Genomic DNA, 54118 nt, shown 5'->3' with positions numbered 1-54118 from the left:
ATCGGGAAGTTCCACGGGATGATCTGGGCGACCACGCCGAGCGGCTCGTGGAAGTGGTAGGCCACGGTGTCCGCGTCGACCTGCGAGATGCCGCCCTCCTGGGCGCGGATGGCGCCGGCGAAGTAGCGGAAGTGGTCGATCGCCAGCGGGATGTCGGCGGCCAGGGTCTCGCGGACCGGCTTGCCGTTCTCCCACGACTCGGCCACCGCGAGCTTCTCGAGGTTGGCTTCCATCCGGTCGGCGATCTTCAGCAGCACGGCGGCGCGCTCGGCGGGGGAGGTGCGACCCCACGCGGCGGCGGCGCCGGTGGCGGCGGCGACCGCGCGGTCGACGTCCTCGGCCGTGCCACGCGCGACCTCGGTGAAGGTCTTGCCGGTGACCGGCGTCGGGTTCTCGAAGTACTCGCCCTTCGCCGGCGGGACGTACTCGCCGCCGATGAAGTGGTCGTACCGCGGTTCGAACGCGACGACGCTGCCGGTTTCGCCCGGCGCGGCGTACTTCGTCATGAGCCTGCCTCCTGGATCGGTGTTCGGTGCGAACGGCTGCACCGGGCGCCAAGCTAGGGAAGGCGACGTTGCAGCGTCGTTGCAACGGTTGCCGAATGCGGCAGGCGCCCGGCATGCTTTCGGTGCCCGTTCCGTCGACGACGCCGGAGTGCTCAATGGACGCCGAAACCGTGACCGACGCCCCGACGGCGCTGCACCTGGCGTCGGACCCGCTGGCGCAGTTCGAAGTGCTCCAACAGGTTCGCGAAGCAACTCTGAGTGGTGACCGCGCGCAGTTTTCACCCCGTCCGGTGATTTCCGAGTCCTGGCAACGCTCACTCGCCGCGCACATCGATCCGGACGACTTCCGTCCGCCGATCGTCTACGCGCCGGACGAGGTGGCCGACGTCCGCGACGCCCACCCGTTGCACGCCGTTCTGCCGACCCTGCGTGAACTGCTGGGCAGCATCGCCGACGAGTCGCGGCACGTCATGATCGTCACCGACGCCGAGGGCACGATCCTGTGGCGGGAGGGGCCCGCCAACCTGTGCAGCCAGGCGGACCCGGTCGGGCTGTGCGAGGGGACCGGCTGGTCCGAGCGGGCGATCGGCACCAACGCGATGGGCACCGCGCTCGCCGTGGACGCCCCGGTGCAGATCTACTCGGCCGAGCACCTCGTGAAGACCTACCACGGCTGGACCTGCGCGGCCGCCCCGATCCACGACCCGGACACCGGCGACCTGCTCGGCGCGATCGACGTCAGCGGGCTGCTCGACACGCTGCACCCGGCGACGGTTTCGCTGGTCAACGCCACCGCGCAGCTCGCCGAGAGCCACCTGCGGCGGCGGATGGAGTGGCTGGACGGCCAGCTGCTGACGAAGAACATGCCGCACTTGGCGCGGCTGCGGGGCGAGCCGGGCGCGCTGCTCACCCCGACCGGGCGGGTGATCGCGGCCGACCGGCTCGGGCGGCTGCCGAAGCGGGTCGCGGTGGACGCCGACCGGGTGCTGCTCGACGACGGCAGGGAGGCGCACGTCGAGCCGCTGCCGGAGGGGTACCTGCTGCGGCTCCGGACGACCACGGCCACCCGGCGGCCGACGCTCGAACTGTCCTTCCTCGGCGACAACCCGGCCGCGGTGATGAACGGCCGCGCGCTGCCGCTGACCCTGCGGCGCGCGGAGATCCTCGCCCTGCTCGCGCTGCACCCCGCCGGGCTGACCGCCGAGCAGCTGGCGTTGCAGCTCTACGGCGACGACGGCAACCCGACGACCGTGCGGGCGGAGATCCACCGGTTGCGCGGGCAGCTCGGCGGTGACGTCATGCGGGCCAAGCCCTACCAGCTTCGTGCCGAGGTGGAGGCCGATTTCCTGCGTGCGCGGCGGGCGTTGAACACCGGTGACGTCGCCGCGGCCGTCGCGGCCTGCCCGGCGCCGTTGCTGAACCGGTCGGACGCGCCCGCGATCCGCGCCGAGCGGGAGCAGCTGGTCGCCGCGGTGCGCACCGCGGTGCTCGGCCACCCCGATCCGGACCTGCTGTGGACCTTCGCGCAGAGCGAGACCGGCCGGGACGACGTCGAGGTGTTCGAGCACCTCACCCGCCGCCTGCCCGCCGACGACCCCAGGCGGGCCGTGGCGTCGGCCCGCCTGGAGTGGCTACTCGGCGAGGACTAGCCGACGAACTTCTCCTCGGCGACCTGCCGCGCGTGCAGCACGTCGCCGATGAAGAAGTCGTACAGCAGCGCGCCGACGACGGCGCCGACGAGCGGGCCGGCGATCGGCACCCACAGGTAGGGGTCCATCGCGGTGTCGCCCCAGCCGGCGAAGAACGCGAACAGCCGCGGCCCGAAGTCGCGTGCCGGGTTGATCGCGTAGCCGGCGTTCGCGCCGTAGGACAGCCCGATCGCGGCGACCGTGAACCCGATCAGCAAAGGCCCCATCTTCGGGGAGATCGCCTTGTTGCGGGCGTCGATCAGGGCGAGCACCACCACGAGCAGCACCGCCGTGCCGACGACCTGGTCCAGCAGCGGGCCGAACCAGCTGGTGAAGTACGGCGCCGGGACGGTCGCGAAGATCGAGAACGTCGCCTCGCTCTTCGGCGTCCCGGCCGCGGTGTCGAACGCGCTGATCGCCGGGTGGTAGACGGCGTACACGAGCGCGGCGCCGGTGAACGCGCCGGCCAGTTGCGCGCCGCAGTAGCCGGGCACCTTGCGCCACGGGAACCGCCGCCGCACGGCCATCGCGAGCGTCACGGCGGGGTTGAGGTGCGCCCCGCTGACGCCGCCGGCCACGTAGACCGCGAAGGCCACGGCGAAGGCCCAGCCCCACACGATCAGCAGCCAGTCGCCGGTGCCCTGGAAGATCGTGGTGGCCCCGGCGGTGCGCCCGGAGCCGGGCAGGCCCGCGACGGCCATCGCCACGCAGGCGTCGCCGAGCGCGATGAGCAGGAACGTGCCGAAGAACTCGGCGAGCAGGTCGCCACGGCCGCCGGTCAACCGGCTCAGGCCGGGGGGCCGGCGCAGGGGTGCCACATCGGTCACTGGGTCCTCCTTGACGCAGTACGGATGCCGGACAGGTTGCGAAGCCGCAGGTTGCACCGACGTTGCGCCGCTGGGCCGGCCGCAGTTCGCTCGGGTGGCCGGCTCGCTGGGTGGTGGCCAACACGCTGGAGGGGCGGCCGCCCGCCGCACCTGCCGCAGCCTGCCGCGCCTGGTCGGGGGCGGACCGCCTGCCGCCCGGAGCGGCGAGCCCGCCGCCGGGAGGGATCGACACGGCCGCCGGTGCGGCTGTTGCCGCCTTCGGGGGGCGGCTCGCCGCCGGGTGGCCGGCTCCTCGCGGGCGCGGGGAACGCTGAGCCAGGGGTGGCCCGCTCGCCGGAGCGGCCACCGCCGCCTGGAGTGGGCGACTTGCCGCTCGGCGCGGCGATCGTCGCGTGGAGTGGGGGACTTGCCGGTCGGCGTGGCGATCGTCGCGTGGAGTGGGGGACTTGCCGGTCGGCGTGGCCATCGCCGCGTGGAGTGGGGGACTTGCCGCTCGGCGTGGCCATCGCCGCGTGGAGTGGGGGACTTGCCGCTCGGCGTGGTCATCGTCGCCTGGAGTGGGGGACTTGCCGCTCGGCGTGGCCATCGCCGCCTGAAGTGTCCGAGCCTCGCCGGTGCGCGGAACGCTGCGCTCGGTGCCGCCATTGCCGCCCGGGCCGGGCGGCTCGCCGCCCGCAGCGGCGAGCCCGCCGCCGAGAGGAGCCGCCACGGTGCCGGGTGGCGGGGTTCGGTTCCTCCGAGTGGGGTTCGCCGAGCCGAGTGGGGGTTCGCCGAGCCGGGTGGCCGCTCACCTCGGCCCGTGACGTGCAACGTTGATGCAACGTGACGCCGCTTACGGTCCGGCCCGTGACTACTCCGAGCCAGGTGGACCTCGACCCGGGCCGGGACTACCCGCTCGCGGCGCGGCGCCCCGAACTGCTGAAGACCCCGACCGGAAAACGCCTCGACGAGCTCACCATGGCGGCCGTGCTCGCCGGTGAGGTCGCGCCGGAGGACCTGCGCATCGCGCCGGAGACCCTGCGCCTGCAGGCCCAGATCGCCGAGCGCGTCGGCCGCCCGCAGCTCGCCCAGAACTTCCGCCGCGCGGCGGAGCTGACCGCGCTGCCCGACGAGCTGGTGCTGTCGATCTACAACTCGCTCCGGCCGCGCGCCTCCGCCAAGGCAAAGCTCGGCGAGATCGCCGACGAGCTGGAGTCCAAGTACTCCGCGACGCTGTGCGCGCAGCTCGTCCGCGAGGCCGCCGACGTCTACGAACGACGCGACATCCTGGCACGGGAGGACGGCCGATGACGGGCGCACGACGGTCGAAGCGGACCGAGGCTCTGGAGCAGCGGCCGGTCAACCTCGACGGGTTCGTCGAGGAGTGGCCCGAGGTCGGCATGGTCGCGATGGACAGCCCGTACGACCCGGAACCGGGCGTGCGCGTCGAGGACGGCGTGATCGTCGAGATGGACGGCAAGCCACGGGCCGAGTTCGACTTCCTCGACCAGTTCATCGCCGACCACGCGATCGACGTCGAGGCCACCGAGCACGCGATGGCCGTGCCCGCGGTGGAGATCGCGCACCTGCTGGTCGATCCGCGCGCCACCCGGCAGGACGTGCTCGCCCTGACCCGCGGGCTCACCCCGGCGAAGCTGCTCGAAGTCGTCAAGACCATGAACGTGGTCGAGATGATGATGGCGCTGCAGAAGATGCGCGCCCGCCGCACGCCGGCGAACCAGGCGCACGCGACCAGCGCGCGGGACAACCCGGTGCAGGTCGCCGCCGACGCCGCGGAAGCCTCGCTGCGCGGCTTCCGGGAGTTGGAGACCACGCTCGGCGTCGTCCGGTACGCGCCGCTCGTGGCGATCGCGCTGCAGGTCGGCGCCCAGGCCGGCACGCCGGGCGTGCTGACCCAGTGCGCGCTGGAGGAGGCCACCGAGCTGGAGCTGGGCATGCGCGGGATCACCGCGTACGCCGAGACGATCTCGGTGTACGGCACCGAGCCGGTGTTCTGCGACGGCGACGACACCCCGTGGTCCAAGGCGTTCCTCGCCTCGGCCTACGCCTCGCGCGGCATCAAGATGCGGTTCACCTCGGGCACCGGGTCGGAGGTGCAGATGGGCAACGCCGAGGGCAAGTCCATGCTGTACCTGGAGATCCGCTGCATCCTGGTGACCAAGGGCGCCGGGGTGCAGGGCCTGCAGAACGGCTCGATCAGCTGCATCGGCGTGCCCGGCGCGGTGCCGGCCGGGATCCGCGCGGTGCTCGCGGAGAACCTGATCGCGAGCATGGTCGACCTGGAGTGCGCCTCCGGCAACGACCAGTCGTTCTCGCACTCGGACATGCGCCGCGTCGCCCGGTTGCTGCCGCAGCTGCTGCCCGGCACCGACTTCGTCTGCTCGGGCTACTCGTCGACGCCGAACTACGACAACATGTTCGCGGGATCCAATGTGGACGCCGAGGACTACGACGACTGGAATGTGCTGCAGCGCGACCTCCAGGTCGACGGCGGCCTGCGGCACGTGCCGGAGGCGGAGATCCTCGCCGCCCGCAACCGCGCCGCCCGCGCGCTGCAGGGCGTCTTCGCCCAGCTGGACCTGCCGCCGATCACCGACAAGGAGGTCGAGGCGGTCACCTACGCGCACGGCAGCAAGGACCTGCCGCTGCGGGACGTGCTGGAGGACCTGAAGGCGGCGCAGTCGGTGATGGACCGCGGCGTGACCGGGGTGGACATCGTGAAGGCCCTGGACGGCGCCGGGTTCACCGACATGGCCGAGTCGCTGCTGGCGGTGTTGCGGCAGCGCGTGTCCGGGGACCTGCTGCACACGTCGGCCATCCTGACCCCCGAGCTGGAGACGTTGTCCGCGATCAACGACGTCAACGACTACGCCGGCCCGGGCAGCGGCTACCGGCCGACCGGGGCGCGCTGGGAAGAGATGAAGCGTCTGCGCCACGTGGTGAGCGCGCAGAACCCGGAGCAGGAAGTCGTCTGAGGAGGAGTGCCATGACGGACACCAGTGTGGGCAGCCGGCGCACGCTCACCCTCGACGAGCGCGGGCCGGCCGGGCCAGGCACGCGCAGCGACGAGGTGGTCATCGGGTTGTCGCCCGCGTTCGGCGACTTCTTCACCAAGACCATCGTGGACATCCCGCACGCCGAGGTGCTGCGCGAGCTGCTCGCCGGCATCGAGGAGCAGGGCGTGCACGCCCGGGTGATCCGGTTCCGCGGCGGCTCGGACCTCGCGGTGATCGCGCACGCGGCGGCGAAGCTGTCCGGGTCGGGCATCGCGGTCGGCGTGCTGTCCCGCGGGACCACCATGATCCACCAGAAGGACCTGGTACGACTGTCCAACCTGGAGCTGTTCCCGCAGGCGCCGCTGATGGACCTGGAGACCTTCCGCAAGGTCGGCCGCAACGCCGCCCGCTACGCGAAGGGCGAGTCACCGGAGCCGGTGCCCGCGCGCAACGACTTCATGGCCCGCCCGCGCTGGCAGGCGAAGGCGGCGCTGCTGCACATCAAGGAGACCGAGTTCGTGGTGCCCGGCGCCGGACCCGTCGAGCTGGACGTGCGGATCCAGCTGGCCGATGCGGGCTGATCGCCATGGCGCTCGTGGTTGGCGTCGACATCGGGAACTCGACCACGGAGGCCTGCGTCGCCGAGATCGGGCAAGGCGGGCGCGTGACGTACCTGTCCGGCGCGCTCACGCCGACGTCCGGGGTGAAGGGCACGACCGACAACGTGCCCGGGGTCGTCGAGGTCGTGCGGCGAGCCCTGTCGTCCGCCGGACGGCCGGTGCGTGAGCTGAGCGCGGTGCTGGTCAACGAGGCCACGCCGGTGATCAGCGGGCTGGCGATGGAGACGATCACCGAGACGATCGTGACCGAGTCGACGATGATCGGGCACAACCCGGACACGCCCGGCGGTGCGGGACTCGGCGTCGGCGAGACCGTCGCGTTCGGGTCGCTGCCGGACTGCGCACCGGGCTCGAAGGTGATCTGCGTGGTCGGGTCCGGAGTGGACTTCGAGGACGCGGCGGCGGGCATCAACAAGGCCGTCGCGCGTGGCGTCGAGGTCACCGGCGCGATCGTGCACGCAGACGACGCGACGTTGATCGCGAACCGGTTGTCCGCGCCGATCCCGGTGGTCGACGAGGTCACGCTGGTGGAGAAGGTGCCGCTCGGCATGTCTGCCGCGGTCGAGGTGGCCGAGCCGGGTCGGACGATCCGGACCCTGTCGAACTCCTACGGCATCGCGACCGTCTTCGACCTCGACGCCGAGCAGACGCGGATGATCGCGCCGGTCGCGCGGGCGCTGGTCGGCAACCGGTCCGCGGTCGTCGTGCGCACGCCGAGCGGGGACGTGACCGGCCGGCGCATCCCGGCCGGGAGCCTGACGTTGATCGGTGGACAGGCCAAGCGGTCCGTGGAGATCGACGCGGGCGCCGCGGAGATCATGGCGACGTTGCGGCGGGTCCGTCCGCTGACCGACGCCACCGGCGAGGCGGGCACGCACGTGGGCGGCATGCTCGCGCGGGTCCGCGACACGATGTCCGAGCTGACCGGCACCGCGGTCGGCGCGGTGCGGATCCAGGACGTGCTGGCCGTCGACACGTTCGTGCCGCAGGAGGTGACCGGCGCGCTGGCCGGGGAGTTCGCGCTGGAGAACGCCGTCGCGCTGGCCGCGATGGTGCGCACGAGCCGCGGCCCGATGCGGCTGCTCGCCGAGAAGTTGCGTGAGGCGCTGGGTGTCGAGGTGCTGATCGGCGGGGTCGAGGCCGACATGGCGGTGCTCGGCGCGCTGACCACGCCGGGCACCGGGCGGCCCGTCGCGATCCTCGACCTCGGCGGCGGGTCCACCGACGCCGCGGTGGCCGGGGACGGGGTGGTGTGCTCGGTGCACCTGGCCGGGGCAGGCGACCTGGTGACCAAGCTGATCGACTCCGAGCTCGGCCTGGACAACCGCGAGCTGGCCGAGGACATCAAGAAGTACCCGCTGGCCAAGGCCGAGAGCTTCTTCCACGTGCGGATGGAGGACGGCACCGCGCGGTTCTTCGACGAACCGCTGCCCGCGGAGGCGTTCGCGCGGGTGGTCGTGTTGTCCGACGCCGGGATGCGGCCGGTGCCGACGCGGCACAACCTGGAGAAGATCCGCCAGGTGCGGCGCTCGGCGAAGCACAAGGTGTTCGTGATCAACGCGTTGCGCGCGCTGGAGCAGGTCGCGCCGGGCGGCAACCTGCGGCAGATCGGGTTCGTCGTGGTGCTCGGCGGGTCCGCATTGGACTTCGAGATCCCGGACATGATCGCGGAAGCGGTGGCCGGGATGGGGATCGTGTGCGGCACGGGCAACGTGCGCGGCAGCGAGGGGCCGCGCAATGCGGTGGCGACCGGGCTGGTCGCGAGCCACGCGCTGGACGTTTCGCTGGAAACGGCGGGCTGATGCAGGGGCCGGCGGTGGTGGTGCGGTGCCTGGACGTGACTTCGCCTGCGCTGCGGGAGATCCGCGCCGGGATGGAGGAGGAGGGCGTGCCGCTGGTGGTCGAGGAGGTGTCCGAAGGGGACGCTGTTGATCTCGGTTATGCCGCTGCTCGGCTGTCCTCTTTGGATGTGGGGATCGGCGTCGCGGACGAGGTGTGCGTCCACCACGCCAAACGCCCGGCCGGTTCGCCCGCGCTGACCGGGCCGCTGTCCCGCGCGCGGGTGCTCGGACACAACGCGGCCCGCATGGTCGTCGGAATTCCGCTCAAGTGAAGGAGAAAACGTGGCACCACGTCTCGCACTGGCCGATGCCCAGCCGGTTCTCGAAGCCGCGCTGGCGAAGGCCGAGGAGATCGGGCAGCCGATGAACGTGGCCGTCGTCGACGACGGTGGGCACCTGATCGCGTTCGCCCGGCAGGACGGCGCGATCCTGGGCAGCATCGACATCGCGATCCGCAAGGCGCGCACGGCCGCGCTGCTGAAGATGACGACGGCTCAGCTGGGCGAGGCGGCGGCGCCCGGCGCGCCGTTGTACGGGATCGAGGTGACCAACGGCGGGCTGGTCATCTTCGGCGGCGGGATCCCGCTGGTGCGGGGCCGGGAGGTGGTCGGGGCCATCGGGGTCAGCGCGGGCTCGGTCGAGCAGGACACCGAGGTGGCCGAAGCGGGCGTGGCGGCCTTGCCGAAGCGGGGGCGCCGCTGACAGAGTCCGGGGCATGACGGTATGGCCGATCCTGCACTACGACGACACGTCGGCGGCGCTGCGGTTCCTCGTCGACGTCCTGGGGTTCACGGAGGAGGTCGCCGCCCGGGACGACGACGGTGACGTGGTGCACGCCGAGGTGAGCTGGCCCGGCGGCGGGCGGCTGGTGTTCGGCGGGACGAAACACGTGGAGAGCGTGCACGGGCGGATGCGCGCGGGCAGCAACGCGGTGTACGTCGTGACGGACGACGTGGCGGGCGTGTACGAGCGGGCGCGGGCGGCGGGTGCTTCGGTCCTGGAGCCGCCGCAGCACGCCCGGTTCGGTTCCGGGGCCGAGTCGCTGATCTGCACGATCGAGGATCCGGAGGGCAACCTCTGGACCTTCGGCACGTACCGGTGAGCCGGGAGATCCGCTCGCTGGAGGACGTGCTGCGGCTGCTGGACGGAATGGTGGTGCCGGGCGTCCGCGGCGGCGGGTGGGACGGTTTCCACGCGGACCGGGATGTGCCGTTCGGCGCGGACAAGCCGGACGAGAACCTGGTGGCCTGGATCGAGGGCGGCCTGATCGAGCCGGGGCGCGCGCTGGACGTGGGCTGCGGAGCGGGGCGCAATGCGCGGTACCTGGCCGCGCAGGGCTTCGAGGTCGATGCTGTCGACATATCGCCAACCGCGATCGAATGGGCGGCTGGGGAGCCCGGTGTGCGGTTCCACTGCGGGAACATCTTCGAGGTGACCCTCGCCGGTGCGTACGACCTGGTCTACGACTCCGGGTGCTTCCACCACCTGCCGCCGCACCGGCGGTTGAGCTACGTGGACATGCTGCGGCGGTCGCTGGCCCCTGGCGGCTATTTCGGGCTGGTCAGCTTCGGCGACGGCGGTGCCGAGTTGTCTGACTCGGAGGTGTACGAGCAGGGCAGCACGGGCGGCGGGCTGGCGTATTCGGCGGCGGACCTGCGCGAGATCTTCGCCGAGCTGGACGTGGTCGAGCAGCGGAACATGGCGGAGCAGCCGGAGGACTCGGAGCTGTTCGGGAAGTCCGGCCTGCGGACGGCGCTCTTCCGGGCCCGGGGGAGGCGGGCGCGGGAGGACCGCGCCACGGTGCTGCGCGGGCTGCTGACGATCTACGACCAGCGCCACGACCTGGTCGACGCGCTGTGGGAGGCGACGGACCCGCAGGCGGCGGTGCAGGAGGTGCTCGGCGTCAGCGAGCTACAGGCGCGGGCGATCCTGGACCTGCAGCTGCGCCGCCTGACGCCCCTGCAGCGGGACTTGCTGCGCGAGGAGCTGGAACAGCTGGAGGAGCCGCCGGAGTGAGCGGGCCCTCCCCTCGATCACCCGGCTACTCCGGCTTCGTGCCCAGCAAGTGATGCGCCTCCAGCGTGATCTGCATCTTCAGCCGCTCCTGGGGGTCGCCCAGGCGGGCTCCGAACAGCTCCGTCAGCTGCGCCACCCGGTACCGCACCGTTTGCGGGTGGATGTCCAGCAACCGGGCGATCTCCAGGGTGGCTCCGTTGCACTTGAGCCACGCCAGGAGCGTCTCGGCCAGCCGTAGCTGCTGCTTCGCCGTCAGGGACGCGAACGGGGCCAGCACCCGGGCCGACAACTCGTCCAGCAGGAAACGTTCCTGCAGCAACCACAGCGTCGTCAGGTGGTCCGCCGCATGCACCACCTGCGCGGCCGGGATCACGCCACCTCTCATCAGCTCCAGCGTGCGTCGCGCCCAGTGGAGGGACGTTGCGGCGTCCGAGAGCCGTACGCGGGGGCCCACGGCTGCCCGCCAGTGGGGCATCTCCGGCAGGTCCCGGGACGGGTCCGGCGTGATCAGGCACGGCTCGGCGCCTTCCAGGTCCAGCAACACGTCGTCGCCGAGGGTGGGGGCGAACTGCTCCTCCGTCAGCGGCTCCAGCGCGACCACGGTGACCCACTCGGGCAACGTCCACTGCGCTGCCTCCGCCATCGACGCCACCGCCGCGGGCGATGACGGTGGCGTCGCAAGGATCAGCTCCAGCAGCCGGCGCCGCCGCCGCTCCAGCGTGCCCGTCGCACGTGCCTGTGCCAGCGTGTAACCCTCCACCGAGTACGACGAAATCTCGTCCACGTAAGCGAAGATCGCTTCCGCGCTCACGCACAGCATCGGCACCGGCAACCGCATCGACTGGCCGAAGTTCGACACGTACCGCCAAGCCGCCTGGCCGCCAGCGCGGTACGCCGCCTGCAACGAGTTCAGGCTCCCGCCGTCGTGGTAGACGCGTTTGCCGACCTCGTGGAACAACTTGCCCCACCGGTCCGGTGTGGACCGCGTGTCCTCGATGCTGTCCAGGCAGCTCACCACCGCCTGTTCGATGGCCCGCACGATCACCTCGCCGAACTGCCCCTCCAGCGGCTTGGCGTACTCGGGCACCGCGTGCTGGATCTCGTCGAGGATCCTCGTCGCCAGCCGGTCCGCGTGCGGGCGGAACCGCCGGGCGAGCTCCGCGGGCAGCGAGAGCCACAGTCGCCGTGCCTGACCGGTCGCCATGTCCCGAATCAACGCACATCCACCCACACCACGCAACGCTCGCCCGCCGACACTGTCACGCCTGAACGCACCCGCCGCGGAAAATGTGTCACCGGCAAGCGAAAAACCTCGTCACCCCTGTTCCCGCGCGGACGCCGTTGTTAGCTTGGCGCTCCGGCCAGGTTGGGAGGAGGTGGATGGCAGGACTCGCGTCACGGTGCTTCCGGCACGCGCCCTGGGTGATCGCGTTGTGGTTGCTCGCCCTCGCCGGTCTCGTGCTCGCCGCGCAACACGCCGGTGCCGCGTACCGGGACACGGTCGCGTTGCCTGCCGCGGACAGCACCCGCGCCGCCGAGCTGTTGCCCAAGGGCGACATCGAACGCGTGGTCGTCACCGCCCCGGGCACGATCGACGCGGCCAGGGACCGGATCGAACCGCTGCTCCGCGATCTGTCTGATTTGGACCGCGTCGTCCAGGTAATTTCGCCCTACACCGCACCGGAACTGGTGTCGGCCGACCGGCGCACCGCGGTGATCCTCGTCAGCTTCGACGCCCCCGCCGACCAACTCGCTCCCGAACTGGCCCGCGAACTCATCGAAACCGTCCAAACGGATGGCCTGACCGTCGGCGTGTCGGGACAGCTCGCCGCGATGACGGTCGGCGCGCCCAACCTCGGCAACGCCGGCATCGGCCTGCTCGCGGCCGCGATCGTCCTGCTGATCACGTTCGGCTCGCTCAGCTGCGTGGTGCTGCCGGTGGTCACCGCGGCGGTGTCGGTCGGGTCCGCGCTGGCCGTGGTCGTGCTGCTGTCGCACGTGCTCACCGTGCCGAAGATCAGCACCGAGATCGCCGCGCTGCTCGGCCTCGGCGTCGGTGTGGACTACGCGTTGTTCGTGCTCACCCGCTACCGGCAGGGGCTGCGCGAAGGCCTGCCGCCGCGAGCGGCGCTGGAACGCGCGGCCGACACCTCGGGCCGCAGCGTGGTCTTCGCCGGGGTCACGGTGTGCGTGTCGCTGGCCGGGATGTTCACCGTCGGCATGGCGTTCCTGAACGGAATCGCCATCACCTCCGCGGTGTCGGTCGGCCTCACCATGCTCGCGGCGCTCACGCTGCTCCCGGCGTTGCTGCGGCTCACCGGCATGCGGAAGCTTCCCCGGCATTCCGCGCCCGGCCGCGGCTGGGCCGGGCTGGCGCGCTCGGTCACCCGTCGGCCCGCGCCCTACGCGATCGCCGCGGTGCTGGTCATCGCGGTGCTGGCCGCGCCCGCGCTGGGACTGCGGCTGGGCATGCCCGGCGCCGGGCACGATCCGCCCGGCAGCCCGACGAAGGTCGCCGACGCGCTGCTCGCCGAGGGTTTCGGCCCCGGCGCGAACGGCCAGCTGGTCCTCGTCCCCGAGCGGCCCGATCCGGTGGCGGCCGAAGCCCTCCGCGAGATCGTCGCCACCAGGGCGGACGTCGCGCCGGGGCCGGTCCTCACGGTCACGCCCCGCACCGGCCCGGACGACCCGGCCACCGCGGAACTCGTGGGATGGCTGCGGGAGGTCGCCGGCCCCGGCTGGCACGTCGGTGGCGCCGTCGCCGTGCAGACCGACTTCTCGGCCGCGGTGACCAGCCGGTTGCCGCTCTTCCTCGCCGCCGTCGTGGCGATCTCGGTGCTGCTGCTGGCACTGGTGTTCCGCAGCGTGCTGATCCCGCTGACGGCGGCGGTGATGAACCTGGTCACCGCGGGCGCGACGATCGGCGTCGTGGTGGCGGTGTTCGGCGGCCCGATCGAGCCGTACCTGCCGGTGTTCCTGTTCGCGGGCCTGTTCGGGCTGTCGATGGACTACGAGGTCTTCCTGATCTCCCGCATCCAGGAGGAGTGGCGCCGCACCGGCCACACCCGCACCGCGATCGTCGACGGGCTGGTCTCGACCGGGCGCACCATCACCGCGGCCGCGTTGATCATGGCGCTGGTGTTCGCGGCGTTCGCGTTCGTGGACAGCCGAGTCGTGCGTGAGGCGGGGGTCGGGCTCACCGTCGCGGTGCTGCTGGACGCGGTCGTGATCCGCTGCCTGCTCGTGCCCGCCGTCATGGTCCGGCTCGGCGCGGCGAACTGGTGGCCATCGCGCCGTCGTGAGCATCCGGCCGCGCCGATCCCTGACGCACGTGACAAAGCCGGGTGGATCCATTGAACGCCAAGGGTTTGATCGTTAGCGTCGGCCCGATGAAACACCGCGTGACCGCCGTCGTTCTCGCATTGCTGGGGACCGTCCTCCCGGGAGTGTCCACCGCCGCCGGGGGTTTCGGCACGCAGTTCCTGGACATCCACGCGGCCGACGGCGTCGCGCTAGGTGCGATGGTGATGGAGCCGTCGGCGCCCGGACCGCACCCGCTGGCCGTCCTCATCGGAGCGTGGGGTGGCGGCCGGACGCAGAACATCATCCCGGCGCGGGACCTGGCGAACCGCGGCTACGTCGTCGTTTCCTACGGCGCACGGGGTTTCGGCGAATCGACCGGCGAGGTCGAGGTGGCCGGGCCGGAGGACATCAGCGACGTCACGACGGTGATCGACTGGGCGCTGCGCAACACCGACGCGGATCCGTCCCGCATCGGCGTCGGCGGCGTCTCCTACGGCGCCGGGATCGCGTTGATCGCCTCCGGGTTCGACCCGCGGATCCGGGCCGTGGCCTCGCTGAGCGGATGGGCCGACCTGGTCGCCTCGCTGAGCACGAACGACACCCGGCACGGACTCGCCGGACTGGTGCTCTACCTGTCCGGCAAGGCGAACGGCACGCTCAGCGCGGAAGCCGACGCCATGCTCCGGACTTACCTGGAGCCGCGCATCTCCGACGCCGACTCGGCGGCCGTGATCGAGTGGTCCCGGTCCCGCTCGCCCGCGACGTACCTGGACCGCATCAACGCGAACCGGCCCGCGGTGCTGGCCATCCAGACGTGGAGCGAGACGATGTTCCCACCGGGTCAGATGGCTGAGTTCTACCAGCGCCTGACCGGGCCGAAGCGCGCCGAGTTCGTGCCCGGCGACCACGCGGCCGCCGAGTCCGGCGGCCTGCTCGGGCTGCCCAGCGACACGTGGACCTCGGTCTACCGCTGGTTCGACGCCCACGTGGCGGGCACCGACACCTCGATCGCAGGCGAACCGCCGGTCGTCACCCGCGCCCGGCCCGGCATGCAGCAACCGGCCTACCGGTCCACTTGGGACGAGTTCCTCGGTGAGCCGGAGCGCGCCTACCTTGGCGCAGACGCCCTGCAGGACCAGCCCGCCGCGTGGAGCCGCAATGTAGCGGCGGACCGCGACACCGTCGCCGACGGCGGCGTGCCGCTGGCGACCTACAGCCTGGAGGCGATGACCGGCAACCCGCCCAACATCTTCCTGCCCCAGGTCGACCCGGGCAGCGGAGCGGTGTGGAGTCAGGCGCCAAGGGGCGAACCGGTCGAGATCCGCGGCTCGATGCACGCGCACCTGACCGTGATCCCGCCCGCCGCGACCGGCACCGCGGTGGCCTACGTCTACGACGTCGACCCGTTCGGCATGGGCAGCCTGATCAGCTATCTGCCCTACAGCTGGAAGACCGCGACGCCGGGGCAGCCGCTGCCTGCCGACTTCATGTTCACCCCCACCGCCTACACCGTCGCCGCGGGACACCACCTCGCGCTCGTCATCGACTCCAAGGACCCGCTGTTCCTGGACTGGAACTCCGGCGGCGGACGGCTCGGTTTCGCCTCCACCACCGCCGATCCGGCCTGGCTCGACGTACCTGTGCAACCCGGGAGGGCATGAGTGACCACCACCATCCGCGAGGAGTTCACCGCGCTGCGCGCCGGCGGCCTCAACTGGGACGTCCTGCCGCTGCGCCTGTTCGCCAAGGGCAACGCGAAGTTCTGGAACCCGGCCGACATCGACTTCGGCCAGGACGCCAGGGACTGGGCGGCGCTGTCGGACGCGCAGCGGTTCGCCGCGACGATGCTGTGCGCGCAGTTCGCCGGCGGCGAGGAGGCCGTCACGCACGACATCCAGCCGTTCCTGTCCGCGATGGCCGCAGAAGGCCGGTTCGCCGACGAGATGTACCTGACCCAGTTCTGCTTCGAGGAGGCCAAGCACACGCAGGTCTTCCGGCTGTGGCTGGACGCCGTGGGAGTCACCGGGAACCTGCACGAGCACGTCGAGGACAACCCCGGCTACCGGGCCATCTTCTACGACGCGCTGCCCACGGCGCTGGAGCGTCTCAAGCACGATCCCAGCCCGGCCAACCAGGTCCGCGCCTCGGTGGTCTACAACCACGTGGTCGAGGGCGTGCTCGCGCTGACCGGGTACTTCGTGTGGAACCGGGCCTGCCGGGCGCACGGCATCCTGCCCGGGATGCAGGAGCTGATCCGCCGCATCGGCGACGACGAACGGCGGCACATGGCGTGGGGCACCTTCACCTGCCGACGCCACGTCGCGGCCGACGACGCGAACTGGCAGGTCGTGCAGGACGAGATGCAGGCGCTGCTGCCGCACGCCATCGCGCAGATCGAGTGGACCACGAAGAAGCTCGACGGCGACCCGTTCGACCTGCGGCTGGACGGGGTCATGGACTACGCCGCCGACCACGCGATGCGCCGCCTCAAGGCGATCGAGTCGGCGCGCGGGATGCCGGTGCACCAGATTGACCTGGACTACAGCCCGGAGCAGCTGGAAGAGGACTTCCACGACGAAGACGCGGCGCGGTGAGCGGCCGTGAACCCGGGCCGCACGCTGCTGGTCGTCGCGCTCGGCGCGTTCGTGACGACCCTGGACAACACGATCGTCGCCGCCGGGGTGCCCTCGATCGGGCACGACCTCTCGCTGGACCTCGCGACGTTGCAGTGGGTCAGCATCGGCTACATGCTGCCGTTCGCGGGCCTGCTGCTGGTCGCCGGGACGCTGGTCGACCGGTGGGGTCAGCGGGGGACGCTGGGCGGCGGTCTGGTCGCCTTCGGGCTGGGCGCGGTGGCCGGCGGCTTCGCGACCACCGGGGCGCTGCTGATCGCGGCACGCGTCGTGCAGGGCCTGGCCGCCGCGTTCCTCGTGCCCGCCCTGCTCAGCCTGCTGCGCACCAACCTGGACAGCAGGCAGCGGGCCATCGGCGCGACGCTGTGGACGGCGTGCCTGGCGGTGGCGCTCGCGCTCGGCCCGACGCTGGGCGGGCTGCTGTCCGAGTACCTCGGCTGGAGCTGGATCTTCTTCAGCAACGTGCCGTTCGTGCTGGTCATGCTCGTGTTGCTGCCTGCGACGGCGGGCACCGGGCGGGTGCGGGGCGCACGGCGGCCCGCACTCGGCGCGATGGTGCTGGTGACGGCCGGGCTCGTGCTGGTCGCGGCCGCGATGGTCGGGCTCGGCGACGACGCCCGGCTGTCCGAGGCGGCGCCGCTGCTCGGCGGGCTGGCCCTGATCGCCTGGTTTACGGTGCGGGAACGCCGTGCGCGGGAGCCGCTCGTGCCGCGCGATCTGGTGCGGGAGCGGGTGTTCACCGGGGCGCTGGCCGTGCAACTGCTGTGGGGACTCGGGGTGTCCGGGATCTTCTTCTTCACCCCGTTGCTGCACCAGGACTCGCTGGGCCTGAGCCCGGTGGGCGCGGGCTTGCCGCTGGTGCTGGTCGCGGTCGCCATCATGGCGGTGACCCCGGCGGTGCCGCGGATCATGGCGCTACTAGGTCCACACCGGACGGTGTGTGCCGGGTTGCTGGTGGTGGCGCTCGGTCTGCTCGCGGTGGCCGTGATCAACCACATCCCCGAGGTGCCGCCGCGGATACCCGGCCTGCTCCTGATCGGCGCCGGCTCGGCGCTGACCACACCGCTGACCTCGTACTCCCTGGAAATCATCGACGAACGGCACGCGGGCACCGCATCGGGACTGCTGACGGCGTCGCGTGAGCTGTCCAGCGCCATGGGCGTCGCGTTGATCGGCGCGGTGCTGACCGCCGTGCGCGCCGCCCGGCTGGACGAGGGCGCGCTGGGCGGGCCCGCGCTCGCCACCGGCTACACCGCCGGGCTCATCGTCGCGGCGGCACTGGAAATCGCCGGCGCGGTGCTCGCCCTGTGGGTGTTCCGCGCTCCCGCCCGCAAAGTTCTGCCCGTCGTGACAACGGAGTCGGCCGGATCCTCGTCCCGCGGTGAGTAAGCCGGACACGATCGATTGACATCCCATTCAGCCCGAAAATAACCTCCGGCGCACGGACTTTTCGGGCACGGAAATTTCCCGAGGGACTCGATGACTGAGAACTCTTCGTTCGCGACCATGCTCGGACACTGGTCCCGCGTGCAGGGCGGCGAAATCGCCGTGACGTTCCTGGACTACCGCGCCAGCGCCGACGGCAACGCGATTTCCCTGACCTGGCGCGAACTCGACGACCGCGTCAGCGCGGTGGCCGAGCGGGCCCGTGAGCTGGCCGGGCCGGGCGAGCGCGCGGCCGTGCTGGTGAACCAGTCCGCCGACTACGTGGTGGCATTCCTCGCGGCGATCCGCGCCGGCCTGGTCGCCGTCCCGCTGTTCGCGCCGTCCCTGCCCGGGCACGGCGACCGGCTCACCGCCGTGCTCGACGACTGCTCGCCCGCGCTCGTGCTGACCACCGACGACGAGCGCGACGACGTCAAGGGCCTGGTGACCGGACCGGAAATCCTGGTGGTGGACACTATTCCGGCCGAGCCGGGCACGCGGGAGTGGCCGGCGCCGGACCCGGACGACCTCGCCTACCTGCAGTACACCTCGGGTTCGACGCGCAGCCCCGCGGGCGTCATGTTGACGCACCGCAACGTGGTCACCAACGCACAGCAGGCGCTGCGGGCCTACGGCGCACGGCGCGGCGCCACGTCCACGGTGAGCTGGCTGCCGCTGTTCCACGACATGGGCCTGATCCTCGGCGCCGGCGCGCCCGTGGTCGGCGGCCTGACCTCGGTGCTGATGGACCCGCTGGCGTTCCTGGAGCGGCCCGAGCGGTGGCTGCGCGCGTTGTCGGCGAGCCCGGGCGCGATCAGCGCCGCGCCGAACTTCGCCTACGCCTACAGCGCGTCCCGGGTGTCCGAGCGGGAGAAGAGCTACCTGGAGCTGAGCCGGGTGGTGTCGCTGATCAACGGCAGCGAACCGGTCCTGCCCTCCACGATCGCGAAGTTCCAGGACGTGTTCGCCGAGTGCGGGCTGCGGCCCGAGGTGCACCGCGCGTCCTACGGCCTGGCGGAGGCGACCGTGCTGGTGTCGGTGACCGACGCCGGTGCGCCGTCGCGGCAGGTCACCTTCGACCGGGAACGCTTGGCGGCCGGCACCGCGACACCCGCCTCCGGCGGCGCCACCACGACCCTGGTGTCCTGCGGACGGCCGGTGGACCAGCGGATCCGGATCGTCGACCCGGACGGGGTCCCGGTCCCGGACGGCACGGTCGGCGAGATCTGGGTCAGCGGCCCGAACATCGGCCGGGGCTACTGGAACCGGCCGGATGCCACCTTCGGCCGCCGGGTGACCGGCGAGCCCGGCGACTGGCTGGCGACCGGCGACCTCGGGGTCCTGTTCGAGGGCGAGCTGTTCATGACCGGCCGGATGAAGGACCTGATCATCGTCGACGGGCGCAACCACTACCCGCAGGACGTCGAGCAGACCGTCGAGGCGCACCCGGTGGTCCGGCCGCACTCCGCCGCCGCCTTCTCGGTGCCGGGCGAGGACGGCGAGGCGGCGGTGGTCGTGCTGGAACGGGCCCGCGACACCGAGGCGGACTTCGGCGAGGTGGCGGCCTGGCTGCGGTCGGAGGTGTACGCGGTGCACGGCCTGCGGTTGCGGGACGTCGTGTTCACCGAACCCGGCGAGGTGCCGAGAACGTCGAGCGGCAAGATCAGCCGGGCGCTGACCCGGCAGCGCTACCTCGACGGCTCGCTCGACGCGCGGCGGCTCGCATGACCGGCCTGCGGGCGTGGCTGGTGGACCGGGTGGCCACCACGCTCGGGATTCCCGCCGCCGAGGTCGACCCGTCCAAGCCGTTGCAGGAGACCGGGTTGTCCTCCCGCGACGCGATGACGCTCACCGGCGACCTGGGCCGGTTCCTCGGCCGGTCGCTGCCCGCGACCCTGGTCTGGGAGCACCCGACGATCAACGACCTCGTCGCCGCACTGTCCGATGTGGAACGGGAGACGGCGGCGCGGTGGACCCCGGAGCCGGGCGAGCCGGTCGCCGTCGTCGGGATCGGGTGCCGCCTGCCCGGCGGGATCACCTCGCCCGGCGGGTTCTGGCGGTTCCTGGAGTCCGGCGGCGACGGGATCGGCGACCTGCCCGAAGGCCGCTGGGAGTCCTTCGCCGACGCCGCCGAGCTGGCCGCGCTGCCGCGCCGGGGCGGATTCCTCGACGACGCGCTGGGCTTCGACGCCGCCTTCTTCGGCGTCACCCCGCGCGAGGCCGAGGCGATGGACCCGCAGCAACGGCTGCTGCTCGAAGTCGCCTGGGAGGCGCTGGAGCACGCGGGCATTCCGCCGTCGTCGCTGCGCGGCACGCGCACCGGCGTGTTCGTCGGGTTGTCGGCCGCCGAGTACGGCTACCTGACGATGACCGACGTGTCCGCGATCGACGCGTGGTCCGGCACCGGCGCCGCCGCCAGCATCGCCGCGAACCGGCTGTCCTACCTGCTCGACCTGCGCGGCCCGAGCCTCACGATCGACACCGCGTGCTCGTCGTCGCTGGTCGCCGTCCACCAGGCGGTGCAGAGCCTGCAGCGCGGCGAGATCGGCACCGCGCTGGTCGGGGGCGTGAACCTGCTGCTGACCCCGGGGATCACGGCGAACTTCACCGAGGCCGGGGTGCTCGCCGCCGACGGGCGCTGCAAACCGTTCGACGCGCACGCCGACGGGATCGCTCGCGGCGAAGGTTGCGGGGTCGTGGTGCTGAAGCCGCTGCGTGCGGCGCGCCGCGACGGCGACCGGGTGCTGGCGGTGATCCGCGGCAGCGCGGTCAACTCCGACGGCCGCTCCAACGGCATCACCGCGCCCAACCCGGAGGCGCAGGCGGCGCTGCTGCGGGACGCCTACGCGGCGGCCGGGCTGGATCCGTCCGTTGTGGACTACGTCGAGGCGCATGGCACCGGGACGCTGCTCGGCGACCCGATCGAAGCCGGGGCGCTCAAGCGGGTGCTGGGCCGCGACGCGGACCGGCCGCTGCTCCTCGGTTCGGTGAAGAGCAACCTCGGCCACCTGGAGGGCGCGGCAGGCATCACCGGCCTCATCAAGACCGTGCTCGCGTTGTCCCGTCGGCAGGTGCCGCCGAGCCTGCACTACCGCGAGCCGAACCCGCACATCGACTTCGACGGCCTGCGGGTGGTCACCGAGCCGACGTCGTGGCCGCGGTACTCCGGCGTGGCCAGGGCGGGCGTGTCGGCGTTCGGGTTCGGCGGCACCAACGCGCACGTGGTGCTGGAGGAGTGGCCGGCGAACCCGCGGTTCGAGGACGACGACGAGCCGCACGTGTTCGCCGTGTCCGACCGGTCCGCCGACGGGCTGCGGGACCGGGCTGCCGAGCTGGCCCGCTGGGTCGAGACGTCCGACGTGCCGTTGAGCGCGATCGCTTCGACGCTGGCTCACCGTCGCGACAACCTGCCCGTGCGCGCCGCCGTTGTCGCCGCCGGCCGGGAGGAGCTGGCTGCCGCGCTGCGGGACGTGCAGCCGGGGCAGGGCAGGCTCGACGGGGTCGTCTTCGTGTTCTCCGGCTACGGCTCGCAGTGGACCGGCATGGGACGGCGGCTGCTGGAGACCGAGCCCGCGTTCGCCGCCGAGGTGGACCGGCTCGACCCGGTGTTCCGCGCCGAGGCCGGGTTCTCGCTGCGGGAGGTGCTGGCCGGCGAGCCGCCGGACCTCGCCGCGACGCAGCTGGCGTTGTTCGGGATGCAGGTCGCCCTCGCCGGGCTGTGGCGGGCGCACGGCGTGACTCCCGCCGCGGTGCTCGGGCAGTCCATGGGCGAGGTCGCGGCCGCCGTGGTCGCCGGGGCGCTGGACGTCGCCGACGGTCTGCGCGTGATGACGACGCGGGCGCGGCTGCTGGGGGAGATCGACTCGGCGGGCACGGGCGCGATGGCCGTGGTCGAGGCGTCGGCCGCGGAGATCGCCGGGTTCGCCGGGGTCGAGGTCGCGGTGTACGCGTCGGCGTCGCAGTGCACGGTCACCGGTGACGCCGAAGCGGTCGCGGCGCTGGTGTCGCATGTGGAGGGTCAGGGCCGGTTCGCGAAGCTGCTGCCGGTGAGCGGCGCGGGGCACTCGCCCGCGGTCGACGCGATCCTGGACCGCTTCCGCGCCGGGCTCGCGGTCGAGCCGGGCAGCCCGGAGGTGCCCTGCTACACCAGCGTCCTCGACGACCCGCGGGACAAGCCGCTGTTCGACGTGGACTACTGGGCGGCGAACCTGCGCCGCCCGGTGCGGTTCGCGCAGGCACTGGCCGCGGCGGTGGAGGACGGCCACGGCACGTTCGTCGAGATCGCCCCGCACCCGGTGGCCCTCGCGGCGGTCGAGCAGGCCGGGGCGACCGGGTTGCCGACGACGAACCGCAAGACCGACGAGCAGCTCGCGTTCCTGACCAGCCTCGCCCGCCTGCACGTGCTCGGCCACCCCGCCGTGTTGAGCACGCGCGAGCCGAAGCAACCGGTCGCCGACCTGCCCGGCGCGGTGTGGCGGCACGAGCGGTTCTTGGCTCACCGGCGCGCGCGGGCGGCCGGTCACCCGCTGCTGGGCACGCACGCCGAGGTGCCGGGCAGCAGTCAGCGCGTGTGGCGCGGGGAGATCGGCACGGACCGGCACCCGTGGCTCGCCGACCACGCGGCCTTCGGCACACCGATCTTCCCGGCGACCGGGTTCGTCGAGCTGGCGCTGTCCGCGGCCGGACCCCGCGTCACCGACGTCGAGCTGCGCCAGATCCTGCCGCTCGGCCCCGAGCAGGAGGTCACGACGTCGCTGGTGGACGGCGTGATCAGCGTGCACACCAAGCCGGGCGACTGGGTCTGCCACGCGACCGCCCGGGCCGGCGAGGCGGTGCCGCTGGAGCCGCTCGGCCCCGTCGACGGCGAACCGGTCGACCTCTACGCGGCGCTGGACGCGATGGGCATGAGCTACGGCCCGGCGTTCCGGCTGCTGCGCGACGTCACCGCGGTGGCGGGACGCGCGTCGGCGGCCGTCGACATGCCGAAACCGGCCGGGCACGTGCTGCACCCCGCCCTGGCCGACGCCTGCCTGCACGCCCTGGCCGCCGCGACCGGTCCGGCGCTGCGCGAGGCCGACGGGCTGTTCCTGCCGATGTCGATCGGCGCGGTCACGGTCGCCGGTGATCCGCGGTCCGGCGTGCGGGTCGACGCCGTCGTGGACTCGCTGTCCGGCGACGACCTGCGTGGCACGGTGCAGCTCGTCGCCGCCGACGGCGCGGTGCTGGCCGAGTTCCGCGACGTGCACGCCCGCCGGTTCCGCCGGTCCGCGTTGCCGGTCCCGTTGTCCGGCAAGCTGTTCGAGGCGTCCTGGACGCGGACCGGCTTGCCCGGCGCGGCCGAGGAGGACCGGACCTGGGTTCTGCTGCACCACGGCGAGCCTGGCCTGCGGTTCGGCGACGACCGCGTGGTCGTGGTCCCGCCGGACGACCCGCACGCCCTGCGTGCCGCGCTGGCGACCCGGCCGGACGGCGTGGTGTGGTTCGCCCGCGAGGCCGACGGCCCGGAGCTCGTGCACGAGGTGACGCGGGTGGTCGCGGAGCTGGCCGAATCACCTGCCCGGCTGTGGCTGGTGACCGGTTCGGCGGCCGCGGTCGACCCCGGCGAGGCGGGCCGCCCGGACCTGGCGTGCCTGCGGGCGCTGGTCCGGGTGCTCGCGTTCGAGCACCCCGAGCTGCACGCGAGCCTGGTCGACCTCGACCCGGAGTCGCTGGACCAGCTGCCCGCCGAGCTGCGCGCGGACGGCCCGGACGACGAAATCGCCTGGCGCCGCGGCGTCCGGCACACCCGGGAGCTGACCCGTCCGCGGCTCGGAACGGCCGAGCGGCCGGTGGTGCGCGACGGCGCCTACGTGATCACCGGCGGGCTCGGCGGGCTCGGCCTGGTCGCGGCGCGCTGGCTGGCCGAGCGGGGCGCGACGCGGATCGTCCTGTCGTCCCGGAGCGTGCGTGCGGTCGACGTGCCGAGCGCGGTGGTGGTGGCGGGGGACATCGCCGAACCCGGAGTCGCGGAGCGACTGGTCGAGGCCGCGACCAGCGGTGGGATGCCGCTGCGCGGTGTCCTGCACGCGGCCGGGGTGCTCGCCGACGGCGCGGCCGCGTCGCTGACCCCGGAGCAGCTGGCGACGGCGTGGCGGCCCAAGGCGACCGGCGCCTGGCGGCTGCACGAGGCCACGCTCGGCCACGACCTGGACTGGTGGCTGGTCTACTCCTCGGCGGCCGCGTTGTTCGGCTCGCCCGGCCAGACCGCTTACGCGACGGCCAACGCCTATGCCGACGCGCTCGTGGCCTGGCGCCGCGCCCACGGCCTGCCCGCCGCGACGATCAACTGGGGTGCGTGGGGCGAGGCGGGCGCGGTGGTCGGCACGACGAACCCGGTGCTCGAACCGCTCGGCACGGCCGAGGCGCTGGAAGCGCTGGAGGCGGTGTTGGCTCGCGACCGTGCCGCCACCGGCGTGGCCCGGCTCGACGCGGACGCCGTGCTCGAACTGTTCCCGCGGCTGGCCGACCGGCCGTTCTTCGACCTGCTCGTGCCGCGGCGCACGGCGGCCTCCGCGTGGCCGGGCATGGCCGCGCTGGAACCGGCGACCGCGCACGCGGCGATCGCCGATCACCTGACGTCGCTGGTCGCCGGGCTGATGGGCTTCGCGCCGGAGCAGGTCGACCGGCACGTGCCGCTCACCCAGCTCGGCCTGGACTCGCTGCTCGCCATGCGGGCGCGTGGCGCGGTCGAGCGGGACTTCGGCCTCCCGCTGCCGGTGCCGATGCTGCTGCGTGGCGCGAGCCTCGCGGAACTGGCGGCGCACCTCGCCGAGCAGGCCGGGTTCGACGCCGGTCCCGCTGCGGTCACCGAAGTCGTCGTGGGTCCGCGCGATCCCGCCGAGCGCTGGGTCGCCCGGCACTGGCACGACGTGCTCGGCCGGTTTTCCGGCGTGCACGAGGACTTCCCCGGCGATCCGGCCGAGCTGCGGGCGGCGATGTCGGCCGAACTCGCGGACCTGCCCGCGGACCTGTTCGACCGGCCGACGATCGCCGCGATGGCCGACTTGCTGCGCGACCGGATCGAGGGCTCCGGGCCGGTGCGCTGCCTGCGTTCAGGCGCCGGAACCCCGGTGTTCCTGTTCCACCCGGCCGGCGGTCCGGCGAGTGTCTACACGCGACTGGTGCGGGACCTGCCGGGTGGGTTCCCGGTGTACGGGTTCGAGCGGCTGGACGACCTGGACACCGTCGAGGCCAAGGCCGCCCGCTACCTGGAGATGATCCGCGAGATCCAGCCGCACGGGCCGTACCGGCTCGGCGGGTGGTCGTTCGGCGGCTGCCTCGCCTACGAGTGCGCGCGTCAGCTGGACGAGCCGGTGGAGCTGGTGTTCCTGATCGACACCATCCTCCCGCTGCCCGCCGACGCGCCGGCCGAGGACCTGCTGCTGGACCGGTTCGACCGGTTCGCCACGCACATCGAGCAGACCTACGGCGTCGCGCTGGACATCCCGCGCGACGAACTGGCCCGGCTCGGCGAGGGCGAGCAGATCGGGCTCGTGATGCGGCAGCTGGCGGAGAAGGTGCCCGGACTGGGCGAAGGCGTGCTGCACCACCAGTACACGTCCTATGTGGACGCCCGGGTCGCGGAGCGGTACGCGCCGGGCCGCTACCCCGGGCGGGTGGTGCTGTTCCGCGCGCAGGAGCCGCACCCGCTGACCACCGCGCTCGACCCGCGCTACCTGCGTGCCGACGAGGCGCTGGGCTGGGACGAGTTCTGCCCGGACCTGGAGATCGTGCGGGTGCCCGGCGACCACGTCTCGATGATCGACCCGCCGCACGTGTCCGTCATCGCGGCCGCGCTCGGCGACCGGATCACACGGAAGTGAGGACCGCAGTGGACGTCCCGTTCGCCCCGACGACCGCCTACCGGATCGCGGATCTGGCCGCCCGGCAGGACGACGCGGTGCGCATCGCCGAGAAGCGCGCGATCGACCGGCAGCACGCGAAGGGCAAGCTGACCGCACGCGAGCGCATCGACCTGCTCGTCGACGACGGGTCGTTCGTCGAGCTGGACCAGTTCGCGCGGCACCGCTGCACCGAGTTCGGCATGGACGGCAACCGCCCCTACGGCGACGGCGTGGTCACCGGCCACGCCACTGTGGACGGTCGTCCGGTGTGCCTGTTCTCGCAGGACTTCAGCGTGTTCGGTGGCAGCATGGGGGAGGTCTTCGGCGAGAAGGTCCTCAAGGTGATGGACCTGGCGATGTCGATCGGCTGCCCGGTCATCGGCATCAACGACTCCGGCGGCGCGCGCATCCAGGAAGGCGTGGTGTCGCTGGCTTACTACGCCGAGCTGGGGCGGCGCAACGCGCACGCGTCCGGGGTGATCCCGCAGATCTCCATGATCATGGGCCCGTGCGCGGGCGGCGCGGTGTACTCGCCCGCGATCACCGACTTCACCGTGATGGTCGAGGACACCTCGCACATGTTCGTCACCGGGCCGGACGTCGTGCACGCCGTGACCGGCGAGCGGGTCACCGCCCAGCAGCTCGGCGGCGCCGCGGTCAACAGCGAGATCTCCGGCAACGCCCACCACCGCGCGACCGACGAGCGGGACGCGATCGACTGGGTGCAGACCCTGCTCGGCTACCTGCCGCTGAACAACCTGGACGCCGCGCCGGAGTACGCGGACGAGACGTCCCGCGAGATCACCCCGGCGGACCTCGAACTGGACCGGATCGTCCCGGACTCGCTCAACCAGGCCTACGACATGACCGAGGTGATCCGGCGCCTGGTCGACGACGGCGAGTTCACCGAGATCCACGGAGCGTTCGCGCCCAACATGATCTGCGCATTCGGCCGCGTCCAGGGCCGCTCGGTCGGGATAGTGGCGAACCAGCCGCTCCGGCAGGCCGGGGTGATCGACATCGACGCCTCCGAGAAGGCCGCCCGGTTCGTGCGGTTCTGCGACGCGTTCGGCATCCCGATCCTCACCCTGGCCGACGTGCCCGGCTACCTGCCCGGCACCGAGCAGGAACGGCAGGGCATCATCCGGCGCGGTGCGAAGCTGATCTACGCCTACTCCGAGGCGACCGTGCCGAAGGTGACCGTGGTGACCCGCAAGGCCTACGGCGGCGGGTACGCGGTGATGGGTTCCAAGCACCTCGGGGCGGACGTCAACCTGGCCTGGCCCACCGCGGAGATCGCGGTGATGGGCGCCGAGGGCGCGGTCGAGGTGCTGCACCGGCACGAGCTCGCTCGGCTGTCCACAGAGGACCGGGTGGCGGCTGTCCGGCGGCTGACCGAGGAGTACCGCAAGCACCACGCGAGCCCGTACCTGGCCGCGGAGCGCGGATACGTGGACATGGTCGTGCCGCCGTCGCAGACCCGGCTCCAGGTGGCTCGCGCGCTGCGCACGCTCCGCACGAAACGGCAGACGCTGCCGGCGAAGAAGCACGGCAACATCCCGCTGTGAAACCACCCGAGGAGAACCGATGAGAACCGACCGGGCCGGGCGCCGCCGTCGCCGCTGGGCCTTGCTGGTGTTACCCGTCGTCGCCGTGATCACCGGTGCCGCCCTGGCCGCGCCGGTGTCGGCCGCCACGGTCAGCGCCGACGATGGAGCGAAAGTGGTCAAGGAGACCTGGATCGACGACCGCACGGTCGACCTGGAGATCGACTCGCCCGCGCTGGGCGAGACCGGCATGGTGCGGCTGATCGTGCCGGTGAAGTGGCGCGCCGAACCCGCCCGGACCTGGCCGACGTTGTGGCTGCTGCACGGGTGCTGCGAACCGGCGGATTACCAGTCCTGGGACCGGTTCACCGACGTGAAGGCGTTCACCGCGGACAAGGACGCGATCGTCGTCATGCCCTCCGACGGCGAGGCAGGCATGTACACGAGGTGGTGGAACTTCGGGCTGAAGTCCACACCGGACTGGGACCGGTTCCACACCGAGGAGGTCCGCCAGATCGTCGAGCGCGGCTACCGAGGCGGCACGAAACGCGCGGTGGCCGGGGTGTCCATCGGCGGCTACGGCGCGCTCGCGTACGCGTTCCTGCACAAGGGGATGTTCGGCGCGGCTGCCTCCTACAGCGGGATCCCCAACACGTTGTTCCCCGGCACACCCGAGGTGATCCAGGGCATCCTGATCCGCGCCGGGCACTACAACTTCTTCGACCTGTGGGGCGACGAGAAGGCGAGCTGGCCGATCTGGTGGTCCCGCAACCCGTACGACCACATCGACGACCTGCGCGGCACCGCGCTCTACATCTCGTGCGGCGACGGCCGGACCGGCCCGCTGGATCCGCCGGGGCAGTCCGATCCGCTGGAACCGGCGGCGCTGCTCACGTCCAAGAGCTTCACCGACAAGCTGAAGCGAATGGGCGTTCCGGCCACTGTGGACTACTACGGCGCAGGCACCCACAGCTGGCCGTACTGGGAACGGGCACTGCACAACTCGTGGCCGGTGCTCGCTCCGGCTCTTGGTCTGTGAAGGAGAAAATGTGAAGAACCGCAATTTCCGCCGACGGCTGCTGGCCGCGCTGGTGGGTTTCGTGCTGCTCGCGGGCGGTGCGGTGGCCATGTCGGCGCCGTCCGCGGTGGCGGCTCCAGTTCTGCCGGGCCCGTTCGACGATTCGTTCTACACCCCGCCGTCGCCGCTCCCGGCGGGCAACGCCGGTGACGTGATCCGCTGGCGGCCCGCGGTGCCGCTGATGAACGCGGCGAACGCGGACGCCTGGGAGGTCATGTACCTGTCGACGAACGCGCTGGGCGCGCGCAACGCGGTGACCGGCACGGTGCTGGTGCCGAAGGGCGTGGACCCGGCGAAGGCGCCGATCGTCGGGTTCGCCGTCGGGACGCAGGGCCCGGCGTTCAAGTGCACCCCGTCGAAGGCCATCGAGCGCGGCACGCTCTACGACCAGCCCGCCATCAACGACTCGCTGGCCAGCGGCTACGCGGTCGCGGTCACCGACTACGAGGGCTACTCGCCGAACACGGTGCCGACCTACATCACCGGGCAGTCCATGGGCCCCGCGGTGATCGACTCGGTGCGTGCGGCGCAGCGGCTTTCGCAGGCCGGGCTGTCCGACGACGCCAAGGTGATCTTCCAGGGCTACTCGCAGGGCGGCGGGGGCGCGCTGTGGGCGGCGGAGAAGCAGCCGGCGTACGCGCCGGAGATGAACCTGGTGGGCGTGGTGGCCGGCGGGGTGCCCGCGGACCTGACCGAGGTCGCGAAGGGCCTGGACGGCTACCTGGGCTTCGGCTTCCTGGCGTTCGCCGCGGTCGGCCTGGACACCGCGTACCCGGAGCTCGACCTGGACTCCTACCTCAACGACACGGGACGGCAGCAGATCGCCGAGGCCAAGCAGAACGCGTGCGTGGTGGAGCTGCTGACCAACTACGCGTTCAAGAAGATCTCCGACTACACGACGTCGAACCCGCTGGACACCCCGGCGTGGCAGGCGCGCCTGGCGGAGAACAAGCTCGGGGCGGCGCCGCCGCGGGTCCCGGTGTTCCAGTACCACGCCGCGACGGACGAGATCGTGAACACGCCCCAGGCGGACGCGCTGCACAAGCATTATTGCGCGGCGGGCGTGCCGGAGCAGTGGAACACCTATGTGTCCGACCACCTGAGCGGCATCTTCGCCGGCAACGCCGACGCCCACCGGTGGATCGTGGACCGGTTCGCCGGCAAGGAGGCCCCGACAAACTGCTGACGGCGGCTGGCGGTCCCTTGGCATCGAGGGGGCTGCTGCTGGCGGTCCTTGGCTTTGACTCCACAGGTTTGCTCCGCCAAAGGTGAGGGTTGGGCGGCCCGGCTTCCCACCGGACCGCCCAACCCTCACACACGTTGCCGCCCGGTGCCGCCGATGAAGGGCCCATTCATCCCCACACGACTGGCCTGGTCGCCCGGGCCGGTCGTCCGGCCTACTCGCCCGGCCTGGTCGCTCGGCCTGGTCGCTCGGCCTGGTCGCTCGGCCTGGTCGCTCGGCCTGGTCGCTCGGCCTGGTCGCTCGGCCCACTCGCAAGGCCTGGTCGCTCGCTCGGCCCGGTCGCTCGGCCCACTCGCAAGGCCTGGTCGCAAGGCCTGGTCGCAAGGCCTGGTCGCTCGGCCCACTCGCAAGGCCTGGTCGCTCGGCCTGGTCGCCCGGCCCACTCGCAAGGCCTGGTCGCTCGGCCTGGTCGCCCGGCCCACTCGCCCGGCCCGGTCGCCCCGCGGCGGGCTCCGCCGCGCGGATTTCACTCACCTCCCGGCCCGTGTCGCGCCGATGAACGGTCCATTCATCACTTCGCGACTGGTCCATTCACGCGGGCCAGATGACCCACCCCGGGTTGCGATTCCCCCGTCCCAGCCCTCGGCGGCGCGTGAACGGTCCATTCATCGCTTCGCGACTGGCCATTCGCGCGGCCCGGGCGCCCCGCCGCAGCCTGGCGCCCTGCCGCAGGCTCCGCCGCCCAGTCCGCACGCACCTCGCTGCCGGTGCCGCCGATGAACGGTCCATTCATCCCACATGACTGGTCCATTCGCGCGGCCCAGGCGACCCCACCTCGGGTTGAGATTCCCCGGCCCGACCCTCGGCTGCGCGTGAATGGTCCGTTCATCGCTTCGCGACTGGCCCACTCGCGCGGCGCAGGTGACTCGCCCTGGGTTCTGGCTCCCCGTCCCCGCCCTCGGCCGCGCGTGAACGGTCCGTTCATCGCTTCACGACTGACCCACTCGCGCGGCCCGGGCGCCCCGCCGCGGGCTCCACCGCCCAACCCCTCACGCACCTCACCGCTCGGTGCCGCCGATGAACGGGCCGTTCATCCCCATACGACTGGTCCACTCATCCAACCCAGGCACTCCGCCAGAGGACCCAACTACCTGTCCCAGCTGCCCGCCCTGCATGAAGGGTCCATTGATCGCCGCGCGACTGGCCCACTCGCGCCATCACGAAGTGTCCACCCGCGCAACCGCCGGGCATCTCAGCGCAACCGCTGGACATCTCAGCGCAACCGCCGGACATTTCAGCGCAGGTGCCGCTCGAAGAACCGTCCCGCGCTCTCCAGCTCGAAGCGCGGCACGTCGGCGTGCCGGCCGGGGTTGGCGTGCAGGCTCTTCTCCTCCGACGCGAACGCGTCGAACAGCGCCAGGCCCGCCTCGCGCGGGATGAGTTCGTCGTCCCACTGGAGCAGGAACTCGATCGGGATCCGCACCCGCCGCGCGGCCTCCACCAGCAGATCTCCGGCGAGCCCGAACACCGCCGCGGCTATCCGCCGGTCCGCGGCGGCCAACGGGATCCCGGTCGCACTGCCCATCGACACACCCCAGAACCCGACCGGCCCGACCCCCGGCAGCGCGTCCAGCACCCGCTGCCACTCGGGCACAGCCTGCGTCGCCCGGGAGACGTTGTCCCGCGCGATCTCGTCGAGAACCGGCTCGCCCGCCGCCATCCGCTGCCGGATCAGCGCTCGGATCCGCTCGTCCTGCTCGGTGCGTGGCCGGTCACCGTGCCCCGGCGCGTCAATGGCCACGACCGACAAACCGCAGGCCCGCACGAAGTGGTGGGCTCGTGCCACCATGCCCGGGGCCTTCTTGTGCTGCCCGCCGCCGTGTGCCAGGAGCACCAGCGGACCGCCGACGGCGCCGACCGGTGACCAGAACACACCGGTGACGTCGCCGAGCGAGAACGAACGTTCCGAGACGCCGTCAGCAGCCGTCTCCGAGATGAAGCGCATGAGTGATGCCTTTCGGGAGGAGAACCCAACCGGATACCGCGAAAATGGGTCTCACCTCCTCAGGCCGTCACGAACGCCGCGACGTTACCCATCCGCTCCCCTGTGATCAACATGGTTTTCCGGTTTTTCCAGAGCCCGTGTGCCAAGGTGGCCTCATGAAGGTGTTCGTCACCGGAGGCACCGGCGCGATCGGTGGGCACACTGTTCCCGCATTAGTCCGATCGGGTCACGAGGTCACCGCGTTGTCCCGGAGCGCAGAAAAGGACGCCGTGCTCGAACGGCAGGGCGCGAAGCCCGTGCGGGCGGACCTGTTCGACCGCGCGGCACTGGCGGAGGCGATGGCCGGGCAGGACGCCGTGATCAACCTGGCCACCGCGATCCCGCCGACGTCCAGGTTCCTGGTGCCGGGGGCGTGGCGGGCCAACGAGCGGATCCGGACAGTCGGCTCGGCGACGGTCGTGGACGCGGCGCTGGACGCCGGCGTCGGGCGGGTCGTGCAGGAGTCGGTCAGCATGTTGTACCGGGACCGGGGCGCCGAGTGGGTCGACGAGGACTCTCCGGTCGACCACTTCCCGATGACCCGCGGCAACTACGCGGCCGAAGCCAACGCGAACCGCTTCATCGCGGCCGGGGGCGCCGGGGTCGTGCTGCGGTTCGGCTGGTTCTACGGCCCCGGCGCGGCACACGCCGAGGAGATGCTGGCCGCGGCACGGCGGCACATCGGCATGATGCTGGGTCCGCCGGAGGGCTACCTCTCGCCGATCCACCTGGCCGACGCGGCCTCCGCGGTGGTCGAGGCGCTGGCGGCGCCGTCCGGCACGTACAACGTCGTGGACGACGAGCCGCTGACGAAGCGCGCGTTCACCGAGGCACTGGCACGCGCCGCCGGAGCACGGCTGTGGGTACGCGGCCCGGGCCGGGCGGCGCTGCTCCTCGGCGAGCGGCTGACCTCGCTGACTCGCTCACTGAGGGTGAGCAACGCCCGCTTCCGCACGGCGACCGGCTGGGCGCCGCGATACCCGAGCGCGCGGGAGGGCTGGCTCGCGACGGCTGCGGCGCTGTCCCGCTGAGGGCAAGGTGCCCTTCCGAGGGGAGGAGCGCGGCTTGGACTGCGCGATTGGATGCCGCGGTAGCCGAGTGCGCGGGAGGGCTCGCTCGCGACGGCTGCGGCGCCCCCTGCCTTGACGCTCACAAGAAGGGGTTCACAGGCCGGCGAGCCCCGGTCGGCGCGAATTTCACGCCGCCCGGGCCGCGCCGTCCTGGTGAGTGCGCCGGAAAGTCACCGCCGCCAAAACCCCCTCCTCGGGTGAGGCCGAACGGACGCCCGCCCCGGGCGGCCAGCCCTCGCGCCCCGGGCGCCAGGCACCCGGGCGGCCAGCCCTCACTCCCCGGGCGCCAGGCACGCCGCCCTGGGCGCCCGGCCCCACGCCCCGGGGGCGCCAGGCATCACCGCCCCGGGGCGCCAGGCATCACCGCCCGCGGCGCCAGGCATCACCGCCCCGGGCGGCCGGCCCGCCTCACGGCTCCGGTTCGTCGTGCCGGTGGTGCCGCCCGCTGGGCGACAGGTGGTGCCGCCACCGCGCCGGCCGGTCGGTCTCGTGCCGGTTGCCCGATCTCGAGCCGTTGCCCAGCACGTCCGAGGCGGCCACCCACCGCTGCGTGCCGTCTTCGTCGGTCATCGGCACGCGCAGGCCGTCCTCGCCTGCCCGGCACTCCCCGGACACGACACCCACGCGCACGGTCACCTTGTCCGGCCCGTCGTCGTCGCGGTCGAGGTACATCAGCCGTTCGCCGACCGGGAAGGCGTCCGCTTGCAGTTCGTGGTCGTGGGACGTCGTCGTCATCCGGTGCTCCCCTCGCATTGTCAATTCCAACAGCGGGTACCGCCGGGGTCCGGAGCGGATTCCTCGTCCGCCGTCTGCCTGCCTCCTGGCGACGGCGGAACCCGATGCTAACCGGCGATTGTCCGGAACACGACCCTTCGTCCCTCAGAAATCGTTCGGCCGCACCGGGTCGCGACCGTCGACGATGGCCCGCGCGAGGTCCGCGACCCGCTGGTTGTGGTCGCGCGCGTACCGCCGCAGGCCCTCGAACGCCGTGTCCACACCGATCTTGTGCCGTTCCGCCAGCATGCCCTTGGCCTGCTCGATCACGACCCGGCTGTCCAGCGCGGTCTGCAGGTGCCGCAACCGCACGCCGAGCTGGTGCAGATCCCGTTGGTGGGCCAGGCGAAGCGCGGCCGCGTGCGCCAGGCGCGGCCCAGCGGGGTGGGTATTTCCGCCGACATCGAACAGGCACAGCGCGCCGAAGACCTCACCGTCGGCGTCGATCGGCAACGTGTGTACCGAGGAGTAACCGGCTTCCTTGCAGGCCGGGGAAAACCGCGGCCACGGACCGTCGCCCGATGATCCACTGTGGAGGCATTCCGGGGCAGGCCCCTCGCCGAGTTCGAGCTGGAGGCGCACCAGATCACGCGCGGCCCCGGTGCCGGCGGCGATTTCCACCGGCTCGGCCGGGAACGACACCAGCACCCCGGCGTCGCGCGCGGGCACGAGGACGGTGGCGCGCTCGGCGAGGTCCTGCGCGAACCGGTGCACGTCGAAGCCCTCGGATTCGCGCGCCAGCAGTTCGAGCAGGGCGTCGATCAGTTCGGTGCGCATGGGCCGCCCTCCCGTGTCCGTGAGCCGTACCCGCGTCCGGCTTGCCGCGAACTGGGCTGATCGGGTGAACCACGATCCGTGCCCGATCGGCTCCCGCTCGTTCTTGACCAGCGTTTACGCCCCCATCACGGGCGATAGTGCTTGTGTGACGTGCATTACAGTTTTACCGTGTCGCATGACCACCGCGTTCGACACCGCCAGGGCGATCGGCGACGCCGTCCTGTACCGCCCGCGGACGCAGGACTGGCGGTTCGGGGTGCTGATGCCGCCGGCGTTCGCGTCACCGCAGGCCGGTGACTTCGCCGACTGCCGCGTGGAGTGCCTGCTGGAACCCCGCTCCCACGCCGTGCTGCACGTGCGGCTGCGGTTCCTCCAGGGGCAGGAGCGCGTCGTGCGCCAGGACGGCGCCGAGCACGTCAGCTGGGACGAGGCGGTCGAGCGCGAGGTCGACGCCGTGCTCCCGGTCGCGGAGCTGACCGCCCAGCGCACCTGCGTCCCGTTCGTCGTCGGCGGCGCCGAGCGGACCGAGGTTCTCGGCCCGGCGAGCAGGCTCGTCCGCCGGAGCTGGACGGTCACCGGCGAGCTGCGGCTGAGCGCCCAGGTGCTGGGCGGCCCCCACGGCGGGATCCGGTTGCGGGTCGACGTCGTCAACAACACCGAGTGGTACGAGCCGGACTCGCCGCGGGAAGTCGCGCTCCGGCACGCGATGCTGGCCGCGCACCTGGTGCTCGCGGTGAACGCGGGCCGGTTCGTGTCGCTGACCGAACCGCCGCCGTGGGCGCGGGCGGCCGCCGAGCAGTGCGAAAGCCACCGGCTGTGGCCGGTCCTGCTCGGCGACAACGACGCCGCGGTGCTGGCCGCGCCGGTCACCCTGTACGACCACCCGGTCGTCGTGCCGGAGAGCGAAGAACGCATCCAGTACGTGCGCCGCGGGCTCCCGGAGGACGTGTGGTGGGACCCCGGCGGGGTGTCGCCCGAAACCGACGAGGTGGTGGTCGCCGGAATCGCGGTGGCCGCCGGCAGCCGGGTGAGCCTCCGCGACGGCCGCACCGGCACCGTCCAAGCAGTACTGTCCGATGAGGACGGCAACCTGCACCTGGAGGTCAGGGTGGGCGACCGGTACCACTACACCACGCCGGACGAGGTCGAACCCCTGCGCGGGTGACCGGTCAGGGCGCCAGGTCGGCCGCGTTGTACTTGCAGGAGGCGTTCCACAGCAGGAACGAGTCCATCCCGTTGGCACGTGCGCCGTCCAGCTGCGCCCGGATCTGGTCCCGTCCGTAGTGGACGGACATGCTGAACGCCTGGATCCACGGGATGATCACGGTCTGCGTCCCGGCGGCCTTTTCGGCGAACGCCGCCAGTGAGCGCTGGGTGATCTCCAGCGGCTGCGACTCCGGGTCGGAGACCCCGTACTCGCCGGGACCCCAGTGCGACGGGTAGATCATCGGCGCGATGTAGTCGACCTTGCGCGCCATGGCGGTGATGTCCTGCCCGATCTGCGTCGGCCGGTTCACCGCGATCCCGAACACCGACGCGCCCAGGTACGCGCCCTCGGCCCGGACCGCGTTGCGGCTCTCCGTGAGGAAGTCCACGATCCCCTCCTCCGGCGTGCCTTCCAGGCCGGGGAACCGCAGCTGCTCGATCGGGCCTTCCGGCCGCCGCACGTAGTCGTAGAGGATGTCGTCGAACCCGGCCCGCGCGGCTTCCGTCGCGAGCGCGATGTTGTACTCCCGCACCTCGCGGTTGGCGAAGTTGGTGAACGCGTACTCGCCGTACCCGCTGGCCCACGGCTGCCCGTCGGCGCTCTGCACGACCCGGTCGCGCTTGCCGGACTCCCACGACGCCCTGGCCAGGATCGGGTCGCGGAACGCGACCAGCCTGCCGACGACGCGGATGCCCTCCTTGTGCAGCTGTTCGACGACCCCGCGCAGGTCGTAGTAGTTCTTCGCGGCGCCGATCTCCTTCGCCAGCGGGACCTGCGAGTTGTACCCGACCTCGCCGCTCTCGTCCTTGATGTCCAGCTGGACCGTGTCGATGAGCCCGTCCCGCGCCATCTGCAGCACCGGTTCCCGCAGCGCCGGGGCGGTCCACGCCACCGCGGTCATGTGCACCCCGCGCATCCCGGGGTGCCGCGCCCGCACCGGGACGCGCCCGGCCGCCCGGTTGCCCGCCGCGTCCTGCGCGCCGATCTCGATCTTCGCCGGGGGAGTCGGGATGGTCGCGGTGAAGTTGCCGAACTCGTTGACCTTCACCTCTTCGCCCTGGACCGTGACCTTTTCCGCGCCCTTCGCCGTGCCGCGCAGCGTCACCGGCTTGCGCGGGTCGCTGATCTCGATGGGCTGGAAGGTCAGCTCCGGGGCGGTGTTGTCGACGGTGAACGTGCGGGTCACCACAGCGTCCGGCAGCCCGGGGACCTCGTTCGGCAGCCGGGCGGCCAGCGTGTGCTCGCCGTCGCCGATCTTCAGCGGCGGCAGGACCAGCCGGCCGCCGTCACGTTTCGTGGTCAGCGGCTGGTCGTCGAGGGTGACCGCGACCCGGTCGAGGTCGCTGTCGCGTGCCGCCAGCACCCGGATGTCACGCAGCGACTCCGCGTTGGTGGTGACGTCGTCACCGAGGCCCTGGATGGCCAGCCCGAACGGGAGCGATTGCACCACCGCCGGGGTGACGGCGATGGCCATCGTGGCGATGATGGCCACGAGGACCAGAATCGAGTTCTGGGACCGCGTCTGGTGCCTGCCCATGTAACCCTCCCGCGCCGGTTGTGCCGAGCAGCGGGCACATTCCCCGGATCAACCGGGTCATTCGGGAATCCATCCCTTCAGGTTACACCCCGTTGCCTTCGTGCTACGCAGGGCGCACGTTGGAAGGCGTGACACCCAAGCTGGCTTCCCTCGTAGCGGTCCTGTTCCTGCTCACGGCGTGCACCACGGTCGTCGAAGGCCGGCCGCACGAGCAGCGCGACGACGGCCAGGAGTGGGCCGCGTTCGCGCCGCTGCGGTCCTCCGCCCCGGCGGTCCCGGCCGAACCGGCGTCGGTGCGCGCGAACGAGCTGGGGCGGGTGCCGGTGCTCATGTACCACCGGATCGTGCCGGAGACCGAATCGGTCTACGACCGCACGCCGGAGGACTTCCGGGCGGAGCTGGAACGGCTGGACCGCGAGGGCTACGTGCCCGTGTCGGCGGCCGACTTCACCGCGGGCCGCATCGACATCCCGGCTGGCAAGCACCCGGTGGTGCTGACCTTCGACGACGGCGACCCCAGCCAGTTCGCCCTCGGCCCGGACGGCAACCCGGTGCCCGGCACGGCGGTGGCGATCATGCTCGACTTCGCCCGCAGCCACCCGCAGTTCCGGCCGGTGGCCACGTTCTACGTCAACGCCGAGGCGTTCGGCGACCCCGGCGGCGCCCGGACGATCCCGTGGTTGCTGGCCAACGGTTTCGACGTCGGCAACCACACCAAGACGCACGCGAACCTGCGCGAGGCCGACGAGGAGACCGCGCAGGCCGAGATCGGCGAGCTGGACGCGCTGATCCGGCGCGCGGCACCGCAGGCCAACCCGACGACGATCGCGCTGCCGTTCGGCATCCACCCGCGGCCGAAGGAACTCGCCTTGCAGGGCAACGGTTACCGCTACCAGGGCGCGTTCCTGGTCGGCTCGAACCCGTCCGCGTCCCCGTTCACCGCCGACTTCGACCCGCTGAACATCCCGCGCATCCGCTCACAGGGCGCGACGGGCGAGGAGGCCGAATACGGTTCGGCGGTGTGGCTGGACAAGCTCGCGCAGAACGCGGAAAGCAGGTACACCTCGGACGGCGACCCGGCGCGGATCTCCTACCCGAAGTCCGACACCGACGAGGTGGCCGCCAAGTTCCGGGACAAGGTGAACCCGTACTAGAGCGTGTCCTGTAGGGGTTGCGACCTGCGATAGTTGATCATGACCGGGTGGGTCGTGGTGAACTGACCGCCAAGGCCTGGGCCCGGATCGAACCCCTGCTACCGCCGGTCGCGGGCCGGGGCCGGTACTGGCGCGCGATCACCGACAGGTGATCAACGCGATCCTATGGAAGCTGTGGACCGGGGCGCCGTGGCGGAACCTGCCCGAACGCTACGGGCCCTGGAAGACCGCCCACGAGAGGCTGCGAACCTGGACCGCGGACGGCACCTGGGAACGCATCCTCGACCACGTGGTCGTCAAAGACGACTCGGCCGGAAACGTGGAGTGGATGATCAGCGTGGACTCCAGCAACGTGCGGGCCCACCAGCACTCGGCTGGGGCCCGCAAAAAGGGGGATGCGCCACCGGATGGATCGAAGCCCTCGCCGTCGACGGGGAAGCCCTCGGCCGCTCCCGAGGCGGACTGGCCGGCAAGATCCACCTCGCCGTGGACGGGCGCGGTCTGCCCGTGTCGATCATCCTCACCGCCGGGCAGGCCGGGGACAGCCCGCACCTGCTGCCGCTGCTGGACCAGATCAACGTCGGCCGGGACGGACCGGGCCGGCCCCGCACCCACCCGGACCGAGTGATCGCCGACAACACCAGGTCCAGCATCGCCGCGCCGAGGGCGCGGCCGGTGGCCGCCCACCCGCGTTCGACTAGGCCATCTAGCCAACCGGAACGTCGTCGAGCGCTGCTTCAACCGGCTCGTGTTGTGGCTGCGTACAGACCTACAGAACCCGTACTACAGCGTGTCCGTCCACACCGGACGGACAAAGCCGGGCCGCTAGCGTCGCGCGAGGGCGGCGTTCGCCATCACGTGCTGCATCAGGATCACGAGCACCTGCTTGGTCGACTCGCGGTCCCGCGCGTCGCACAGCAGGATCGGCACCGTGTCGTCCAGTTCGAGCGCCGCGCGCACCTCCTCGGTGCCGTAGCGGTAGGCGTTGTCGAAGCAGTTGACGCCGACCACGAACGGCAGCCCGCGCCGCTCGAAGAAGTCCACGGCCGGGAAGCAACTTTCCAACCTGCGTGTGTCGGCGAGCACCACCGCGCCCAGCGCGCCCTGCGCGAGCTCGTCCCACATGAACCAGAACCGGTCCTGCCCCGGCGTGCCGAACAGGTACAGGATCAGCTCGGGGTTGATCGTGATGCGGCCGAAGTCCAGCGCCACGGTCGTGGTGGTCTTGCTCTCCACCCCGGTGAGGTCGTCGACCCCGGCCGAGGCCTGGGTGATCGATTCCTCCGTCCGCAACGGGGAGATCTCGCTCACCGAGCCGACCATGGTGGTCTTCCCGACCCCGAAGCCGCCTGCGATCAGCAGCTTCACCACGGTGGCGGAGACGTTCCGCCGGGGCTCAGAGCCTGCGAATGCCATCGAGAACCGCCTGAAGTACGTGTTGTTCCGGGGTGTCGGAGATGGGCTGGGACGTCCGGTAGATGACGTGGCCGCGCTCAATGAGGTCGGCGAGCAGCACCTTCACGATCGGCACCGGCAGGTCCAGGTGCGCCGCGACCTCGGCGACCGACAGCGGCCGCTGGCACAGGCGCACGATCCGGGCGTACTCCGGTGCCATGGTGGCCGCTTCGGCCAGTCCGGGCAGGGCGACCACGAGTGAGAGCAGCTGCAGGTCGATGTCCCCGGCGTGGGTGCGGCCGCCGGTGATCGTGTACGGCCGGGCGATCGGGCCCGCGGCGTCATCGAACCAGGTGTCGTCGTCCCGCCTGATCATCATGGCGTGCTTTGCTGCTCAACTCGTGGCGCCGCGCTCAGCGCCGCGCCGACCCGCTTGACCATCATGTTCATCGCGTAGGCGACGAGGCCCATGTCGACGTCGGCCGCGGTCAGCAGCGCGAGGCAGGCGCCGTGCCCGGCCGTGGTGACGAACAGGAACGCGTGGTCCATCTCCACGACGGTCTGGCGCACCGCGCCGCCGCCGAAGTGGCGCCCGGTGCCCTTGGCGAGGCTCTGGAACGCCGACGCCACCGCCGACAGGTGCTCGCCGTCCTCTTCGGACAGGTTGGTCGACCGGCCGATGAGCAGACCGTCGGCCGACAGCACAACCGCCCGGTCCGCTCCGACGACCTGCTGCAGGAGGTCGTCGAGGAGCCAGTCCAGCTCGTTGATTCCCGCGTTCGTCACGTGTGCTCTCCCAGAATGTCGGTGGTGCTCGGATCCTGTTCACGAGCGCGGCGGGTGCCCTGCTGGAACGCCGAAAGCCGGCTGCGGGCCTGCTCCGGGCTGTCCGAGGGCACGGTGCTGTGGTCGGTGGCGGCGCTGAAGGTGGTGGTCTCCTCGTCCTTCCTCAACTGCGGGGCCAGGTTCTGCTGCCGTCGCCGCCGCGGCAGCGGCGGGCGGTCCGGCGAGATCGGCCCCGCGTGCTGCGGTGGCCGGGATTGCGGTGGCCGCGTGTCGATCGGCACGCGGGTGTCCAGCGGCGGCCGCGAGTCCAGCGGCGCCCGCAACGGCACCTGCGGCCGCTGCGGCGGCGCCTGGTGCTGCTGCAGGGCGGAGTGCTGCGACGGCGCGGGCTGCTGCGGCGGGGCGGGCGGCGGTTCCGGCGGGGCGGCCGGAACGTTGGCGCGGAACAGGTCCACCCGCGCCGGCGGCTCCTCGCGGTGCCCGTTGGTGCCGGCCGGCTCGGGCGCGGTGTCGGCCTCCTCCGGCCAGCGGTGCGACGGCACGCTCTGCGCCGGGACCAGCGCCTCCTCGGGCTGCTGCCCGTCCTCCGGCTGCGGCACCGGAGCCAGCAGCTCGGACCGCACGAGCACGATCGCCCGCGTGCCACCGTAGGCCGATTCGCGCAGGGTCACCGAAATCCCGTGCCGGGACGCCAGCCGCGCGACCACGAACAAGCCGAGGCGCGGTTCGGCGGACAGCGCCATGACGCTGAAGTCCGGCGGTTCCCGCAGCATCGCGTTCAGTTCCTCGGCCTGCTCCGGCTCGATGCCCAGACCCTGGTCCTCGATCTCGATGACCACGCCCTTGCCGACGACGTCGCCGAACACCTCGACCCGCGAGTTCGGCGGCGAGAACGAGGTGGCGTTGTCGAGCAGCTCGGCGAGCAGGTGCACGAGGTCGGCGACGACCGGGCCGGCGACCGCGACGTTCGGCAGCTTGCCGACGGTGACGCGCGCGTAGTCCTCGGTCTCGCCGGTGGCGCCGCGGATCAGGTCGGCCAGCGCGACGGGGTTGCGCCACTGCCGTCCCGGCCGCTCGCCGCCGAGGATGATCAGGTTCTCCGCGTTGCGGCGGGCGCGGGTGGACAGGTGGTCCAGGCGGAACAGCATGTCCAGCTGGTCCGGGTCCTCCTGCTTGCGCTCGGCCTCGTCGAGCGCCTTGAGCTGCCGGTGCACCAGCACCTGGCTGCGGTGCGCGATGTTGAGGAAGACCTTCTTGGTGCCCTCACGGGTCTTGGCCTCGTCGACGGCGGCCGCGATGGCGGTCTGCTGCGCCTTGTTGAACGCGTCGGCGACCTGGCCGATCTCGTCGTCGCCGTGGTCCAGCAGCGCGACCTCGGTGTCGAGGTCGACGGCCTCGCCGGTGCGGACCCGCTCGACCAGCTGCGGCAGCTGCGTCTCGGCGGCCTCCAGGGTCTCCTCGCGGAGCCGGCCGAGGCGCTGGATCAGGCGGTTGGACAGGCGCCAGGCGAAGAAGAACACCGCGAAGGAGACGATCAGCGCGGCGGCGCCGGCGATGATCGACGTGACCAGCGTCCGGTCACCGCTTTCCAGGCCGACGTTCGTGGCGTTGGAGCTCTGCTCGATGTAGAGGCCCATCAGCGCGTTCCCGACCTGGGTCGCGGCGTCGCGCCACTGCGCCTCGGGCACCGGGAGCGAGTCCTGGTTGCCGCGGAGGAAAGCGTTTTCAACGATGCTCAGCGTGTCCCACGCAGGGCTCGCCAGCAGCGCCTCGTACTTGGCGCGCACCGACGGGATCATCTGCGGCGCGGCGACCTCCAGCTCGGCGTGATAGGCGCCGACCTGGCTGATGTAGGTGCGGAACTCCTCCTCGGACAGACCGCGCCCGGCGATGCCGGCGGCCGCCAGCGCGTCACCGCGGGACATCGCGTCGGCCGCGGTGAACAGCGGCATCGCGGTGACGCGGAGGAACGCGGTCTGCGCGTCCGGCGCTCCCTCGGCGACGCCGTTCAGACCGGTGGCGAACTCGTCGATGATGCGGTTGTAGAAGGCGTACGCCTCCAGCGGCGACGCCTGCCTGCTGTCGACGCGCTGGCGCAGCTCCGGCAGCTGGGCGAAGTTCGCGCTGGTCTTGGCGATGCTCTGGCGCACCGAGTCCGGCGCGTCGTCGACCATGTCCTGCAGCACGGTGGCCATCCGCGCGGCCGTGGTGTCCAGCTTCGCGCGGGCCTGGATCAGATCCGCGCCGGGCGCGCCGTTGCTCGCCAGCGTGCGCAGGGTCAGCACGCGCTCCGCGCGCACCGCGCCGAAGAAGAGGGCGCCGGGCTCGGCCGAGTCGTGGACCTTCGTCGCGAATTCGCGGGCGTTCACCGCCTGCACGACCAGGTAGCCCGCGAGCGCCACGCCAGCGAGCAGCAGGGCGACACTGGGCACGATCGCGATCGCGAGCACCCTCGACCGGATCGAAGCACGCCGCCTACGTGTTCCGAATACCTTTTTCAACGCTCTGAAGAGCCTTCCCGCAACTCGATGTGATGGCCTCGGCCCCCGGACCCGAGTTGACGCTGCGCACAGGAACCGCGGTGGGTTCTGCGACCGGGAGAGTGAACCAGCCCGGACAAGTATGAGTCAACTTCACGTTCCGTCCGCGCTCGCCGCCTCTCCGGTGAGGGGTCGGGGGCATTGTCAGCCGCGCGGATATTGTCGTCCCGCTATATGATCTCGTTACGTCCCGACCGACGGGCCGCGCAGATCCTTGGCGAGTCCGGGGAATGCCGAAGCGTTCCGCGGGTTCTATTCCGCTGGATGGTCTCGCCGGCTACTCCGGATGGTCGTAGCGGGCGCTGTCGCGCTTGTTCCTTCTGTGATCTCTCACACCTTTATCGATGAGGTACCGGGGTTCCGAACGCGATTCTAACTGTGGCGCAAGGGGTCCTGGCCACCTCGGCCGTCGCGGGTCCTTTTCGGAGGATGGCGCTGATCAGGTCGTCTCACGGTGGGTGCACGCGCCGATCACGTTTCGTGCGCCGGTAACCGTGACGAATCCGACATCACCCGGATCGCTGCGTGATCGGCCGCTTACGCGACCGGCAATTGGGCCGCGAATTGTTCTATAGGGTTTTCGCATGGTGACGGCGAAGGAGCTGGCCGACGCGGTGCGGGCCGGAACGGTGGACCCGGTGCGGGAGACCGAACGGGTGATCGCGGGCATCGAGGCCGCGGACCGGGTGGTGGGCGCGTTCCGCCGGGTGCGCGCGGACGAGGCGGTGGCGGAGGCCGGGGCGCTGCGCTCGCGCCCGGACCTGGCGGAGCTGCCGCTGGCCGGGGTGCCGGTCGCGGTCAAGGACGTCGCCGGGATCGCGGGCGAGACCGTGACGCGCGGGACCGCCACGGCCCGGCCGGCTGGTTCGGACCATTTGGTGGTGCGGCGGCTGCGGGAGGCCGGCGCGGTGGTCGTCGGGATCACGCGCGTGCCGGAGCTGTGCATCTGGCCGATGACCGACTCGCCCGAGGCCGTGACGCGCAACCCGTGGGCGCCGGAGTACACGGCGGGCGGTTCGTCGGGCGGCAGCGCGGCGGCGGTGGCGGCGGGACTGGTGCCGGTCGCGCACGGCACCGACGGGCTCGGCTCGATCCGGCTGCCCGCGGCGATGTGCGGGCTGGTGGGGATCAAGCCGGGGGCGGAAGTGCTGGCCGAGGAGGGCTGGTTCGGGATGTCCGCGCACGGCAGCCTGGCGACGACGGTGGCGGACGCGGCGTTGCTGTTGTCGGTGCTGGCGGGCCGGCCGGAGTTCGCCGAGGTGCGCGAGCCGGGTCGGCTGCGGATCGCGGTGTCGACCGAGGTGCCGCTGACGCGCGCGCCGGTGCCGCGCCCGCTGACGGCGGCGGTCGAGCGGGTGGCGGACCTGCTGGCGACCTCCGGGCATCGCGTGTCTCGCGCGCGGCCGCGGTACGGGGTGGAGCCGGTGGCCGGGATCCTGGAGCGGTGGTTCGCCGGCCCGGCCGAGCAGGCGTCCGAGGTGGACTTCGACGCGCTGCAGCCGCGGACGCAGCGGCACGTGCGGATCGGCCGCGCCGCGCGGCCGCTGGTGACACCTGGTACGGCCCGCCGCTGGACGGCGCGGGCGGCGGAGTTCTTCGCCGGGCAGGACGTGCTGATCACCCCGACGCTCGCGACGATGCCCCCGAAGGCGGCGGGCTGGCATGGGCGGTCGTGCCTGGCGAACGCGCTGCCGTCGGTGGCCCTGGCGGGCTTCACGGGCCTGTGGAACCTGGCCGGCTACCCGGCGATCTCCGTACCGGCGGGCCGCACGCCGAAGGGCCTGCCGATCGGGGTGCAGCTGGTGACCAGCCCCGGCGGCGAGGCGAGGCTGCTGGCGCTGGCCGCGCAGCTGGAGGAGCTGAACCCCTGGCCCCGGTTGCCCTAGCCGGGTGTTGATCGGGCGGGGCTGGGCGGCGCCCGTCGATCAACTGGAGTGGTGGGCGCGAGCCGATGACGGGACTGGCGGTCCGTGCAGCCGCCGCGCTGCCCGGGCAGCCGAGGTGCGGCGCCGCCTCCGGTGGGCTGGGGTGCGCGGGGCGGCTTCCCACGGGGGCTGGGACCGCCTCCGGCGGCTTTACTTCGTACTGGGCTGGGGTCGCCTACTTCTTAGTGGACTGCGGCCGCTTGGCGAGCGGCTTCGGCGGCTGCTGCCCTTCCGCCATGGCGGCCGGGCCGGCGAGAGCCGCGGGCGGCTTGCCCGTCACCGGGCGGGCACCGCCACCGGGCTTCGCGGCCGGTGCTGCCTTCGGCGGGTTGGGCTTGCCGCCTGCCGGAGCTTCACTGGCCGGGCCGCCCTGGCTGTTGGTGCCCGAGCCGCCCTGACCGCCCGCGGCCGGTCCCGCTGCCGGGCGTCCGGCCGCTGCGCCGCCGGGACCCGGCTTCGCCGCGCTCGCGGCTGCGCCACCAGCGCTCGGTCCACCAGCACTGGACCCACCGGCACTCGCTCCACCGGCACCGGGGCCACTGGCACCCGGCGTCGACGCGCCCGCGGCTGCGCCACCGGCACCCGGCCCACCGGCACTGGATCCACCGGCACTCGCGCCACCGGCACCCGGCCCACCGGCACTGGACCCACCAGCACCGGGCCCACCGGCACTCGCACCACCGGCACTCGCGCCACCGGCACCCGGCCCACCGGCACCCGGCCCACCAGCATTGGACCCGCCAGCACCGGGCCCACCAGCACTCGCGCCACCGGCACCCGGGCCACCGGCACTGGACCCACCAGCACCCGGCCCGCCAACCGGCTTCACCACCGCCGTCTGCACTGCCGCGGAGTTCACCGCCGGCTTCACCGTCGGCGGCTTCACCGCCGGCACCGTCTTCATGCCGTCGGCCGCATCATCCACCGGGCGGCTCATGTCCACCACGGACTCCTCCCGCAGCGGCTCCAGCGTCGACTGGCTGCGGGCCAGCACCTCGTCGGTCTTGCGGAGCCGCCCGGCGACCTCCGTGCTGATCCGCGTCAGGCGCTCCACCAGCTGCCGCGCCTCGCGTTCGCGCTTTTCCGCCCTTGCGGTCGCGTCCTCGACCATCGCGCGGGCCCTCGCGCTGGCCTCGTCGACCAGGCGCTTCGCCTCGGCGGTCGCCTCTGCGATGCGCCGCTCGGCCTGCTGCTTGCTCGCCGTCTGCTGGTCGGCGATGTGCTTCTCCAGCGCGGCCCGCTGCGACGCCATCGACTGCTCGAAGTCGTGCTGCACGGTGCGCCGCTTGCGCTCGGCCTCGATGTCCAGCTGCGTCCGCCGCCGCGTCGCCTCCGACGTCAGGCGCTCGACCTCCGCCTTCGTCGCCTCCAGCGCCCGCTTGTGCTCGGCCTGCAGCGCCTGCCCGTGCGTGTCCAGCTCCGCCAGCAGCTTCTGGTACCGCTCACGCAGCTTCCCGGACAGCTCGGTCGTCGCGCTCCAGTGCTCCTCCGCCGCGACCTGCGCGCGCGACGTGATCTCCTCGGCGCGCATCTCCGCCAGCTCCACGGTGCGCTGCATGCGCTCGTCGAGGTCCTCGACCCGCTCCGGCGGCCGCTTCAGCTCCTCGACCCGGTTGCGCAGCCGCGCGATCTCCCCGCGCGCGCCCTCCAGCTCGCGCGACAGGTTGGACACCTTGGCCATCGCGTTGTCGCGATCAGCCATCACCCGGCGCAGGTTCGCCTCGACGTGATCCAGGTACTGCAGCACCTGGCCGCGGTCGAAGCCGTGCCACACCTGGTTGTACTCACGCCGCAACGGGAGCAGGCTGTCGCGCTCAGAGACCATGCGAAAACCGTACCCGCGCACAGCGTGTTAACACGGTCAGGCCACGCCCGGTGTGTCACTCACCAGTGGAAACCCCTGGTCAGCTTGACGAGGGCGTTCGCCGCGCGGGACAGGTGCCGCTCGCCCTTCCCGATCCGCAGCTCACCGCTGCCGCCCGCGGCCGTCGAGTCGGGGAAGACGCGGTAACCCTCGTACGCGATGGCGTCGACCAGCCCCGGCAGCAGCGTGTACGCCGCTTGGATCAGGTACCCCTCCGGGGTGCCGATGTGCTTGGGCCGGTTCTTCAGCGCGCGCACCACCATGTCCGCGGCCTGGTCCGGCGACTTCGTCGGGAACGCGTCGTAGATCTTCGTCGGCCGGATCATCGGCGTGCGGACCAGTGGCATGTGGATGGTGGTGAACGTGATGCCGTCACCGTGGGTCTCGGTCGCCGCGATCTTGCTGAAGTAGTCCAGCGCCGCCTTCGACGCGACGTACGCGGAGAACCGCGGCGCGATGCCCTGCACGCCGATCGACGACACGTTGACCACATGCCCGAACTTCCGCTCGGCCATGTGCGGCAGCACCGCGAGGATCAGCCGCACCGCGCCGAAGTAGTTGATCGCCATCGCGCGCTCGTAGTCGTGGAAGCGGTCGTAGGACAGCTTGATCGACCGGCGGATCGACCGGCCCGCGTTGTTGACCAGCATGTCGATGCGCCCGTGCTCGGCCAGCATCTGGTCGACGATCTTGCGCACGGCCTCCTCGTCGGTCAGGTCGGCCGGGTAGATCGAGGCGTAGCCGCCCGCCGCGACGATCTCGTCGCGCACCTCCGCCAGCTCCGGCTCCCGCCGCGCGACCAGCAGCGGCACCCCGCCCTCGGCCGCCACCTTCAACGCGGTCGCCCGTCCGATGCCCGACGACGCGCCGGTGATGATGACGCGGCGGCCGTCCAGCTCGCCTCGCGGCCCGTGCTTGCGGGCGCGGAACGGGTCGAGGTGCTCGCGCCAGTACCGCCACAGCGCGGGCGCGTAGTCCTCGATCCGGGGCACGTCAACGCCGCTGGCCGCGAGCTCCTTGCGGGTCGCGGCGGAGGAGAAGACCGACGGGAACGACAGCGTGTCCAGCAGCACGGCCGGGATGCCGAGGCGCTCCAGGAACGCGTCACGGGTGATCGTCACACCCGGCACGTGCTCGCTCAGCCGGGCCAGTTTCAGCAGGCCCCGGGACAGCCGCCGGTCCAGCTCGACGTTGATCGTCGGCGCCCCGGCCGCGCGGGCGAAGGCGTTGTAGACGCAGATCACCGACTGCGGCTCCGGGCTGACCAGGTGGAACGCCCGCCCGTCCAGCCCCGGCTTGACCACCAGCTCCAGCAGCGCCCTGGCCACGTAGTCGACCGGGACGACGTTCGTGTCGCCCAGGTCCGGGCCGGCGAGCGGCAGGTTCGGCAGCGCGGCGAGCCTGCTGATCGCGGGGAAGAGGTAGTACGGGCCGTCGATCTTGTCCATCTCGCCGGTCTGCGAGTGGCCCACCACGACCGCGGGCCGGTACACCCGCCACGGCACCTCGGACTGCTGCCGCACCAGCCGCTCGGCCTCGAACTTCGTCCGGTGGTACGGCGTGGGCAGGCGCTGGCCGGTGTCGAACATGTCCTCGGTGAACACGCCCTCGTGGTCGCCGGCCACGGCCACCGACGACACGTGGTGCAGGCAGCCGGCCTGGATGTCGGCGGCCAGTTCCAGCACGTTGCGGGTGCCCTCGACGTTGGCCTTGACGCTCGTCGCGTCGTCGGCGGTCAGGTCGTACAGCGCGGCCAGGTGGACCAGACCGTCGACCCGGCCCCGCAGCCCGGCGCGCACGTCCTCCGCGACGCCGAGGTCCTCGCGGCCGATGTCGCCGTCGACCAGCGTCACCTTCTCCGGGTGCGGCCAGCCGTTGACCAGGTCCGTCAGCCGCTCCCGCGACTTCTCGCGGACCAGCAGGAACACCTGGTCGACCTCCGCCCTGGCCAGCAGCAGCGGGGTGAAGTGGCGCCCGATCAGCCCGGTCGCCCCGGTCACCAGATACCCGGTCATGTGCCTGCCCTCCGCCGTCGTCGCCCGGCTGCATTGTCCGCCGCCGCGGCCGTCGTGACCACAGTCATAGTGCACGGGGTCCCCGGAACGATCACCGGACGCGAGTAAAGTCGCCTTTACTTGAACGGGAACCGGCAGGGCGCTGCCGACGTTGAACCTGATGCAGGTGCCAGTAGATCCAGGAGGATCAGGTGCGTTCCACAAGCAACCCAGCGTTCCGCAACCTGCCCACCGGCAGCGCGGGATACGGCTCTTACGGGCCGAACGTAGGCTTCAACCAGCCCCAGGGCATGCCCGGTTACGGCATGCCGTCGGGGTACGGCGCGCAGCAGGCGCCGGCGACCGAACGCCCCATGACGGTCGACGACGTCGTCATCAAGACCGGGATGAGCCTCGGCGTCGCCCTGATCACCGGTGTCCTCGCCGCGATCTGGGCGCAGAGCCAGGCTGACGCCAACGCGCTCGGCCCGGTGCTCGGGCTGATGCTCGGCGGCATGATCGTCGGCCTGGTGCTGTCGCTGATCATGATCTTCCGGCAGAAGCCGAGCGGCCCGATGACGCTGCTGTACTCGGCGGCCGAGGGTGTGTTCCTCGGTGCGATCACCGGGCTTTTCGAGATGCTCTACCCCGGCATCGCCCTGCAGGCGATCCTGGGCACCGCGGGTGTGTTCATCGGCATGCTGGTCGTCTACAAGACCGGCGCGGTGAAGGTGACGCCGAAGCTGACCAAGTGGGTGATGGGCGCCCTGGCGGGTGTCGTGATCCTGATGCTGGCCAACCTCGTGCTCGGCCTCTTCGGCGTGAACATGGGTCTGCGGGACGGTGGCGCGCTCGCCATCATCTTCAGCCTCGTGGTCATCGGCGTCGCGGCGTTCTGCCTGCTGCTCGACTTCGACGCGGCCGACCAGATGATCCGGGCGGGCATGCCGGCCAAGTGGGCGTGGTTCGCCGCGTTCGGCCTGATGACCACCCTGGTCTGGCTCTACCTGGAGATCCTGCGCCTGCTGTCGTACCTGCAGAACGACTAGCGAACGCACAGTGGCGGCTAGTTGACAGCGGGGTTTGAAGTGACTTCGCCACCTGGATGACAGCAGCTCGACAGCTTCCCCAACAGAAGGACACTCGGTTACGAACCGGGTGTCCTTTTGTTATGTGCTCACCCTTTCGGTGGCCCGGTGATCGTCTCCTTGACTACGCAGTGTTGGATACGAGGACTCCTGTCCAGTTCACACTTGTGAGGTTCGCGTGAGCGTCCCCCCACCGCCGGCTGCGCCTGGAGGGCAGCCGACGCCCTTCGGCAACCAGCCGCCCGCCGGTAACCAGGGCGCTCCCGGCGCGTTCGGCCAGCCGGGCCAGCCCGGGCAGCCGGGCCAGTCCGGTCAGTTCGGCCAGCCGGGACAGCCGGGTCAGCCCGGCCAGTTCGGGCAGCCCGCGGGCGCCCCGCCCGCCTTCCCGCCGCCGGGACAGCCCGGTCAGCCCGGCGCGTTCGGCCCCCCGCCGGGGCAGCCGTTCGGCCCGCCGCCCGGCCAGCCCGCCAAGAAGAGCAAGCTCACCTGGCTGCGGATCGTCCTGCCGATCGTCGTGGTGGTCGGCGTCGGCATCGTCGCGATCATCAACTTCGTCGGGTCCCCTGCCTCGGCCGCGGTCGGTGACTGCCTGCAGATCACCGAGTTCAAGACCAACGGCGACGAGCCGACGAAGAAGGACTGCGGCGACCAGAACGCGAACGTCAAGATCGCGGTCAAGCTGGACAACGCGTCCGACAGCTGCCCGACCGGCGACTACGACGAGTACAGCGTCAGCGGCCGCGGCGACTACAAGCTCTGCCTGATGATCAACGCGCACGACGGCGACTGCTTCGCCAACGTGACGTCCTCGACCGACGGCTACAAGCGGGTCCCCTGCACCGACCCGACGGCCGAGATCGAGTTCCTCAAGGTCGTCACCGGCCAGGCCGACGAGGCCGCCTGCGAGGGCCTGGAGATCGACGGCGCGGTCACCTACTCCGAGCCCGCCACCACCATGTGCGCGGTCGCGAAGAACGGCGCCAGCGCCTGATCCACGCACAACGAAGAAGGGGCCCGGCACGCAGCCGGGCCCCTTTTCGCGTGCGGGGTCAGCTCAGCCGCTCGATGACCATCGCCATGCCCTGGCCGCCGCCGACGCACATCGTCTCCAGGCCCCACTGCTTGTCGTGGTGCTGCAGCGAGTTGATCAGCGTCGAGGTGATACGGGCGCCGGTCATGCCGAACGGGTGGCCAACGGCGATCGCGCCGCCGTTGACGTTCAGCCGCTCGATGTCGATGCCCAGGTCCTTGTAGGACGGGATGACCTGCGCGGCGAACGCCTCGTTGATCTCCACCAGGTCGATGTCGCCGATGGACATCCCGGCGCGGGCCAGCGCGCGCTGCGACGCCTCGACCGGGCCGTAGCCCATGATCTCCGGCGACAGGCCGGACACGCCGGTCGACACGACCCGCGCCAGCGGCGTGATGCCGAGCTGCTTCGCCTTGGTGTCGGACATGATCACCAGCGCGGCGGCGCCGTCGTTGAGCGGGCAGCAGTTGCCCGCGGTGACCCGGCCGTCGGGGCGGAACACCGGCTTCAGGCCGGACACGCCCTCGATCGTCACACCGGCGCGCGGGCCGTCGTCCTTCGACACGACCGTGCCGTCGGGCAGGGTCACCGGCGTGATGTCCTTGGCCCAGAACCCGTCGGCGATGGCCTTCTCCGCCAAGTTCTGCGACCGCACGCCGAACTCGTCCATCTCCTCGCGGGAGACGTTCTTCAGGCGCGCGAGGTTCTCCGCGGTCTGGCCCATCGCGATGTAGACGTCGGGCAGCTGCCCGTTCTCGCGCGGGTCGACCCAGGTGTCGCTGCCCTCGGCCGCGGTCTTCGCGGTGCGGGCCTCGGCGTCGGCGAACAGCGGGTTGTGCGTGTCGGGCCAGGAGTCCGAGCTGCCCTTCGCGAACCGCGACACCGTCTCCACGCCGGCGGAGATGAACACGTCACCCTCGCCCGCCTTGATCGCGTGCAGGGCCATCCGGGTGGTCTGCAGGCTGGAGGAGCAGTAGCGGGTGATGGTGCACCCGGGCAGGTGGTCGTAACCGAGCTGGACCGCGACGGCGCGGCCCATGTTGAAGCCCGACTCGCCGCCGGGCAGGCCGCAGCCGAGCATGAGGTCGTCGATGTCCTTCGGGTCCAGCTGCGGCACCTTGTCCAGCGCGGCGCGGACCATCTGCGCGGCCAGGTCGTCCGGCCGCATGCTCACCAGCGAGCCCTTCCCGGCGCGGCCGATCGGCGAACGCGCCGCGGAGACGATGACGGCTTCAGGCATGGCTTGACACTCCTTCGGGTCGGACTAAGCGCGTGCTTACCCACATCCTGCACCCTGGGAGCGTGCGGTCAAACCCCTACGCGACCAGTACCACGTCTAGGGCCCGCCCGTCTCCCACCACCGCCCTCAGCGGACGCGCTCCGCGCGACTAGCCTGACTTCTGTGGACTACGTCGAGCACATCGTCGACCTCGTGGGCAACACCCCGCTGGTCAAGCTGAACTCCCTCACCGAGGGCCTGGCGCCGCTCGTGCTGGCGAAGGTGGAGTACTTCAACCCGGGCGGCAGCGTGAAGGACCGCATCGCGCTGCGCATGGTCGAAGCCGCCGAGGCCTCCGGCGAGCTCAAGCCCGGCGGCACCATCGTGGAGCCGACCTCCGGCAACACCGGCGTCGGCCTGGCGATGGTCGCCCAGCGCAAGGGCTACCAGTGCGTCTTCGTCTGCCCGGACAAGGTGAGCGAGGACAAGCGCAACGTGCTGAAGGCCTACGGCGCCCGCGTCGTCGTGTGCCCGACCGCCGTCCCGCCCGAGCACCCGGACTCCTACTACTCCGTCTCCGACCGGCTGGTGCGGGAGATCGAGGGCGCCTGGAAGCCCAACCAGTACGCCAACCAGCAGAACCCGGAGAGCCACTACCACTCGACCGGCCCCGAGATCTGGCAGCAGACCGACGGGAAGATCACCCACTTCGTCGCGGGTGTGGGCACCGGCGGCACGATCTCCGGCACCGGCCGCTACCTGAAGGAAGCCTCCCAGGGCCGCGTCAAGGTCGTCGGCGCCGACCCGGAGGGCTCGGTCTACTCCGGCGGCACCGGGCGCCCCTACCTGGTCGAAGGCGTCGGCGAGGACTTCTGGCCGGACACCTACGACCGCGGCATCGCCGACGAGATCATCGCCATCTCCGACGCCGAGTCCTTCGCCGTCACCCGCCGCCTCGCGCTCGAGGAGGGCCTGCTGGTTGGCGGCTCGTGCGGGATGGCCGTCGCGGCCGCGCTCAAGCTCGCCGAGCGGCTCGGCCCGGACGACGTCATCGTGGTGCTCCTGCCCGACGGTGGCCGCGGCTACCTGGGCAAGGTCTTCAACGACCAGTGGATGGCCGGCTACGGCTTCCTGCCCCCGGACTCCTCGGGCGCCACGGTCGGCGACGTCCTGCGCGCCAAGACCGGATCGCTGCCCGACCTGGTCCACACCCACCCGAACGAGACGGTCGCCGAGGCCGTCGCGATCCTGTCCGAGTTCGACGTCAGCCAGATGCCGGTGGTCAGCGCCGAGCCGCCGGTGATGGCGGCCGAGGTGGTCGGCGCCGTCAACGAGCGGGAGCTGCTGGAGGCCCTGTTCACCGGGAAGGCCCAGCTCGCCGACCGGCTGGACAAGCACATGTCGCCGCCGCTGCCGACCATCGGCGCCAGCGAGGGCGTCGGCGCGGCGATGAAGGCCCTGTCCAACGCGGACGGCGCGCTGGTGCTGGTCGACGGCAAGCCGGCCGGCGTGCTCACCAGGCACGACCTGCTGGGGTACCTCGCCGGACGGTGAACCAGACTTCATCGCGCGGAACCGTCGGGGCGTTACGAGCGTCTATGACCGGTATCCGATAGCGTGTGCCCACCCGGATCAACGTGAATACGCACTGTCAGTCCTCTCGAGGGGGTTCAAGACCCACATGAGCGCTCCGCAGCCGCCCAACCAGCCTTGGGGTGGCGGTCAGCCGCCTCAGGGCCCGCCGAGCGGTCCCCAGCAGCAGCAAGACAACCCGTTCGGCTCGTCGGAGCCGACCCAGGTCGTGCAGCCCGGCCAGTCGCAGCAGCCGTCCGAGGGCGGCTCGTTCGGCGAGACCGCGGAGCCGACCCAGGTGGTCCAGCCGGGTGGGGACCCGAACGCCACGCAGAAGGTCAACCCGGGTGACCAGCCGGGCGCGGAGTCCACGCAGCTGGTGCCCCCGGGCTCCCAGCCGCCGGCCATCCCGTACTCGCCGCCGCCGAGCGCCGCGGACAACCCCAGTGCAGTGAACCCCCAGCATGGCTTCGGGCAGCAGGGCTTCGGGCAGCAGCAGCAGCCCGGTTTCGGGCAGCAGCAGCCGGGCCCGTACGGCCAGCCGCCGCAGGGCTACGGCCCGCCGTCGGGTGGCTTCGGCCAGCCGCAGTGCTTCG

39 protein-coding genes and 2 pseudogenes are annotated in these 54118 nt (G+C 71.9%); 27 read left to right on the top strand and 14 right to left on the bottom strand.

The window, feature by feature from the left end; translation table 11 throughout:
* Positions 1-506: aldehyde dehydrogenase family protein (locus ABZ215_RS23460; protein WP_354951561.1), on the bottom strand; the 506-nt coding region annotated here is incomplete at its 3' end.
* A gap of 155 nt (positions 507-661) precedes the next feature.
* Here ABZ215_RS23460 and ABZ215_RS23455 point away from each other — a divergent pair.
* The gene (locus tag ABZ215_RS23455) at positions 662-2155 is read left to right on the top strand and encodes a GAF domain-containing protein (RefSeq protein WP_354951559.1); all 1494 of its coding nucleotides are present in this window, start codon (positions 662-664) and stop codon (positions 2153-2155) included.
* Here the strand turns inward: ABZ215_RS23455 and ABZ215_RS23450 are convergent.
* Positions 2152-3021 carry an MIP/aquaporin family protein gene (locus tag ABZ215_RS23450; protein ID WP_354951557.1) on the bottom strand — a complete coding sequence of 290 codons (870 nt, stop codon included), beginning with the start codon at positions 3019-3021 and terminating at the stop codon, positions 2152-2154. The two genes, ABZ215_RS23455 and ABZ215_RS23450, sit on opposite strands and share 4 nt — an antisense overlap.
* Positions 3022-3867: 846 nt before the next feature.
* Here ABZ215_RS23450 and ABZ215_RS23445 point away from each other — a divergent pair.
* The 8 genes from ABZ215_RS23445 to ABZ215_RS23410 are packed head-to-tail and all read left to right on the top strand — an operon-like array spanning position 3868 to position 10494.
* Positions 3868-4311, top strand: a complete 444-nt coding sequence (locus ABZ215_RS23445) for a diol dehydratase small subunit (protein ID WP_354951555.1) — start codon at positions 3868-3870, stop codon at positions 4309-4311.
* Entirely contained in the window at positions 4308-5996 is a 1689-nt protein-coding gene (locus ABZ215_RS23440) for a propanediol/glycerol family dehydratase large subunit (RefSeq protein WP_020419374.1), read from the top strand. The genes ABZ215_RS23445 and ABZ215_RS23440 overlap by 4 nt, the downstream gene beginning before the upstream one ends.
* 11 nt (positions 5997-6007) lie before the next feature.
* Positions 6008-6598 (top strand): propanediol/glycerol family dehydratase medium subunit, encoded by a 591-nt coding sequence (locus ABZ215_RS23435; protein WP_020419373.1) that lies wholly within the window; start codon positions 6008-6010, stop codon positions 6596-6598.
* Positions 6599-6603: 5 nt separating this feature from the next.
* On the top strand, positions 6604-8439 hold the full coding sequence (locus ABZ215_RS23430) for a diol dehydratase reactivase subunit alpha (protein ID WP_354951553.1): 1836 nt from the start codon (positions 6604-6606) through the stop codon (positions 8437-8439).
* Complete coding sequence (locus ABZ215_RS23425; protein WP_354710135.1) at positions 8439-8750, top strand: glycerol dehydratase reactivase beta/small subunit family protein; 312 nt, start codon at positions 8439-8441, stop codon at positions 8748-8750. Before ABZ215_RS23430 ends, ABZ215_RS23425 begins: the two co-directional genes overlap by 1 nt.
* 10 nt (positions 8751-8760) lie before the next feature.
* On the top strand, positions 8761-9180 hold the full coding sequence (locus ABZ215_RS23420; RefSeq protein WP_123684877.1) for a heme-binding protein: 420 nt from the start codon (positions 8761-8763) through the stop codon (positions 9178-9180).
* 13 nt (positions 9181-9193) lie between these two features.
* Positions 9194-9580, top strand: coding sequence for a VOC family protein (locus ABZ215_RS23415; RefSeq protein WP_020419369.1), 387 nt, complete (start codon positions 9194-9196; stop codon positions 9578-9580).
* The gene (locus ABZ215_RS23410) at positions 9577-10494 is read left to right on the top strand and encodes a methyltransferase domain-containing protein (protein ID WP_354951550.1); all 918 of its coding nucleotides are present in this window, start codon (positions 9577-9579) and stop codon (positions 10492-10494) included. The genes ABZ215_RS23415 and ABZ215_RS23410 overlap by 4 nt, the downstream gene beginning before the upstream one ends.
* Before the next feature lie 25 nt (positions 10495-10519).
* On the opposite strand, the gene ABZ215_RS23405 is transcribed toward ABZ215_RS23410, so the two are convergent.
* The gene (locus tag ABZ215_RS23405) at positions 10520-11698 is read right to left on the bottom strand and encodes a helix-turn-helix domain-containing protein (RefSeq protein ID WP_354951548.1); all 1179 of its coding nucleotides are present in this window, start codon (positions 11696-11698) and stop codon (positions 10520-10522) included.
* A gap of 176 nt (positions 11699-11874) precedes the next feature.
* Between ABZ215_RS23405 and ABZ215_RS23400 the strand changes: the two genes are divergently transcribed.
* From ABZ215_RS23400 to ABZ215_RS23360, 9 genes are all read left to right on the top strand, one after another.
* Positions 11875-13851, top strand: coding sequence for an MMPL family transporter (locus ABZ215_RS23400; RefSeq protein ID WP_354951546.1), 1977 nt, complete (start codon positions 11875-11877; stop codon positions 13849-13851).
* A gap of 32 nt (positions 13852-13883) precedes the next feature.
* The gene (locus tag ABZ215_RS23395) at positions 13884-15458 is read left to right on the top strand and encodes a CocE/NonD family hydrolase (protein WP_354951544.1); all 1575 of its coding nucleotides are present in this window, start codon (positions 13884-13886) and stop codon (positions 15456-15458) included.
* Entirely contained in the window at positions 15459-16391 is a 933-nt protein-coding gene (locus ABZ215_RS23390) for a R2-like ligand-binding oxidase (RefSeq protein ID WP_354951542.1), read from the top strand.
* A 6-nt stretch (positions 16392-16397) separates the two neighbouring features.
* Positions 16398-17819, top strand: a complete 1422-nt coding sequence (locus ABZ215_RS23385; protein WP_354951540.1) for an MFS transporter — start codon at positions 16398-16400, stop codon at positions 17817-17819.
* A gap of 90 nt (positions 17820-17909) precedes the next feature.
* Entirely contained in the window at positions 17910-19583 is a 1674-nt protein-coding gene (locus tag ABZ215_RS23380; protein ID WP_354951538.1) for a fatty acyl-AMP ligase, read from the top strand.
* On the top strand, positions 19580-25717 hold the full coding sequence (locus tag ABZ215_RS23375) for a beta-ketoacyl synthase N-terminal-like domain-containing protein (protein WP_354951536.1): 6138 nt from the start codon (positions 19580-19582) through the stop codon (positions 25715-25717). Before ABZ215_RS23380 ends, ABZ215_RS23375 begins: the two co-directional genes overlap by 4 nt.
* Positions 25714-27306, top strand: a complete 1593-nt coding sequence (locus ABZ215_RS23370) for an acyl-CoA carboxylase subunit beta (protein WP_354951534.1) — start codon at positions 25714-25716, stop codon at positions 27304-27306. The genes ABZ215_RS23375 and ABZ215_RS23370 overlap by 4 nt, the downstream gene beginning before the upstream one ends.
* 19 nt (positions 27307-27325) lie before the next feature.
* On the top strand, positions 27326-28324 hold the full coding sequence (locus tag ABZ215_RS23365; protein WP_354951532.1) for an alpha/beta hydrolase family protein: 999 nt from the start codon (positions 27326-27328) through the stop codon (positions 28322-28324).
* A gap of 10 nt (positions 28325-28334) precedes the next feature.
* A complete protein-coding gene (locus ABZ215_RS23360) occupies positions 28335-29549 on the top strand; it encodes a lipase family protein (RefSeq protein ID WP_354951530.1) in 1215 nt (404 codons plus the stop codon).
* A gap of 1291 nt (positions 29550-30840) precedes the next feature.
* Here the strand turns inward: ABZ215_RS23360 and ABZ215_RS23355 are convergent.
* The gene (locus ABZ215_RS23355; RefSeq protein ID WP_354951528.1) at positions 30841-31551 is read right to left on the bottom strand and encodes an alpha/beta fold hydrolase; all 711 of its coding nucleotides are present in this window, start codon (positions 31549-31551) and stop codon (positions 30841-30843) included.
* Positions 31552-31706: 155 nt separating this feature from the next.
* On the opposite strand from ABZ215_RS23355, the gene ABZ215_RS23350 reads away from it, so the two are divergent.
* Positions 31707-32621, top strand: a complete 915-nt coding sequence (locus ABZ215_RS23350; RefSeq protein WP_354951526.1) for an NAD(P)-dependent oxidoreductase — start codon at positions 31707-31709, stop codon at positions 32619-32621.
* Positions 32622-33068: 447 nt separating this feature from the next.
* On the opposite strand, the gene ABZ215_RS23345 is transcribed toward ABZ215_RS23350, so the two are convergent.
* Positions 33069-33395, bottom strand: coding sequence for a hypothetical protein (locus tag ABZ215_RS23345; protein WP_354951524.1), 327 nt, complete (start codon positions 33393-33395; stop codon positions 33069-33071).
* 144 nt (positions 33396-33539) lie between these two features.
* Entirely contained in the window at positions 33540-34211 is a 672-nt protein-coding gene (locus ABZ215_RS23340) for a GAF and ANTAR domain-containing protein (protein WP_354951522.1), read from the bottom strand.
* Between the two features lie 175 nt (positions 34212-34386).
* On the opposite strand from ABZ215_RS23340, the gene ABZ215_RS23335 reads away from it, so the two are divergent.
* Positions 34387-35376 carry a hypothetical protein gene (locus ABZ215_RS23335; protein WP_354951520.1) on the top strand — a complete coding sequence of 330 codons (990 nt, stop codon included), beginning with the start codon at positions 34387-34389 and terminating at the stop codon, positions 35374-35376.
* Between the two features lie 4 nt (positions 35377-35380).
* Here the strand turns inward: ABZ215_RS23335 and ABZ215_RS23330 are convergent, their stop codons facing one another.
* Positions 35381-36955, bottom strand: coding sequence for a putative glycoside hydrolase (locus tag ABZ215_RS23330; protein ID WP_354951518.1), 1575 nt, complete (start codon positions 36953-36955; stop codon positions 35381-35383).
* A 128-nt stretch (positions 36956-37083) separates the two neighbouring features.
* On the opposite strand from ABZ215_RS23330, the gene ABZ215_RS23325 reads away from it, so the two are divergent.
* Together ABZ215_RS23325 and ABZ215_RS23320 are read left to right on the top strand one after the other, a co-directional pair.
* Positions 37084-38109, top strand: coding sequence for a polysaccharide deacetylase family protein (locus ABZ215_RS23325; protein WP_237336103.1), 1026 nt, complete (start codon positions 37084-37086; stop codon positions 38107-38109).
* Positions 38110-38138: 29 nt separating this feature from the next.
* A pseudogene (locus ABZ215_RS23320) lies at positions 38139-38745 on the top strand (IS5 family transposase); the annotation flags it as partial.
* A 189-nt stretch (positions 38746-38934) separates the two neighbouring features.
* Here ABZ215_RS23320 and ABZ215_RS23315 read toward each other — a convergent pair.
* The 4 genes from ABZ215_RS23315 to ABZ215_RS23300 are packed head-to-tail and all read right to left on the bottom strand — an operon-like array spanning position 38935 to position 42740.
* A complete protein-coding gene (locus tag ABZ215_RS23315) occupies positions 38935-39525 on the bottom strand; it encodes an ATP/GTP-binding protein (protein ID WP_026153485.1) in 591 nt (196 codons plus the stop codon).
* Complete coding sequence (locus ABZ215_RS23310) at positions 39506-39880, bottom strand: DUF742 domain-containing protein (RefSeq protein ID WP_017984828.1); 375 nt, start codon at positions 39878-39880, stop codon at positions 39506-39508. Before ABZ215_RS23310 ends, ABZ215_RS23315 begins: the two co-directional genes overlap by 20 nt.
* Positions 39880-40290, bottom strand: a complete 411-nt coding sequence (locus tag ABZ215_RS23305; protein ID WP_020421504.1) for a roadblock/LC7 domain-containing protein — start codon at positions 40288-40290, stop codon at positions 39880-39882. Before ABZ215_RS23305 ends, ABZ215_RS23310 begins: the two co-directional genes overlap by 1 nt.
* Positions 40287-42740, bottom strand: coding sequence for a nitrate- and nitrite sensing domain-containing protein (locus tag ABZ215_RS23300; RefSeq protein WP_237336102.1), 2454 nt, complete (start codon positions 42738-42740; stop codon positions 40287-40289). Before ABZ215_RS23300 ends, ABZ215_RS23305 begins: the two co-directional genes overlap by 4 nt.
* A 674-nt stretch (positions 42741-43414) precedes the next feature.
* Between ABZ215_RS23300 and ABZ215_RS23295 the strand changes: the two genes are divergently transcribed.
* Entirely contained in the window at positions 43415-44716 is a 1302-nt protein-coding gene (locus ABZ215_RS23295) for an amidase family protein (RefSeq protein ID WP_354951515.1), read from the top strand.
* Between the two features lie 214 nt (positions 44717-44930).
* Here ABZ215_RS23295 and ABZ215_RS23290 read toward each other — a convergent pair whose 3' ends face one another.
* Together ABZ215_RS23290 and ABZ215_RS23285 are read right to left on the bottom strand one after the other, a co-directional pair.
* A complete protein-coding gene (locus tag ABZ215_RS23290; protein ID WP_354951513.1) occupies positions 44931-46580 on the bottom strand; it encodes a cell division protein DivIVA in 1650 nt (549 codons plus the stop codon).
* A gap of 59 nt (positions 46581-46639) precedes the next feature.
* A complete protein-coding gene (locus tag ABZ215_RS23285) occupies positions 46640-48634 on the bottom strand; it encodes an SDR family oxidoreductase (protein WP_354951511.1) in 1995 nt (664 codons plus the stop codon).
* 191 nt (positions 48635-48825) lie between these two features.
* On the opposite strand from ABZ215_RS23285, the gene ABZ215_RS23280 reads away from it, so the two are divergent.
* Together ABZ215_RS23280 and ABZ215_RS23275 are read left to right on the top strand one after the other, a co-directional pair.
* On the top strand, positions 48826-49662 hold the full coding sequence (locus ABZ215_RS23280; protein ID WP_027936367.1) for a Bax inhibitor-1/YccA family protein: 837 nt from the start codon (positions 48826-48828) through the stop codon (positions 49660-49662).
* A gap of 217 nt (positions 49663-49879) precedes the next feature.
* A complete protein-coding gene (locus tag ABZ215_RS23275; protein WP_020421498.1) occupies positions 49880-50692 on the top strand; it encodes a hypothetical protein in 813 nt (270 codons plus the stop codon).
* A gap of 58 nt (positions 50693-50750) precedes the next feature.
* Here ABZ215_RS23275 and ABZ215_RS23270 read toward each other — a convergent pair whose 3' ends face one another.
* On the bottom strand, positions 50751-51971 hold the full coding sequence (locus tag ABZ215_RS23270; RefSeq protein ID WP_020421497.1) for an acetyl-CoA C-acetyltransferase: 1221 nt from the start codon (positions 51969-51971) through the stop codon (positions 50751-50753).
* A gap of 162 nt (positions 51972-52133) precedes the next feature.
* Between ABZ215_RS23270 and ABZ215_RS23265 the strand changes: the two genes are divergently transcribed.
* Both ABZ215_RS23265 and ABZ215_RS23260 read left to right on the top strand, forming a co-directional pair.
* Positions 52134-53504, top strand: a complete 1371-nt coding sequence (locus ABZ215_RS23265) for a cystathionine beta-synthase (RefSeq protein WP_020421496.1) — start codon at positions 52134-52136, stop codon at positions 53502-53504.
* Between the two features lie 127 nt (positions 53505-53631).
* Positions 53632-54118, top strand: a pseudogene (locus ABZ215_RS23260) (hypothetical protein); the annotation flags it as partial.

Source organism: Amycolatopsis sp. NPDC006131 (assembly GCF_040614175.1).
Lineage (GTDB): Bacteria > Actinomycetota > Actinomycetes > Mycobacteriales > Pseudonocardiaceae > Amycolatopsis_E > Amycolatopsis_E tucumanensis.
This window is presented reverse-complemented; position numbering and strand designations above follow the sequence as displayed.

Excerpts from the sequence above, each read along its gene's own strand:
- ABZ215_RS23455 (WP_354951559.1), top strand. The coding sequence starts at position 662 with ATGGACGCCGAAACCGTGACCGACGCCCCGACGGCGCTGCACCTGGCG.
- ABZ215_RS23440 (WP_020419374.1), top strand. The coding sequence starts at position 4,308 with ATGACGGGCGCACGACGGTCGAAGCGGACCGAGGCTCTGGAGCAGCGG.
- ABZ215_RS23435 (WP_020419373.1), top strand. The coding sequence starts at position 6,008 with ATGACGGACACCAGTGTGGGCAGCCGGCGCACGCTCACCCTCGACGAG.
- ABZ215_RS23430 (WP_354951553.1), top strand. The coding sequence starts at position 6,604 with ATGGCGCTCGTGGTTGGCGTCGACATCGGGAACTCGACCACGGAGGCC.
- ABZ215_RS23425 (WP_354710135.1), top strand. The coding sequence starts at position 8,439 with ATGCAGGGGCCGGCGGTGGTGGTGCGGTGCCTGGACGTGACTTCGCCT.
- ABZ215_RS23415 (WP_020419369.1), top strand. The coding sequence starts at position 9,194 with ATGACGGTATGGCCGATCCTGCACTACGACGACACGTCGGCGGCGCTG.
- ABZ215_RS23405 (WP_354951548.1), bottom strand. The coding sequence starts at position 11,698 with ATGGCGACCGGTCAGGCACGGCGACTGTGGCTCTCGCTGCCCGCGGAG.
- ABZ215_RS23400 (WP_354951546.1), top strand. The coding sequence starts at position 11,875 with ATGGCAGGACTCGCGTCACGGTGCTTCCGGCACGCGCCCTGGGTGATC.
- ABZ215_RS23395 (WP_354951544.1), top strand. The coding sequence starts at position 13,884 with ATGAAACACCGCGTGACCGCCGTCGTTCTCGCATTGCTGGGGACCGTC.
- ABZ215_RS23380 (WP_354951538.1), top strand. The coding sequence starts at position 17,910 with ATGACTGAGAACTCTTCGTTCGCGACCATGCTCGGACACTGGTCCCGC.
- ABZ215_RS23375 (WP_354951536.1), top strand. The coding sequence starts at position 19,580 with ATGACCGGCCTGCGGGCGTGGCTGGTGGACCGGGTGGCCACCACGCTC.
- ABZ215_RS23365 (WP_354951532.1), top strand. The coding sequence starts at position 27,326 with ATGAGAACCGACCGGGCCGGGCGCCGCCGTCGCCGCTGGGCCTTGCTG.
- ABZ215_RS23355 (WP_354951528.1), bottom strand. The coding sequence starts at position 31,551 with ATGCGCTTCATCTCGGAGACGGCTGCTGACGGCGTCTCGGAACGTTCG.
- ABZ215_RS23350 (WP_354951526.1), top strand. The coding sequence starts at position 31,707 with ATGAAGGTGTTCGTCACCGGAGGCACCGGCGCGATCGGTGGGCACACT.
- ABZ215_RS23345 (WP_354951524.1), bottom strand. The coding sequence starts at position 33,395 with ATGACGACGACGTCCCACGACCACGAACTGCAAGCGGACGCCTTCCCG.
- ABZ215_RS23340 (WP_354951522.1), bottom strand. The coding sequence starts at position 34,211 with ATGCGCACCGAACTGATCGACGCCCTGCTCGAACTGCTGGCGCGCGAA.
- ABZ215_RS23335 (WP_354951520.1), top strand. The coding sequence starts at position 34,387 with ATGACCACCGCGTTCGACACCGCCAGGGCGATCGGCGACGCCGTCCTG.
- ABZ215_RS23330 (WP_354951518.1), bottom strand. The coding sequence starts at position 36,955 with ATGGGCAGGCACCAGACGCGGTCCCAGAACTCGATTCTGGTCCTCGTG.
- ABZ215_RS23315 (WP_026153485.1), bottom strand. The coding sequence starts at position 39,525 with ATGGCATTCGCAGGCTCTGAGCCCCGGCGGAACGTCTCCGCCACCGTG.
- ABZ215_RS23310 (WP_017984828.1), bottom strand. The coding sequence starts at position 39,880 with ATGATCAGGCGGGACGACGACACCTGGTTCGATGACGCCGCGGGCCCG.
- ABZ215_RS23295 (WP_354951515.1), top strand. The coding sequence starts at position 43,415 with ATGGTGACGGCGAAGGAGCTGGCCGACGCGGTGCGGGCCGGAACGGTG.
- ABZ215_RS23290 (WP_354951513.1), bottom strand. The coding sequence starts at position 46,580 with ATGGTCTCTGAGCGCGACAGCCTGCTCCCGTTGCGGCGTGAGTACAAC.
- ABZ215_RS23285 (WP_354951511.1), bottom strand. The coding sequence starts at position 48,634 with ATGACCGGGTATCTGGTGACCGGGGCGACCGGGCTGATCGGGCGCCAC.
- ABZ215_RS23270 (WP_020421497.1), bottom strand. The coding sequence starts at position 51,971 with ATGCCTGAAGCCGTCATCGTCTCCGCGGCGCGTTCGCCGATCGGCCGC.